43 protein-coding genes and 1 pseudogene (1 of these 44 running past the window's edge) are annotated in these 42921 nt (G+C 56.9%); 23 read left to right on the top strand and 21 right to left on the bottom strand.

The genetic code is table 11. The annotated features are described in order from the left end of the window. Positions 1–86 precede the first annotated feature (86 nt). From QPL96_RS15380 to QPL96_RS15360, 5 genes are all read left to right on the top strand, one after another. On the top strand, positions 87–425 hold the full coding sequence (locus QPL96_RS15380) for a hypothetical protein (protein ID WP_303288189.1): 339 nt from the start codon (positions 87–89) through the stop codon (positions 423–425). Positions 426–705: 280 nt separating this feature from the next. Beyond that, positions 706–2166, top strand: a complete 1461-nt coding sequence (locus tag QPL96_RS15375; protein WP_303288188.1) for a hypothetical protein — start codon at positions 706–708, stop codon at positions 2164–2166. Continuing rightward, complete coding sequence (locus tag QPL96_RS15370; RefSeq protein WP_303288187.1) at positions 2159–3148, top strand: TniB family NTP-binding protein; 990 nt, start codon at positions 2159–2161, stop codon at positions 3146–3148. Before QPL96_RS15375 ends, QPL96_RS15370 begins: the two co-directional genes overlap by 8 nt. Next, entirely contained in the window at positions 3145–4653 is a 1509-nt protein-coding gene (locus tag QPL96_RS15365; RefSeq protein WP_303288186.1) for a TniQ family protein, read from the top strand. Before QPL96_RS15370 ends, QPL96_RS15365 begins: the two co-directional genes overlap by 4 nt. A 422-nt stretch (positions 4654–5075) precedes the next feature. Beyond that, positions 5076–5219, top strand: coding sequence for a hypothetical protein (locus QPL96_RS15360; protein ID WP_303288185.1), 144 nt, complete (start codon positions 5076–5078; stop codon positions 5217–5219). A 233-nt stretch (positions 5220–5452) separates the two neighbouring features. Here the strand turns inward: QPL96_RS15360 and QPL96_RS15355 are convergent, their stop codons facing one another. From QPL96_RS15355 to QPL96_RS15345, 3 genes are all read right to left on the bottom strand, one after another. After that, entirely contained in the window at positions 5453–5839 is a 387-nt protein-coding gene (locus QPL96_RS15355) for a DUF302 domain-containing protein (RefSeq protein WP_303288184.1), read from the bottom strand. 51 nt (positions 5840–5890) lie between these two features. Further along, the gene (locus QPL96_RS15350; protein ID WP_303288183.1) at positions 5891–6118 is read right to left on the bottom strand and encodes a hypothetical protein; all 228 of its coding nucleotides are present in this window, start codon (positions 6116–6118) and stop codon (positions 5891–5893) included. Positions 6119–6408: 290 nt separating this feature from the next. After that, on the bottom strand, positions 6409–6969 hold the full coding sequence (locus QPL96_RS15345) for a cupredoxin family protein (RefSeq protein ID WP_303288182.1): 561 nt from the start codon (positions 6967–6969) through the stop codon (positions 6409–6411). A 198-nt stretch (positions 6970–7167) separates the two neighbouring features. Here QPL96_RS15345 and QPL96_RS15340 point away from each other — a divergent pair, with 198 nt between their 5' ends. From QPL96_RS15340 to QPL96_RS15330, 3 genes are all read left to right on the top strand, one after another. Continuing rightward, positions 7168–7833: a response regulator transcription factor gene (locus QPL96_RS15340; protein ID WP_303288181.1), complete on the top strand. Its 666-nt coding sequence runs from the start codon at positions 7168–7170 to the stop codon at positions 7831–7833. Continuing rightward, positions 7823–9154 carry a sensor histidine kinase gene (locus QPL96_RS15335; RefSeq protein ID WP_303288180.1) on the top strand — a complete coding sequence of 444 codons (1332 nt, stop codon included), beginning with the start codon at positions 7823–7825 and terminating at the stop codon, positions 9152–9154. The genes QPL96_RS15340 and QPL96_RS15335 overlap by 11 nt, the downstream gene beginning before the upstream one ends. A gap of 320 nt (positions 9155–9474) precedes the next feature. After that, entirely contained in the window at positions 9475–10767 is a 1293-nt protein-coding gene (locus QPL96_RS15330; protein WP_303288179.1) for a hypothetical protein, read from the top strand. A 122-nt stretch (positions 10768–10889) separates the two neighbouring features. On the opposite strand, the gene QPL96_RS15325 is transcribed toward QPL96_RS15330, so the two are convergent. Then, complete coding sequence (locus QPL96_RS15325) at positions 10890–13268, bottom strand: copper-translocating P-type ATPase (protein WP_303288178.1); 2379 nt, start codon at positions 13266–13268, stop codon at positions 10890–10892. 295 nt (positions 13269–13563) lie between these two features. Between QPL96_RS15325 and QPL96_RS15320 the strand changes: the two genes are divergently transcribed. The 4 genes from QPL96_RS15320 (at position 13564) to ppk2 (ending at position 17982) form a co-directional block, all read left to right on the top strand. Beyond that, positions 13564–14604, top strand: coding sequence for a type II glyceraldehyde-3-phosphate dehydrogenase (locus QPL96_RS15320; RefSeq protein ID WP_303288177.1), 1041 nt, complete (start codon positions 13564–13566; stop codon positions 14602–14604). 2 nt (positions 14605–14606) lie between these two features. Further along, positions 14607–15722, top strand: coding sequence for a phosphatidylserine/phosphatidylglycerophosphate/cardiolipin synthase family protein (locus tag QPL96_RS15315; protein WP_303288176.1), 1116 nt, complete (start codon positions 14607–14609; stop codon positions 15720–15722). A gap of 64 nt (positions 15723–15786) precedes the next feature. Further along, positions 15787–17052, top strand: coding sequence for a cyclopropane-fatty-acyl-phospholipid synthase family protein (locus tag QPL96_RS15310; protein ID WP_303288175.1), 1266 nt, complete (start codon positions 15787–15789; stop codon positions 17050–17052). Between the two features lie 144 nt (positions 17053–17196). Continuing rightward, the gene (gene ppk2, locus QPL96_RS15305) at positions 17197–17982 is read left to right on the top strand and encodes a polyphosphate kinase 2 (protein ID WP_303288174.1); all 786 of its coding nucleotides are present in this window, start codon (positions 17197–17199) and stop codon (positions 17980–17982) included. Between the two features lie 9 nt (positions 17983–17991). Here the strand turns inward: ppk2 and QPL96_RS15300 are convergent, their stop codons facing one another. From QPL96_RS15300 to QPL96_RS15280, 5 genes are all read right to left on the bottom strand, one after another. Next, positions 17992–18273, bottom strand: a complete 282-nt coding sequence (locus QPL96_RS15300) for an RNA polymerase sigma factor (RefSeq protein ID WP_303288173.1) — start codon at positions 18271–18273, stop codon at positions 17992–17994. 278 nt (positions 18274–18551) lie between these two features. After that, entirely contained in the window at positions 18552–19961 is a 1410-nt protein-coding gene (locus QPL96_RS15295; protein WP_303288172.1) for a hypothetical protein, read from the bottom strand. 31 nt (positions 19962–19992) lie between these two features. Further along, positions 19993–20841, bottom strand: a complete 849-nt coding sequence (locus QPL96_RS15290) for an outer membrane lipoprotein-sorting protein (protein ID WP_303288171.1) — start codon at positions 20839–20841, stop codon at positions 19993–19995. Continuing rightward, on the bottom strand, positions 20838–23552 hold the full coding sequence (locus tag QPL96_RS15285; protein ID WP_303288170.1) for an RND family transporter: 2715 nt from the start codon (positions 23550–23552) through the stop codon (positions 20838–20840). Before QPL96_RS15285 ends, QPL96_RS15290 begins: the two co-directional genes overlap by 4 nt. Positions 23553–23570: 18 nt before the next feature. Next, entirely contained in the window at positions 23571–23774 is a 204-nt protein-coding gene (locus tag QPL96_RS15280) for a DUF2892 domain-containing protein (protein ID WP_136631559.1), read from the bottom strand. 208 nt (positions 23775–23982) lie between these two features. Between QPL96_RS15280 and QPL96_RS15275 the strand changes: the two genes are divergently transcribed. Then, on the top strand, positions 23983–24288 hold the full coding sequence (locus QPL96_RS15275) for a helix-turn-helix transcriptional regulator (RefSeq protein WP_303288169.1): 306 nt from the start codon (positions 23983–23985) through the stop codon (positions 24286–24288). Between the two features lie 112 nt (positions 24289–24400). Here the strand turns inward: QPL96_RS15275 and QPL96_RS15270 are convergent, their stop codons facing one another. The 7 genes from QPL96_RS15270 to QPL96_RS15240 form a co-directional block, all read right to left on the bottom strand. Beyond that, positions 24401–25021: a DUF2931 family protein gene (locus tag QPL96_RS15270; protein ID WP_303288168.1), complete on the bottom strand. Its 621-nt coding sequence runs from the start codon at positions 25019–25021 to the stop codon at positions 24401–24403. Continuing rightward, positions 25021–26694, bottom strand: coding sequence for a DUF2235 domain-containing protein (locus tag QPL96_RS15265; protein WP_303288192.1), 1674 nt, complete (start codon positions 26692–26694; stop codon positions 25021–25023). The genes QPL96_RS15270 and QPL96_RS15265 overlap by 1 nt, the downstream gene beginning before the upstream one ends. Positions 26695–26790: 96 nt before the next feature. Continuing rightward, positions 26791–27144 (bottom strand): cytochrome c5 family protein, encoded by a 354-nt coding sequence (locus QPL96_RS15260; protein WP_303288167.1) that lies wholly within the window; start codon positions 27142–27144, stop codon positions 26791–26793. Continuing rightward, positions 27141–27455 carry a cytochrome c gene (locus tag QPL96_RS15255; RefSeq protein ID WP_288944969.1) on the bottom strand — a complete coding sequence of 105 codons (315 nt, stop codon included), beginning with the start codon at positions 27453–27455 and terminating at the stop codon, positions 27141–27143. The genes QPL96_RS15260 and QPL96_RS15255 overlap by 4 nt, the downstream gene beginning before the upstream one ends. A gap of 12 nt (positions 27456–27467) precedes the next feature. Beyond that, a complete protein-coding gene (locus QPL96_RS15250; protein ID WP_303288166.1) occupies positions 27468–28640 on the bottom strand; it encodes a porin in 1173 nt (390 codons plus the stop codon). Between the two features lie 294 nt (positions 28641–28934). Then, entirely contained in the window at positions 28935–29393 is a 459-nt protein-coding gene (locus QPL96_RS15245; RefSeq protein WP_303288165.1) for an ATPase, read from the bottom strand. Positions 29394–29975: 582 nt separating this feature from the next. Continuing rightward, positions 29976–30365, bottom strand: coding sequence for a hypothetical protein (locus tag QPL96_RS15240; RefSeq protein ID WP_303288164.1), 390 nt, complete (start codon positions 30363–30365; stop codon positions 29976–29978). A gap of 326 nt (positions 30366–30691) precedes the next feature. Here QPL96_RS15240 and QPL96_RS15235 point away from each other — a divergent pair, with 326 nt between their 5' ends. Then, positions 30692–32521, top strand: a complete 1830-nt coding sequence (locus tag QPL96_RS15235) for a copper resistance system multicopper oxidase (protein ID WP_303288163.1) — start codon at positions 30692–30694, stop codon at positions 32519–32521. Positions 32522–32541: 20 nt separating this feature from the next. Continuing rightward, entirely contained in the window at positions 32542–33306 is a 765-nt protein-coding gene (locus QPL96_RS15230) for a copper resistance protein B (protein ID WP_303288162.1), read from the top strand. 138 nt (positions 33307–33444) lie between these two features. Here the strand turns inward: QPL96_RS15230 and QPL96_RS15225 are convergent, their stop codons facing one another. The 4 genes and pseudogenes from QPL96_RS15225 to QPL96_RS15210 all read right to left on the bottom strand — a co-directional run bounded on the left by QPL96_RS15225 (position 33445) and on the right by QPL96_RS15210 (position 35038). Beyond that, positions 33445–33861 carry a hypothetical protein gene (locus QPL96_RS15225; RefSeq protein ID WP_303288161.1) on the bottom strand — a complete coding sequence of 139 codons (417 nt, stop codon included), beginning with the start codon at positions 33859–33861 and terminating at the stop codon, positions 33445–33447. A 172-nt stretch (positions 33862–34033) separates the two neighbouring features. Continuing rightward, positions 34034–34279, bottom strand: coding sequence for a hypothetical protein (locus QPL96_RS15220; RefSeq protein ID WP_303288160.1), 246 nt, complete (start codon positions 34277–34279; stop codon positions 34034–34036). Positions 34280–34457: 178 nt separating this feature from the next. Then, positions 34458–34673 (bottom strand): annotated as a pseudogene (locus QPL96_RS15215) (amino acid permease); the annotation flags it as partial. A gap of 11 nt (positions 34674–34684) precedes the next feature. Continuing rightward, positions 34685–35038: a hypothetical protein gene (locus QPL96_RS15210; RefSeq protein ID WP_303288159.1), complete on the bottom strand. Its 354-nt coding sequence runs from the start codon at positions 35036–35038 to the stop codon at positions 34685–34687. A gap of 304 nt (positions 35039–35342) precedes the next feature. Between QPL96_RS15210 and QPL96_RS15205 the strand changes: the two genes are divergently transcribed. From QPL96_RS15205 to QPL96_RS15170, 8 genes are all read left to right on the top strand, one after another. After that, positions 35343–36185, top strand: coding sequence for a cytochrome c oxidase assembly protein (locus tag QPL96_RS15205; protein ID WP_303288158.1), 843 nt, complete (start codon positions 35343–35345; stop codon positions 36183–36185). Then, positions 36182–36805 (top strand): SCO family protein, encoded by a 624-nt coding sequence (locus QPL96_RS15200; RefSeq protein WP_303288157.1) that lies wholly within the window; start codon positions 36182–36184, stop codon positions 36803–36805. The genes QPL96_RS15205 and QPL96_RS15200 overlap by 4 nt, the downstream gene beginning before the upstream one ends. Before the next feature lie 274 nt (positions 36806–37079). After that, entirely contained in the window at positions 37080–37529 is a 450-nt protein-coding gene (locus tag QPL96_RS15195) for a cytochrome c (protein ID WP_303288156.1), read from the top strand. A gap of 10 nt (positions 37530–37539) precedes the next feature. Further along, positions 37540–38955: a cbb3-type cytochrome c oxidase subunit I gene (locus QPL96_RS15190; protein ID WP_303288155.1), complete on the top strand. Its 1416-nt coding sequence runs from the start codon at positions 37540–37542 to the stop codon at positions 38953–38955. A 56-nt stretch (positions 38956–39011) separates the two neighbouring features. Next, positions 39012–39968, top strand: a complete 957-nt coding sequence (locus QPL96_RS15185; protein ID WP_303288154.1) for a 4Fe-4S binding protein — start codon at positions 39012–39014, stop codon at positions 39966–39968. Positions 39969–39977: 9 nt separating this feature from the next. Further along, the gene (locus QPL96_RS15180) at positions 39978–41801 is read left to right on the top strand and encodes a nitric oxide reductase activation protein NorD (protein ID WP_303288153.1); all 1824 of its coding nucleotides are present in this window, start codon (positions 39978–39980) and stop codon (positions 41799–41801) included. Between the two features lie 5 nt (positions 41802–41806). Further along, positions 41807–42379 (top strand): cytochrome c oxidase subunit 3, encoded by a 573-nt coding sequence (locus tag QPL96_RS15175; protein ID WP_303288152.1) that lies wholly within the window; start codon positions 41807–41809, stop codon positions 42377–42379. Positions 42380–42391: 12 nt separating this feature from the next. Then, positions 42392–42631, top strand: coding sequence for a cytochrome C oxidase subunit IV family protein (locus tag QPL96_RS15170; protein ID WP_303288151.1), 240 nt, complete (start codon positions 42392–42394; stop codon positions 42629–42631). A 148-nt stretch (positions 42632–42779) separates the two neighbouring features. Here the strand turns inward: QPL96_RS15170 and QPL96_RS15165 are convergent, their stop codons facing one another. Then, positions 42780–42921: the final stretch of a hypothetical protein gene (locus QPL96_RS15165; protein ID WP_303288150.1), read on the bottom strand. Its footprint extends 233 nt past the window's final position; 142 of the gene's 375 nt are visible here — the last part of the coding sequence; the start codon falls outside the window, past its right edge; the stop codon is at positions 42780–42782.

Raw genomic sequence — 42921 nt, 5'->3', positions numbered from 1 at the left:
GGTGACGCAGGCCTGCAAACTGCGATGCAGTCGGCATAAAGTCGGCGAAAATAGACAAATTGACTCACCTGGCTGGGTGGGTCACCTTGAAAACACGCCGTTTATGGACGGAAACTAGCTACATCGAAGGCGGCGACGAGAGCATTCAATATGCTGAGCTGGATGATGAGGTCATCACCGACGACATCAAGGACGATGCCATTAAGACCAAGGGCTACTTTATTTACCCCAGCCAACTATTCTCCAATATCGCTAAGGGCGCTAATACAAATGACAGCCTAAACACCGATCTGGCCAAAATTTTTGCCGATATCGAACAATCCGCTAGCGGTTACCCTTCTGAAGGCGACATCAAAGGACTGTTCGCCGATTTCGATACTACCAGCAATCGTCTGGGCAGCACCGTAAAAGACTCAGGAGCCTGACTGCAAGTGGCATGAGGTCTCACAAATTGACCTCGACGAATTCAAACGTCGTTCCGCCTATTACGAAGAGCTTCGTCGCGTAACGAAGAAAAACGGTGTCGGTGGCGTCAAAATCCGCAAGGCCGTAATTTCGCGCGTATCCCGCGAACTTGGGGACACCAATCCACCATCTCCGGCAACTCTGGCCCGCTGGGCCCAGCGTTCAAATCACCACTCAAAGGGTATTGCCTCAACCCTCTTGTCACCGAAGCGCAGGCGCTCGTCTTCGTTCTCCCAGGATGTGCAGGACTATGCGCTAGCGAAGATTGACGATTATTACCTTCAGCTTGGGAAGCCAACGGTGCAGTACGCCTATGATTGTTTTACCGAGGACTTCAAGGCAGATTTCGATGCCTCAGTGAACCGACCTTGTCGCGAGACTTTCCGCAAATGGATTAAGCAGCTTGATCAGGTTGATGTGATTCATTGTCGGGAGGGTCGCAGGGCTGCAAAGGCGGCTGACCGGAATGCGACGCGGAAAGTTCGCGTAGACCGGATTCTTGAGCGCGTTGAGGCGAATCTGGCGATTGGTTTGCTCGACAGCGAAGGTCGGTACATTGGCACTGTGACTCTCTTTGCCGTTCTCGACTGCTTCTCACGCTCCGTCCTCGGTCTTTTCATCAAAGTCGGACGTGGTGAGGATTCGGCATCAGTCATTGAAAGCTACAAACACGCCATCTGTCCAAAACTGCCGGAGGATCTTCCGGAAGAGGTTGAGAGCGACTGGCCCATGTATGGGGTGTTCGAAAAGATCACCATCGATGGCGGTCCTGGCTACGTCGCTGATCGGTCGATGGCATTCGTCATCAATGCGGGTTCTCAGTACGAGATTGTTGAAACCTACGCGGGATGGAGAAAGCCGTTCGTGGAGCGTTTTTTCCAGACACTGCGGAATTCCTTCGCAAAGAGCCTGCGTGGGTACTGTGGCAAGTACACGGATAACTCGAACCTTGATGCAACAATCAAGGAGAAAGCCGTGATGACTCTCCCTGAATTCCGCTCAGCCTTGTTCAGGTGGGTGGCGGATGAATACCACCACATGCCTCATCGGGGGCTCAACGGGGACACTCCATACAGTGTCTGGCAAAGTCAGGCGCAAACCTTCCCGCCGTTCGTGCCTGCCGATATGGAGGAGATGAAGCTCATTAAAGGTGAGGTGAAATTCTGCACGATCTCAGGTAGCCAAGGTATTCAGCACAATGGCCGCCGCTACAACGATACGCCAAAGCGGCTCACAAGTATTGGTAATCGCTTGCGGGCGCTTGATAAGGAGCCTGTCGTTCGAGTCGAGTACACGCACAGCAATATCCAATCCGTGAATGTGGTGGACCCTTTTACTGATGAGATTTTCGAGGTCTGCGTGAATGACTGGAGGATTCCAGTCGGTATGACTGAGGCTGAATTCCGGGTAAAGCACAAACCCCACTACAAAGACAAAGGAGCCACTGGCCCCCGTGCCACCAAGTCCAGTAGGACGGTCAAAGACGCCAATCAGGCTCACGATACTCGGATGAAGGAAGTCGGGCCGAGGAGCGCCAATCGGATCGAGCCTGACAAGTTATTCGATGAAGTCCAGCGTTTGAAGAAGGAGGGATTGCAAGGCCGAGAAGACTCGAAGACCCAACTGGGTTCGGTAAACATCCGGACCTATCAACCGACTGATACCAGCTATGACAACGATGAGGTATACGAAGATGACTGAGGAAACCATGACGATTGCCCCTGATGCCAGTTCTGCTAGTGAAGCTCTTGCCGATTGGCGTACCCGGCATGAGCGTTTCGAGAATGCCGTGTTGGAAATCGGTCGAACCCACGCGATGCATGGAACCGAGGGGGCAGGAATGCTGCTCATGGGAATGCCCGGGCTGGGGAAGACATCGATCCTGGCTTCCTATATCAAGCACCATCTCAGGGGCCGAAGAGATTTGGAGAATGAGGAGGGTTCCAAAGAGCCGATTATTCACTTGTCGGTTCCACCTAACCCAACCCTGAAGAGCATGCTTCAGGAGATCATCTTGGCTTCCGGATATGAAGGCTCTATCAAAGGTTCGATTAGTGATCTAAAAATGGAGCTTAACGAATTGATCGTGCAACGCGGCGTGGAAATGCTGGTGGTGGACGAGTTCCAGCACTTCCTCAGAGAGCAAGCCGCATCGAACACCCGAGGGGTTGTTAATCAAATCAAGCTCTTGATGGATAAACACAAGCTTGCAGTGATCATGGCAGGCACACCTGAAGGGTACAGGTCCATTGCCAAATTCGAGGAACTGTACCAGAGATTTGCACACAGGCAGGTTCGTCTCAAGCCGTTTCGTATCGACTCTCCTGAGGAACTTCGGATCTATGGGAACTATGTCAATGCCTGTACAACGTTCCTGCGCAAGCAAGGGGTGGAGATCATTCAGCTTGCCAATGACGAAATGCTTTTCCGCCTCCAGCTTGCAACGAGGGGGATCCCAAGGCTGATCACGTTCCTTCTTAGGATGGCGATTGAGGAGACTGAAAATGGGCAAAGAATTACCAAAAGCGACTTATCACGAGCTTTTGCAAAAAGTTCGTTGAACCCTGAACTGGAGAGCTTTGATCCTTTCAAAGCACCTATCGAAAAGGTCGCTGAGCGGGTGACGAGGGCCCAGAGGAAGGCTATCAAGGACGATTCCGAGCATTGGAAGATTAGCTTATGAAAAGACTTGCCGTTCGTCCCTTGCCTGTTAAAGGTGAATCCCTGACCGGATATCTGTTGCGCCTCGGCAAGTTGAACAGCATTTTTCAGCCTTCCGAGATCATGGATGTTCTAGGTGTCGGGAAGTCGAGCCATGTAGTCAAAGGCTGGTGTCAACCTGCCTTTGACGACCTATTTGATGCCCTTGAAACTCGGCTCGAACGTCCTGTGCGGCACGACCTGATGCAATTTGAGAGACTGGATGACCTGCCGTGGCAAAGAGATTGGAGTCGTCTGATTCAGGACGTCCGCATGGGATATCCAAGAATCTGCACCCAGTGTGTCGCGGAGACCGGAGTTCTGGACTGGAGGTGGAGTTTGGCATTCACCTCTACCTGCCCTAAGCACTCGTCACTGCTGACGGCTGAATGCCCCAATTGCAAAAAAGCGCTGAAGTGGTCGGGGAGCCTACTGGTGGGTTGCGACAGATGTGAAATCAACTGGGCTGAATCAGGAGCGCCGGTTACCTCCGACATTTCTGACCTCGAGTCCCATCTATGGGCGCAGCTGGGGCAGAATCCATCAAACGTTGATCGTACAGTGATTCACGATTTATGCAGGGCAATCTTGTACATGATGCGGCCGTTCGATTCACTTCACGACACTCTGGAAGCCGCTCCCCGCTTGATTGAGCATTCCGAATATGTTGCCCGCGCCTACCGAACTCTTAAGGAGCCCGGTTTTTTCGCGCAGTGGCGTATGCAGTGCCATGAAAAGCGGAAAGACCTACTTCCTCTGGGAGAAGAGTTTATTGAAGCGCCCTGCAAATTGTTCAGTGACGGTCTTCTCAATGACTGGAATGGCCCGAAGCATGGTCTGAATATTCCACTCGGTGGCGTGTCTGTCGAGGAGGTTATTCCCGAGAACACTCGATATATCGCGCAACCCAGGCGTGAAGCTGGGTTCGAACTGGAAGACGGGATTGGATATCGTTATCAGCTCGATATTGCGTCGATTGCAAGCACCATGGCTTGGAATGAAGAGGACGTCGAGGATCTTGTATCCAATGGAATTTTCCCAACTTTCAAAAACGTTAAGCAGTCGAAAAAGCGGCGTTTCGATGCCAAACAAATCATCGGCAGGTTACGTCAATTCCCGGTACAGACTACTGATGGTTTTATTGAGATCGAAGCGGATTCACCGATTTTTCGGAGAAACTTCGCTAATCCCGGAATGCTGGTAAACGATATTCTGAAAAAAGTGATTCCAGGCGGGTTTGGCGAGGGCAATTTCCTTTCCAAGATTTTTGTTGATGAATCCAGGTTTGAAAAATGGCTCTTGCAGCAGCGCAAGTCTGCAACTCGGAGATCAGTTTCATTGAACAAAGTAACTTTCGCTCTGGATTGTACCGAGCAGGATGTTCGAAGATTGGTCGAAGAAAAGAAAGTGAAATGGGCCACGCACCAGGAATGGGAGAAGTGGATCGATGGTCCATCCCTGTTTGAATACATGATACGTCTCGACTGACGGCTCATGCTCCCTACCAGATTATCTCACCGTTTTGGACAAATCCGTTTCACTGTAAAGCGAATCTTACCGAAAAACTCCTGCCCCTTTCGATCTAGTAAGCGCCGATGATCTCCCCGTCAATAGACTCGACTTGGTGATTTTTCATCCAGGTTTTCCTTTGCTTTACTCCGGTGTTTCAGCTATACCTGTCAGTACATCCGCCGAGAAACTGTTTTCTCTGATTTTCCGCTGTAAAAAAATCAACTTACAGATGGAAAGGTATGACAAATATCAGCTTACGCTGGTCACTCGAACTTTCTTAGTTTGCACCCACCTCTGAAACCCCCTAATTCTCTACATCCGGGATCTCATCTTTCCTTTGGACTGACAAGCAAGCAGGCTATCTGCGAAGCGCCGCCAAATCGCTGTACCGGAAACAAGTGCCGAACAACACCACTGAGGCGCTGGCCGCGCTGGTTAAGGGGCATTCGGCCAGTCGCGCCGCGGCCATTAGCCAGGCACAACTGGAGCAACTCAACAGCCTGCTCGAACTGGTGGAAAAACGCCAGCGGGTGGGTTGGTGACAGCCAGGTTTTTAACGCTGGCTGTATTGCTGGTGTTTGTTTGCCTGGTTTTCAAAAGACAGGTCAAAGGACATGGAATAAACCTTTGTGCCTGCTGTTGTCATAACCAGGAGTCCGCGCGTAATAAACCGTGGGGCGCCACCAGCGAAGAACACCACCGGTTACGCCCCTGGAGTTTCATAAAACCACATCTTAGGTCGGGACACGATGGGAGTCAGGTCTCTCCCGGCCACTCAAATCGATTCAACAACCTTTGAAAGCATGTCCCTGACTTTCCCGGCAACCTGCTTGAGCCCGTCATTATCAATTGCGGTCATGGAAGCCACGGGGTCTATCGCGCTGACCTCAATACCCTCCGCAACTTCGCGAAGAATGACGTTACAAGGCAGCATCGCGCCGACACGAGGCTCCAGGCCAATGGCCTCCCAGGCCATACCGGGATTACAGGCCCCGAGAATGCGGTACGCGGACATATCCTTGTCGAGCTTTTTCTTCATTGTGGCCTTGACGTCAATTTCCGTCAGCACCCCGAAGCCGTGATCGGCGAGCGCCTGACGCGTTCTCTTGTCCACATCCTCGAAACCCGCATTCCCGATAAGTCGGTTGATCGTGTACGACATAGCTATCTCCCATGATTCAGAAGTGCAGTGGGGCAACAGGCATACTGATGTTCAACTATTTTGACCGCCCCCTCTGTCTGCTGGCCAATCCGCAAACGCGATGAAATAGAGCAGAATAAGGTTGACGATGGGGATCAGTATCAGGATGCCCATCCAGCCCGGATAACCCGTGCGCTGGCATATACGCCAGGCCGGGACGACGACTACGATAGCAATCACCAGCATCCACAGCCAGTGCCCGGCCCACATGGTGTTACCAAACATGTCATTTGCCATCACGGCAGGCCCTCCATGTCGAATGCTGGTTATTGGCAGTATAAGTGAATTTAACGTACATCAAAGTGTAAACGAAAAGCTGTCTTCCGTGCCACCACTCCCACAGAGGGTGAGAACACGTGGTCAATCAGGCCATAACTCAACCCGAGGCCGGTTTCAGTGGATACCAGGCCGCGAAACCGGTAGATACCCGCCTGCCGGATGGAAAACCGGCAGGTAAAGGTTTCTCCCGGCTTGATGCCAGGGAAACTGATACCAGGCACGCCGCTGTGATCGAAGGGGAAGAGAGAGGGTCAGTTGAAATTCACTTCGCCATACATACCGGACTGATAGTGCCCGGGAACGTTGCAAGCAAACTCAATTTCGCCTTTTCCGGAAAACTTCCAGACCACTTCCCTGCTCTGCCCCGGCTCCAGCAGTACGCTGTTCGGATCGTTGTGTTTCATGGCCTGGCCATTCCCCATATCCATTTCCATCTTGTCACGATTGAGCTTGCCGCCCTGGATCACGCCGCGCTCAACCATCATCATCATTTCCTTCTGGTGGGCTTCATGCATGGCGGGCGTGCCAATATTGAATTCGTGAACCAGACTGCCCTTGTTCTGCACCACAAAGCGCACGGTTTCGCCAGGCTTCACATCAATCGAGTCCGGCTCGTAGTAGTTGTCATACATTTCCACGGTGATTGTCCGGGTGGCTTCCGACGCCTTTCCGGGCTCACCAGTTGCCACGCCGTGCCCGCCGCGTCCGCTGCCATGCCCTTCGCCGTGCCCGTCGCCGTGAGCACCCGCTGCAAATGCCGTTGCGGACATCGAGATCGCGGCTGCCGCCACCAAGAACTTTGATGCATTCATCCCATCTTCTCCTGCAATAATTTATAGTAAGCGCTGGTCACACTTGCCCAGAAAATTGAGCAATGTCCAGAATCGGCTGATACCATCGCTCACTAACCTGAATTCTTGCTGAAAATACCAAAATAATTATTATTCAGGATGGATTCAGGCGGTTCAGCGAGACTGCGCCGATCATATTGCCACGGAAAAGGAACCACTATGCGATTACTATTAGTTGAGGATGATCGTTTACTTTCACACAGTCTGATAAGGCAACTGGAGAAATCAGGGTTCAGCGTTGATACCGCCCACACGGCAAAAGAAGCCACCGCTCTTGGTGAGCAGGAGGACTATCGTGTAAGTATATTGGATCTGGGCCTACCCGATGGGAACGGCCTGGATGTTCTGAAAAAGTGGCGGGCGAACCGCGTCAGCTTTCCTGTATTGATCCTGACCGCCAGAGACGACTGGCACGATAAGGTAAATGGTCTGAAGGCCGGGGCAGACGACTACCTGGCCAAGCCCTTCCAGACCGAAGAACTGATCGCCCGCCTTAACGCCATAGTGCGCCGAAGCGAAGGAAGAGTCCATTCTCTGGTAAAGGCCGGCCGCTTTGAGCTGGACGAGAATCGCCAGAGCCTGAAACTGGAGGGAGGCGCGGAACACCCTCTGACAGGCACCGAGTTCCGGCTGTTGCGCTGCCTGATGAGCCGGCCCGGCCAGGTTTTCTCGAAGGAGCAGTTGATGGAACAACTTTATAGCCTTAATGACAACCCCAGTGAAAACGTCATCGAGGCCTATATCCGGAGGTTAAGGAAACTGGTGGGCCCCAAGACCATCTCAACACGTCGCGGCCAGGGGTACCTGTTCAACGATGTTGTTTAGAAAACCAGCCTCAGTCAAGGGAACCCTGCTCGTCCTGTTATTGCCGGCCGGCATTTGCCTGATGGTTCTCGCCTGGCTGGTGCACGGCCTGTTGCTGGAACGGATGTCCAGGGAATTCGTTGAAAGCAGGCTCAAGGACGAGGTTGCATTCCTGGTGCACCAGATTCGCAACTCGAATGGCCGCGTGGATACGCTCCAGACCGGTGATTATTTCCAGGACGTGTTCCATCACGCCTTTGCCATACGGTCGCCCTCCGGAACAATCATCTCGCCCGAGGCCTGGACGCCTCTTTTAATGCCCTTGATTGAGTCCGGAAAAGACGGAACCCTTCGGGTGCACGACACGGAAACAGCTGGCGCACCCTCGGACATCCTGGCCTACCGAGAGACGTTTCAGGCAGACGAAACGCCTGTCACGGTGATCGTCTCCGAGGATCTCGGCGCATTGAAACGCAGCCAGGCAGAACTCCATGCCTGGACGGCCATCGTCTCCGTTTTGCTGATGCTGCTCCTGGTCGCCGTGATCTGGTTCGGCATTACCTTATCCATGCGCCCTGTTGTAACGCTCAAGGCTGCATTAAAAAGGCTCCAGGATGGCGAAATATCGCGTATTAACGTCCAGTCCCCCGAGGAGTTCCAGCCCCTTGTAAAGCAGCTCAACCAGCTGCTCGACTCTTTGGATCAGAGATTGGAGCGCTCACGAGAGGCCCTGGCAAACCTGTCCCACAGCGTCAAAACACCCATCGCAGCCGTCCGGCAGATTCTGGAGGACAAAAGCCGCCCCCTGAACAACGACCTGAGGCAGCAGATGGCAGTCCGGCTGAATAGCATCGACAAACAGCTTGAAGCGGAAATGCGGCGCAGTCGTTTCGCCGGCCCGCAGGTTGGAAAAAGTGCGTACCCATTGAAGCAGGCCCGGGATCTTCTCTGGATGCTTGGCCGTTTGTACCCGGAAAAATCCTTTGAGCTGTCCAGCGATCTTCCCGAGGAAAGCCGCTGGCCGGTTGAGGAACATGATTTGAACGAGATCCTGGGAAATCTGCTGGATAACGCGGGAAAATGGTCGAACGGTTACGTTGAGCTTTCCCTGTCACAAAACAACGGCCTGGCTCGCATGGTCGTGACCGATGATGGCCCGGGGGTCAACGAAAACGAAATGACCAGCCTGGGCCAGCGCGGGCTGCGTCTGGATGAGCAAACACCGGGGCACGGCCTTGGACTCGCCATAGCGAGGGAAATCGTTGAGCGTTATGGCGGACATGTTACCTTCTCAGCAGCTTCTGGAGGCGGCTTGCAAGTGACGGTCGAGATTCCTCATTGACCCTTTATCTGGCGCTTTTGCAGGGTCAACGGCGTACACAGCAACCGCGCCAATACCATTATTCAAAGAGAGAAATACGAAGATCTTGCGCGATTGCTCCGAAGGTAAAATCCCCAGGAGTCTGCACGGCAGAAATCGCGCAGACTCCTAGTACAGGCAACTTCCCCCCTGGCTGCCAATCTCCACATTCCACAGGCCTGAAAACCGTCACCTGACCTGTGTTTGACGGGGACCAATGCCGGCACTATAGTCCAGACCGCCAGAGATAACCGACACCCGTTTCCACAAGCCGAACAACCCACCTCAGCCACGGGCGCCAGATGCAAGACTCGACCCACAGTTACCAACCAACGGCCAATACCCGCGCAGACCAACTCAACCGGCAGTGCTACTGCGTCACTCTCGACCGCAAAGCCCTCGACGACAGCCTGCTGATGCAATTGTCGGGCGCCGGAACCGAACCATCAACGGTCTCCGAACTCCACCGTCTCTTTTCAAACACACCGGTTTTCGTCCCCCGGGAAGAGATAGCTACGATGGAGCGGATCGTTCAGGCGATCGAATCAGCCACCGAACTTCCGTCTTACCGTGAGCGCGTACTGTCCTGGGCGCCGGAAATCGCACGCTTCGATCCCGGCCCCATGGGGGCATTCATGGGCTATGACTTTCATCTGGGCCCCGGTGGCCCCCGACTGATCGAGATCAACACCAATGCCGGCGGCGCGTTTCTCAACGTTGTGCTGGCGCGGGCCCAGCACCGTTGCTGTGACCCATCCCAGCAGACCGCCGCAACCCATCGAGCGCTCGATGGGTTCGAGGACGCGGTGCTCACAATGTTCAAACGGGAGTGGCAAAGACAGCGTGGCAATTCCGTGCCCAGTCGCCTGGCCATTGTGGATGATGCCCCGGAGACCCAGTTTATGTTCCCCGAGTTCCGGTTGGCCCAACGGCTTCTCCAGGCGAAAGGAATTGAGACGCTGATACTCGATCCCTCGGAACTTGAGCATGCCAGCGGCACGCTGACAGCCCGCGGCAAGCCCATTGACATGGTGTACAACCGGCTGGTGGATTTCGCACTGGACACCCCGCCCCATGCGACGCTCAGGCATGCGTATCAGGACGGCGCGGCGGTGGTAACGCCCAACCCCCATGTGCACGCCATGCTGGCCGACAAGCGAAACCTGACCCTGCTATCCGCTCCCCAGTCGCTACGGGACTGGGGGCTGAATGAGGCGGATGCAGGCTATCTGGAGAGGGCCGTGCCGGGAACCAGGCAGGTTTCAAGGAATGACGCGGCTGAGTTGTGGAGTGCCAGGCGCCAACTGTTCTTCAAGCCGGTTGCGGGCCATGGCAGCAAGGGCGTCTACCGGGGCGACAAAATGACCCGGCGCGTTTTCGAACACATTCTGAGTGGCGGTTATATCGCACAGGACCTGGTTCCCGCCGGAGAACGAACCCTGAGAATCGACGATGCCGTGGTCACCCGAAAAGTCGATATTCGCCTGTACACTTACGCTGGCAAAAGTCTGCTTGCCGCTGCGCGTATATATCAGGGCCAGACAACCAACTTTCGCACGCCCGGAGGTGGGTTCGCGCCGGTCTTTCAGGTGTGAATGGTTACCTCTCAGTCAGTCTTCACCCAGTAAGAACGAGCATGGCCAGGGGGCTTCCCCCCTGGCCATGCTCGTTCTTACTGGGCATCGGCCCGGTTTCTATTTGCTTACCCGCTCCGCCCCTAGATTTTCTCGCGACGCAAACGCAGGGAGTTCATCACCACGGACAAAGAGGACGCACTCATCGCGAAGGCGGCAAAGATAGGTCCTATCAGTATGCCAAGGAATGGATAGAGCACGCCCGCCGCTATCGGCACGCCCGCGCCGTTATAGATCAGCGCGAAAAACAGGTTCTGTTTGATGTTACGCATTGTCGCCCGGGACAGCCGCCTGGCGCGGACAATGCCGCCGAGGTTGCCCTTGACCAGGGTAAAGCCCGCGCTCTCGATGGCGACATCCGCGCCGGTTCCCATCGCAATCCCAACATCGGCCTGGGCCAAGGCGGGTGCGTCATTGACCCCGTCCCCTGCCATTGCCACCTTGCGCCCCTGGCTTTGAAGCTCACGAATGATGCGGGCCTTATCTTCTGGCAGCACATCGGCGCGGATCTCATCAATTCCGAGTTTGCCCGCCACGGCCTTCGCGGTGCGCTCATTGTCACCCGTTGCCATAATAACGCGGAATCCCGCGGCATGCAGCGCCTTCAGCGCGGCGGGCGTTGTTTCCTTGACGGGGTCGGCAACGCTGACAAGGCCCGCAACGGCGCCGTCAAGCACCACAAACATAACGGTTTCACCCTCGTCGCGTCTGGCGTTGGCAACCTCCATCAGATGGCCGCCGTCCAGCCCCAGTTCCTCCAGAAGCCTGGCATTGCCCAGCGCCACCGGCTTGCCATCAACAACGCCCTTAACCCCTTTGCCCGTGACCGCCTCAAAATCATCCGCCTTGCCAAGTGCCACGTTGCGCGCCTCGGCGCCGGAAACAATGGCTTCGGCAAGCGGGTGCTCCGACCCCTTCTCCAGCGTGGCCGCCAGCCTCAGGACCTCGGTCTCGTCATGAGGCGATTCCGGCAGCACGGCCACCAGCTTTGGCTTGCCTTCCGTCAGGGTGCCGGTTTTATCGACAATCAGGGTATCCACCTTGGCAAAACGCTCCAGGGCTTCGGCGTTCTTGATCAGCACTCCCACCTGGGCGCCTCGCCCCGTCGCTGTCATGATCGACATGGGCGTGGCCAGCCCCAGTGCGCAGGGACACGCGATGATGAGCACCGCAACGGCGGACACAAGCGCATAGGACAGAGCGGGATCCGGCCCCCAGATAGCCCAGGCTGCAAAGGACAGGGCCGCCACAACAATAACCGCCGGTACGAACTTGCCGGCCACCATATCGGCAAACTTCTGGATAGGCGCACGACTGCGCTGGGCATTGGCGACCATTTCGACGATCTGGCTGAGCATGGTATCCGCCCCGACCCGGGTCGCCTCCATCACCAGGCTTCCGGTACCGTTGATGGTGGCTCCGGTTACCTTATCACCTTCGGTCTTCTCCACCGGAACCGGCTCCCCGGAAATCATTGATTCATCGATGGAAGATCGGCCCTCAATAACCACACCATCCACCGGCACCTTGTCACCGGGGCGTACCCGCAGATGATCACCGACCTTCACATCCTCCAGAGCGACCTCTTCCTCGGTGCCGTCGGGCCGGATCACACGCGCCGTTTTCGCGGCCATATCCAGCAACGCACGAATGGCTTTGCCGGTGCCCTCACGAGCCCTCAGCTCCATTACCTGGCCCAGCAGGACCAGCGTGACAATAACGGCTGCCGCCTCAAAATAAACGCCAACGTTGCCTTCGGAGTCCCGGAAGCCTGCCGGAAAGATCCCCGGCAGGAGCACCGCCACGATGCTGAAGATGTAGGCCGCCCCGACCCCCATGCCAATAAGACTGAACATGTTCAGGTTCATTGTGCGAAACGAATTGTACCCCCGGACAAAGAAGGGCCAGCCGGACCAGAGGATCACTGGCGTGGCGATCACGAGTTCAATCCAGAGCGAGGCACGCTCACCGAAGAATTCGCGAACGGCCATGATACCGACATAGGGGGTCATGGTCAGAACCAGCAAGGGGGCCGTAAAGACCAGGGCAACCCAGAAACGGCGGGAGAAGTCCACCAGCTCGGGGTTAGGGCCCTCATCGTCAACGGCGGCAGACTCCGTCTCCAGCCCCATGCCACAGATAGGACAGGCGCCGGGCTTGGTCTGGCGCACCTGCGGGTGCATGGGACAGGTGTAGACCACACCCGAATACCCAGGCGGCACGCGATCATACTTCCGCTCATCGCCTGACGGTTTTTCCTGCTCTGCGGAACAATGGTGGGAGTGATGAGAATGGGAACCTGTTCCGGCCTGCTCCAGAGGCACAAGGTGCATTCCGCATTTGGGGCAATCCCCCGGCTCGTCGGATATGACCTCCGGATGCATCGGGCAGGTGAATTTCCCCCCTGCTCCTCCGGCGACCGTATTCTCTTCATGAGCGTTGCTGTGTTTCGCAGACATCATCCGTTCATCCTTTCGACAGTTTTGTTCCGGGCCAATCCTGTAATGTTCGATCTGGCTCCAGGCAATGGAATTGCCGCGTGTTGGCTTATCATCCCACTACACCAGACTGAACTGAACCTGAAAAGCACTTTACCACTGTTTATTGGTTTGATCGGCATCAACTTTTCGGATTGCCATTGCCCAGAGGTGTATATTTATCAGGACGTTCAGTTGAAATTCAGCTTTTGTCTGTAATCTTTATCCTGGAAGCGCTGTAAGCTCGTTCACTCTTTTGAGAAAACCGGGGGGGCAAAACATGGCCGTTCAGAGAATTATTCGGGTTGCCATCAATGGCTACGGCGTTATTGGCAAACGGGTAGCCGAGGCCGTTGCCGTACAGCAAGACATGGCCCTGGCGGGCGTGGCCGACATTGCCACGGACTGGCGGCCACGGGCCGCTCTGCACAAGGGGTACGCGCTTTACGGTGCCACTTCGGAGCATGCCGCCAGCATGAGGGCAGCAGGGCTTGATGTTTCCGGCACGCTTGATGACCTGCTTGAAGCCGCGGATATCGTGGTGGACTGCACGCCGAAACACCAGGCCAGCAAGAATATCGAAACCTACCGGCGGCTCGGCATCAAGTACATTGTCCATGGCGGCGAGAAACATGAAAGCACGGGCCATTCATTCGTGGCCGAGGCCAGCTACGCCAGCGCTGTCGGCCGTGACTGCACGCGCGTGGTCTCATGTAACACGACGTCGATCATTCGCACCCTGTCAGCGCTCAAACGCCACGGGTTGCTGGACCGGGCACGGGGAACCCTTCTGCGCCGGGCCACCGACCCCTGGGAGAGCCATCAGGGCGGGATCATGAATACCCTCTTGCCAGAGGCCGAGATTCCCAGTCACCAGGGCCCGGATGCGCAAAGTGTCGACCCCGACCTGGATGTGGTAACCATGGCGGTCAAGGTTCCGGAGACACTGGCCCACCTGCACTACTGGTCGGTACAACTGACACGTGACGCGAGCAAGGACGAAGTGCTCGATGCGTTTCGCACTTCCTCCCGCATCGCCCTTATCCGGATCAGCGACGGGCTCAGCGCGATCAACAGTGTCAAGGAGTTGATGGCCGACCTTGGCCGGCCTCACGACAGCCTGTATGAAGTCGCGCTTTGGGAAGACATGCTCAAGGTGCAGGGCAGTGAGCTGTTCTATGCCTATATGGTCGACAACCAGGCAATTGTTGTTCCGGAAACCATCGACGCCATACGCGCACTTACCGGAGCCGAACGCGATGCAAAAACCTCGATCAGAAACACCAATGACAGCCTGGGTATCGGCTCGTTTGGCTTATAGCGATGCGCGGCAACCCCGGCGACGCGGCAGGTAAACCCGAGAGCGGGGCCATGAAGGATGTGTTCAGGCTGTTCGGTGAGGGAGACGAACTCTATGCGGAGATGGTCCACTCGATCCGTACTGCCACCCGGCGTATCTTTCTTGCCTCCTATATCCTGGCGGCGGACGAGGTGGGGGCCGATCTGCTTGATGAACTGATGAAGCAGTCCCGCCAAGGCCTCGACGTGCGCATTCACGTCGATGCGCTGGGCTCAAGCGGCGTCCTTACGCGGCAGCACCGCCGCCAGCTCAGGGCCGCCGGCGTCCGTCTGCAGCGCTTTCACCGCTGGAGCTGGCGGCAACCGCTGCGCTATAACCGTCGCGATCACCGTAAACTGCTGGTGGTTGACGGTGAAACGGCGTATGTCGGCGGGTTCAACATTCATCGCGAGGGCTCAAGGCGCTTTTACGGCCCCCAGCGGTGGCGCGACATGCATGTCTGCATCAACGGGCCCCTGGCCACAGAGGCTGACGCCCTGTTCGACGCCTTCTGGTGCGGCGACACGCAATGGAACCCAGGCAGTCACCCAGTCGGCGACAGCCGGATCATTCCCAATACAACACGCACCTGTCGTGTCCAGTTGCGGTGTGCCATCAAAGAGCAACTGGCCGGAGCGTCGGACAAAATCTGGCTGGCGACGCCCTATTTCGTACCGGATCGTGGATTGCGCAAACAACTTGTTCTCGCGGCTCGCCGGGGGGTCGATGTGCGGATTCTGACCACCGAAAAGACCGACTCGACCCCCGCACAATGGGCTGCCCGCGCCTTTTACCGAGAACTACTGGAACACGGCGTTCGGGTATTCGAGTACACGCCCCGGCTATTGCATTCCAAAGTGCTGCTGGTTGACGATGCCTGGGGGAGCATAGGGACAGCAAACTTCGACTACAGAAGTTTGTTTATTAACTATGAACTGACACTGATCTCCGAAAACGAAGCCCTGAATGGCCAGTTAAGAAACGAGTTCATAACGGACTTGCGCGATGCCCGTGAAATTACTGGCATCGCCTGGAAACACCGCGGATTCATAAAAGGCGTGTATGACACGCTTGGACTGTTGCTACGCAAGTGGCTTTAAGCGAGTCCACTCAGACCGGGGCGGTGATCCTTTCAACGACATAAAGTCGCAGCAACGAGAAGACATGATGCCGATAAAACTGCTTTCGATTTTTTTGATGCGCCTTGTCCGTCAGGGGAACCTGGTCGTCGTCTACCCTGACGGACAGTCAATAGGATACGGTGACGGGTCGACGCCCGCTGTCACCATGCGTTTGCACGCGCGCGCCCTGCCACGCAAACTCCTGATCAACCCGGACCTTGTACTGGGCGAGGCCTATATGGACGGCACACTCACGGTCGACCAGGATGATCTCTATGGTCTGATTGAGTTGCTGGTCATCAACCTGACGCGCCAGCCCGACGTATGGCACTATCGCTGGCAGGCAAACCTCCGGCGGCTTCATCGCAGACTGGCGCAGTTCAACCCTGCCGGGCGGGCCCAGCGCAACGTGGCGCATCATTACGATCTGTCCGGTGAGCTATACGATTTGTTCCTGGACGCCGACCGCCAATACTCCTGCGCCTATTTTCGGGAAGCGGGTGACACTCTTGAAACAGCGCAAAGGAACAAGAAAGCGCTGATCGCCAGCAAACTCCTCCTGGCGCCAGAGCAGCGGGTTCTCGATATCGGCTGTGGCTGGGGCGGGCTCGGACTGCATCTCGCCCGCGACCATGGCGCGCGTGTCACCGGGGTGACCCTCTCACGGGAGCAACACAAGATCGCTGAAGAACGTGCGCAAACCGAGGGTCTTGGCAACCGCGCCCAATTCCGCCTGCAAGACTACCGCGACATCGACGGCACTTTCGACCGGATCGTGTCAGTGGGCATGTTTGAGCATGTCGGGGTACCACACTACAAGGAGTTCTTCGCCACCCTGCGAGACCGTCTCACAGATGATGGCGTCGCCCTGCTTCATACGATCGGCCGCGCCGACGGGCCGGGGGCAACCAACCCCTGGATCGCCAAATATATTTTTCCCGGCGGCTACAGCCCTGCCCTGTCGGAGGTCCTGGCCATCGTCGAACAGTCCGGTCTCTATGTCACCGATGTCGAGGTGTTGCGGCTTCACTATGCACAGACGCTGAAGGAGTGGCGCAATCGGTTCGAAGCCAGACTGGACCGGGTACGGTCAATCTATGACGAGCGGTTTTGTCGTATGTGGCGGTTTTACCTGGTTGCCAGCGAAGTGGCATTCCGGCACGACGGCCTTGTCGTCTTTCAAATCCAGCTTGCCAAAAAACAGGACGCGGTGCCGCTCACGCGGGATTACCTGGCTGGCCGGGAGAGGCTGGCCGAACCGACGACCAAAGCCGGAGAAAACAGACAGACCGAAAACAGGCTCGCATGATCACAATGTACATACCGATATTCAGGGAGAAGCTCGAAAAACGCGGGCGCGGGCACTGCCAAGAGGCACAAAAACTCCGAAATACGATAGCCAGCGTCCCCGCACCGTCTGGCTGCGATAACCATGCATTCAGGGAATCTGAAAATGAGTCAGAAAGCAAAGAGTAAACCTTCCGGGACCAAGGGCTACAAGGAAACCCTTCGGACGCTGCAAGTGGAGCTGGTCAAACTGCAGAAGCACCTGATCAAGAACTACCTTCAGATTCTTATTTTGTTCGAGGGCCGCGACGCGGCCGGTAAGGACGGCGTCATCAAACGGATCACGGAGCACCTGAGCCCGCGCGAAACCCGGGTTGTGGCGCTGGGCAAGCCGTCCGACCGAGACCGTAATTCCTGGTATTTCCAGCGTTACGTCCCGCACCTGCCCTCAACCGGGGAAATGGTTCTGATGAACCGGAGCTGGTACAACCGCGCCGGCGTCGAGCGCGTTATGGGGTACTGTACGGAGACGGAACATGAAGGATTTATGCGCTCGGTACTGCCATTCGAGCACATGCTCGTGGATTCCGGGATTCAGCTGTTCAAGTATTATCTGGATATTTCAAAGGACGAACAGACACGCCGGCTGAAAGACCGTCGCGTTGACCCTCTCAAGCAGTGGAAAATTAGCCCCGTCGACAAGGTCGCGATCAAACACTGGAACGACTACAGTGCTGCGCGCAACGAAATGTTCGCCCGCACCCACAACGAAATCACGCCTTGGCATGTCGTCAGGGCTGACAATAAAAAGCAGGCCCGACTCAATGTTATTCGTCATTTGATGTCACTGGTCGACTGTCCGGACAAAGATGAACATGCTGCCCGTCCGGATCAGGACATTGTCTTCACCTTTGACCAAGAGAGCCTCAGCAACGGCAAAATCGCACTGTAACCGCCACCATCAACCGAGATGCTGACAAGCCAATGAATGAGCGTGCCAGTATCTCGCGATCAAGGAAACCTGCACTGTCCCACCAGCACTCATCCAGACGCGAAGCTTTTCGTTCTCGCGAACCTCGCCAATCCGTGTGAGCACCTTGACGTAGAAGTCGTGCAGAACGTCGGCGGCTTCGTCCTCATTGCCAAGGCGACGTGTAAGAAAACGTAAAAAGTCCTGGTGAACATCCGCTATGGCCTCACGAGCATCACTGCCCGACAATTCCCTGTCATCCTCGTTTGTCATGTCAGCTCCCGGTGTCGGTTCAGAGAACATCAGATACCAAGGCTTTCGACTCGAGAAAGGACCCCGGCATTAACAGCCTACATTTAACAACGTGGACCTGAACTACAGCTGAATGTTGCCGGCCTGTGTCTCAATTTCCGACTACAATCAAGCTTCCTTCTGGCATTCACTGAATTCTCGGACAGCACACAACAAACTCAGCCAACTATTTATTTATTGCCAGCAACGTATTCCCGGCGCCCGCCAGTGAGTCGATAAATGGCTTTAACCGGGGCTTTTCAGAACCCGTACCGCACCCCAAGATAGAGATTGTTGTTGTCCTGAAACTGACCAAAGAAGGTTTCCTCCCGGGCGCCGAAAAACAGATTTCCCCCAGCCTCGACAGAGAGATGGTCATCAACCTGATAGCCCACCCGGGGGCGCAGGTAGGCGTCCTGGTCCGAGGGCGAGTAAAACAGGAACAACGACCACTCCAGATTCTGGCTGTGTGTCAGCCAGGTCAGCCGCTGGGTGAGGACGTGGCGATTTTCGTCCCGCACCGGGGTACCGGACGGCAAGGTCCGCCGGTAGGCCTCAAACTCGCCCATGCGCTCCAGGTAGTACTGCAGGCCCAGGGTCAGGTCACGGGCAATCTCCTGCTCATAACCGAGCAGCAGGCGCAGCTCGCTGTTGCGCACCGTAGGATCGTTGCCATCACGGTCGGCGCGGGAGTCATAGTAGCCCAGTTCGACGTTGCCGATGCCCGCTCCCACCGGTCCGCGCAGGCTCGCGCCGAACACCGACAGCGGAGGAAACGTGGCCCTGCCGCTGGCCGGCTCAGCCCCGGCCGGACTCTTCCAGAAGCCGTCGTAGCCGTAGAGCGCGACCTCGTAGGCGCCAAGGTTACGGTACAGCCGGGCGGCCCACTCGTCGTCGTCGAACGCCTCTGCCGGGCGCTCCGCCAGTACAACCGCATCGCGCCCGGTCAGCCGCCCTCGCCCCGTGTTGAAGAAAGAGAGACGGCGACCATCGATGAAACGATCAGCGTCAAACCGGGGGGTATAGACCAGGTCAAGATTGGCCCAGCCGGAAAAAGCCGAAACCTTCAATGCGTCAGAGGGCGCCTTGAGGTACTCCACATCGCGGCCGATAAAAAACGACACCCAGTCCTTGGGAAACAGATCGTTGATAAAGACCAGGTCGCCGGTGCCCCAGGTTAGTATCTGGCGTCCCACCTTGACATCGGTATCCGCGCTCGGCGAAAACACCAGGCTGGCCTCGCGCAGGTCGAAGGCGCCCTCGCCAGATTCCAGGTCCACTGCCCGGTCGTCGGCCAGGTCGTCATAGAGAAAATCACCGGTAAGACGCAGCGTTGCGCCCTGATAATATTTCTCGGCCTCAAGCTGCAAACGGCTCTCGGCAATCGAGAGATCGCGCTGGTGAGGATCATCGCCCAGCCGGGTTCCGCCCCGGGCTTCCCAGAAGCCGCGCAGACGGAACGGCGGGGCCGCCGAAGCCGGTCGCTCGGTGGCCTGGTCTGCCCCGGCCTCACGGCCGAGCCCCATCGGCAGGGCCGGTTCCGCGGTATCACTGGCGGGCGCACCCAGCCCCTCCGGCAGCTCGGGCGCGGCGGCCCACAGCGCCCCGGGCGCCCCACCGAGACCGACACCGCCCAGCAATACCACCCAGAGAAGGCTTCCGGTGTTCATCCACGCCCTCCTGCCCTCAGTGCAGCCGAGGTCACCGCAGGTACTCCATCGGTGCCCGGCGCAGGTAACGCTCCGAGAAGACGTCTTCCGGCAGACCCAGGTCATAGTCAATGCCGCTGTAGGCCAGCTCCGTGGTGCCACCGTTGCGCAGGTTCTCCATCCTCGCCTTCGTGACCGTGGGGTAACCCTGCACGTTCTCCACCGCCAGAGCGGTATAACGCCGGTAGAGGTTGCCACTGTCGTCGACATACTCGGTGCGAACCGGCAGGAAGGACTGTTTGTGGATATAGACATCGTAGTAGGCAAACTCAACCTCCCCGGGCCGTTTGGGTGTGTTGCGCACGACGTAATAGTTGTCCGTGGTCTCGATCAGCTCATGGCTGTCGTCGTCAATACTGCGTCCCGAGATATCCTCGTAGAAGAAATCCGAGCCGGCGAAGCTGGTGCGCTTGTCGGAGGCGGCGATCCGCTTAACCAGATCCAGCGCCGGCAGGTAGAGCCAGCGGTCGTCGTCCCGGTCCTGATGTTTCCACACCAGCAACGTCATCTGGCTGACGTCCGCCGGTCGCCGGAAATAGACATAGTACTTCTGCTCGCCACGGTAGGCGCCCCCCTCAATGGCATCTGTCTCCGGGCCATCCCGCCGCAGAATGGTGAGCTCGCGACTGCGGTTACGCCCCTGGCTGTCGGTGATGGTCATGGCGACCCTGGCGCGGCCATCACGCCCCTGGAAGTAGGAGACCATATTGGCGCGGTTGACAATGTGCTCCACCGGCGGCGCACCGCCGGCATCCTGTGCCAGGGCGAGGGGCGTTATGCCCAGCGCCATCACCATCAGGGCCAACCTTCGGAACAGGGTAATAAGCCAGTATTTACTCATTGCACACCTTCCTTTTCATATTGCGGATTCGGTACGGCCCTGCCAGAACCGGGAAACAGCCACCGCTGCAGCAGGGTTACCAGTGCCGGCAGGATCAGCAGTGTGCTTAGCCCGGCGGTCAACAGAATGGCCGCGATGAATACCCCTACCGTCTGGTAAGGCACCAGCGGTGCGGCCAGCAGCGGCAGGAAACCAACGCCAAGCACGATGGCGTTGCGGGTTATTGCCCGTGCCGGCTCGCCGAACATCGGTGCCACCGAGCGACGCCAGGAGCCTGTCTCGGCCTGGATGGCACGGGCGCGGGCCAGAAAGTGGATGGCATAGTCCACGGCGAGCCCCAGACTCAGGGCGCTCAGCACGGCGACTGGCATATCGTAGTTCTTGCCGATGATACCGATCACACCGTAGATGGCCCCGATGGTCACGGTCAGGGGTATCATGCACAGCAGCCCCCACAGCAACGAGCGGAACAGCACCGCCATCAACAGGAGCACCATCACGAAGCTGCCGAACAGGGCCATGGCCATGCCGCTGACCATTTTTTCCTGCCAGATTACATTGATATAGTTAAGACCGAACCAGCGTGCCTGGAGCGATGCAGGCGGAGGGTTGGCCGCGATAAAGTCATTAAGTGCCTGAACCACCCGGCTCATGTCGCGGTTGTCACCGCTGGTGAGCTGAACCCAGATGCTGGTACGGCGGTAGTCAGGTGTGACGAAATGCCAGAGATCCTGGGGGCGATGGCCATTCTGGTAGGTGAGCAGGGTTTGCGCAACTGCCCCCGGACGGTCCGGGATGCGAAAGGCCCCGGCATCGCCGCCCAAAAGTTCGCGGTGGACGGTCTTGACCACATCGGCGAGCGAGTTGGACTTGCCCACCACACCGGTCTCGCCCAGCCGCTGCTGCAGCCTGGCGATATAGCGCAGGACCTCGGGGCGCTTGAAGGTCTCGTTGCGCTGGCGTTCGGCATCGACGAAGGATTGTGCCTCGAGCCAGGCATCATAACGCGCGTCAGGGGCCGCATCGAGCTGAACCCCGACACGCTGATCCAGCCCATCGAGAAACGCCTTCGCGGAGCCAGCCTCCTCGCTTGCCTTCCGCGCCATGGCGCGCAGTTCTTCGAAGACGGCGGCTGTCGCGTCGTCCTGCGCCTGCACAGTCTTCTGGCGTGACGCCAGGCGGTCGAGGAACGCTCGTTGATAGTCGGCCAGGGTGACCTCATCACCCTCCGGAACCAGTGCCAGATAGGCCATATAGGTACCGCCGAAATGTTCGTTCAGCACCCGGTCCGCCACCCGGATGGGGTGCTCGGGCTCGAACCACTTGACCGGATTATCATTTATACGGATCAGGCTGATGCCATAGCCGGCGGCCACCACCACAACCATGGTAACCACCAGCACCGCCCTGGCGTGGCCGACCACACCCTCGCCGAGGCGACGCAGCCAGCGCCCCATGACCGTATCCCGGTCCGGATCCCCGACGGCATGGCCGAAGCCAGTGAGCCGCCGCTCCGGCATCAGCATGATGTACGCCGGAATGAAGGTCACCGTGCACAACCAGGCCAGGAACACACCGATCGCGATAAAGATGCCGAACACCTGAACCGGGGGGATCGGGGTAAGTGCCAGTGACGCAAACCCCGCCATCGTGGTCAGGGTGGTGAACAGCATCGGTTTGAACAGTATGCCCATAACCTCCAGGATGGCCCGGCGGCGGTCCCTATGCTGGGGATAGCGATCAAAGAATTCCGAGAGAATATGCACCGCGTCCAGCACCGCAATGGGCATGATGAATACGGGGATCATCGAGCTCATGATGTGGACCGTGTTGCCGCTGATTACCAGCAGCGCCATAGTGCCCGCGGCCGCTACCACGGCCACGATCATCGCCGAGGTAATGAGCCGGACGTGGCGGAAGAACCACCACATCGCCAGGAAGATAACCAGCATTGCCAGTGGCGCCGAGATCGCCATCTGATAGAACATCTGCACACCGAAGGTGTCCTCCGCCACGGGCAGCCCGGTGATGTAGACCTGGTCGCCGGTATCCTTCCAGCCAGCGACTTTGTCAAGCAGGGCTTCGCGCACCCGGTAGCTCATGTCCTTGCTGGTCAGCGGCAGATAGAGGGCGACAGCCTTGCCATCGTCGCTGACCAGGGTATTGTCGAACAGTGGGATGCGTTGCGCCCGCTCAAGAATAGCGAGCGCCTGTTTGCGGGTATCCGGCGGCTCCGGCATGAGCCAGCTGAAGCGAACCGCGCCGACCCCCTCTTGCTCGATGTTATCGACCCGCGAGAGCGCAAGCATATCCTCCTCGACCACGCCCTCCTGCCGGCCGGGATTGTCCGGATCGGGCCACCTGAGCGTGCTGGCGTACTCCGTCAGCTCATAGATGCGCCGCAACGAACCGACATTGAATACCCCGTCAGGGTCGTTTTCGTTGACCACACCCACCACGACCATGTCATAGAGCGAGAATTGCTCCTTCATATCGTCGTGAAACACGCGCACGGGTTCGTCGGCAGAGAGCATGTTCTCGGGGTCGGTATCGATGGTCAGCGGATTAAGCAGACCAAACCGCTCGGGCCAGACGCTTGGCAGCGCCGCCAGCGCCACCAGCGCCAGCGTGACGGCCACCATGGCCCAAACGGTCAGTCGAGGACGGTCAGTTGCAAACTGTAGCCAGGAACCCTCGGTCTTTTCAGCCATTTACAGTGCCTCCGTGGGTCAGTCAAAGGCTCTGCCGGGCTTCTTGCCCACTGCCTTGAGAATCTTCGCCAGTGGGCAGAATCCGCTGAAGGCCGCCTGCAGCATATTGGCGCCCACGAACGCGGTAAACCACAGCCAGTAAGGTGAATGGAGCTGGGAAAGAGCCAGACTTACAAGAATGAAAGATCCCGCGAATGCGAGTACAAGACGGTCGATAGACATATGTCCCTCCTGTTACAGTAACGCGCTCCGGGTTCAGCAGATTGCGCGCTACGCTGAAAGTACTGTATCTGATATCCGGCTTGGCCACTTGCCTGACCAGGCAGAGCCGGAGCCTGCAAGACAACGGGCAACACTTGACTCACCAGCCAAGGGCACCCGATCATCTGAACCAAGCTTAACACATTCAAACATGCAGAGCTATGAATGTATGTATAAAAATCAGATGTCGAAATCGGCGGATCAGGCCACCAGTCTGCTAAAGGCTCTCTCTGGACGAAGCAGGCTGATGATCCTCTGCCAACTGGTGGACGGCGAGCAGACAGTGGGCGAGCTTGCGGATGCACTGGAGATGCGCCAGGCGGCCGTCTCCCAGCAACTCGCCCTGCTGCGCAAGGACGGCCTGGTATCAGCGCGCCGCGAGGCGCGGACCATGCACTACTCCCTGGCGGGAGAGGAGGCGCGCCGGATCATAGAAGTTCTGTATGAGCTGTTCTGCGATACCGACGAACTATAAAAAGCAAGCCTTTACCATGGCCGCAAGAGAAACTGATGATGCCGGCGAAGCGGAGGGATTGGTATCCGGTGCATCGCCTGGTTGCGGGGCGACTGGCTCCGCGGTTTCAGATTTACCATCTATCGTACTGCATACCGTGTGCCCGGATATAATCCCCTTCTTCTTCCAGATACTCCTCAACCCATTGAGTATAGTCTGACTCTTTATTGTCATACCGGGCAGCTTGATATCGTCCTACTTCTATCGCGGTTTCCTCCCAGTTCATTATCCACATGACGACCTTACCGCCGGGAGCTAGTCCAAGGGCCAATACATGTCGCGGCATATTTACTTTTTTACCATTAAACATCGCCGGAGCAGGCTGTTGCATACGCTCCAAAAGCTTATCGGGATTCTCTAGCTTAATGACGGCTCGGTAAGACTGCTGCTCAGCGAATGAAAACCATTTGATAAGAATCAGTTCGGGCATGGCCTGCCACTCTGCCGACTTACCACCCGGTGCTTTCCAGCAACAGGACACCGACCCGATAGGCCCACGCCACCCTATATCCCTGGATAACGACTCAACCATAAATGTGTCGACCCACACATCGTAATGCTGTGGAGCAACGACCTTAATCAGATAGTTGACCGGCATGTCCCATTGACTTTCCTCGGCTTCGGAGCAACCCGCATTCAAAAAGACAATGAGCAAGGTTAGCACTGGTACCTTCAATGAGTTCAACACTGACATCAGGCCACGCCTCTGTTTGGATGAATCACCCGTTTTCCATAGGGCGCAGGCCGGAAAGGGTAGATGGGGCCCACTTTCAGGTAATGGTCGGAGTAATGCATATAGCGTTGCCTGAGCAACATCTGTGATTCCCGCGTCATCAGCAAATCATTGCCATACCATACGTGGGCCGCTAGATTGCGCGCTACGGTGAAAAGTTCTTGCGGCAGGGCCAAGCCTTCAACATCAGGGTTAATTACTTTTAATGGCACACCCTCATCCACCGCCAGCTTATGCATCAGATACAACGGAATCCGGGAATACTCGCCACGAACCTCACGATCCAGCCAGAGCCTCAGCGTAACGTTTCCACCAGGAAGACGAGGTGGCTGTGATTGCTCGATATCCAGAGTCGCCAGAGGATTGTATTCGCCGATCCATCCCTCGTTCTTGACCAGAGCGCACCCCTGAAGCATACGGGAGAACTCAAAGCTGGCTTCGGGATCACGACGACCTTTGCCCGTCACCAACAAGGGTGGGCTCACTTCAATGTGCTCATGAAAGCGGTCGGGATATCCTCCGCCAATGTCGGAATGAACACCAGGCAGCGACCATTCACTGAAATGCTCCGGCAGATTGCCGGATGCACCGCGAAGACTGTTCAGTGAAAAATTGTGGCGGCGCTCATGACGGGCAACCAGATGCACCGCTCGTTCCACGGCCTCCGGCATGATGCTAACGTTGACCGGACCATTGCTGTCATTGTGAGGCGTGAAATCGCCACCTTGCCAGTCAAGCACCGCCGCGACTGTATCGAAAACACCCAGAAAACGGACGGAGACTGTCTTCGGCCAACTAAGACCACTGTTTTTAAAGGCCTGACCCAGTGCACTGTCTTCAGTCGCAAGCACCTCGTTCACGAAGTGACGAGCCGTGGCTGCGCCACGGCTGAAACCAAACACATCGAGGACGAGTTCATCAACTACATCGGTTTTTAACGTAAGTTCAGTCAGAAGCTTTGACGCGCCAACCTCTATCTTCGCCAAAATACCCCTTTCACCAAGCCCTGTGCCCATACTCCAGCCATCATCTTCCTGGCCGAATTTCGTACCAACTCCGGAGACATACACCGACAGAGAGCGGATGGTTGCACCTTCATTTTCAGACGATGCAATCTGGTAGAACCGCTCAAGCTTGGAGACGTTGGTTTCTGCGTTGAGGTAACTGCCTTCCAGAATCTGTGACAGCTCATTGCTGCACTCTTCTTCTGACATAGCCCCGGTCGCGTTGGCCGTCAGACATTCGTCCATTTGTTGCTGGACAAGGACCCGCAACTCTTTGGCGCCTGGCGTAAGCTGACCTTTATCATCCAGCGCACCGGCCATGGCAAAATCCACAACCGGCGCAGTGTTGGTGGCAACGCCGAGAATGACCCGTGGATTGCCACTGACTATCGAACCACCGTGACTGGTGGGGCTGCCCAGATAGGCCACCGGCATACCATCGGCCAGTGCCAGCGGGTAGCCCTGGGTAATAACGGCGCCGCAGCCGGCAACATCGCCCACCCGGGCAATGGGCTTGCCTTCAACTAGGATGCTAGAGCCGTTTGGCAAGATAGGGGAAGAACCGTGCCCTTTGATCGGGCAGACGTGCGTATCACCGACGCAGGCGGCAATCAGATTGCTCATGGTCAGAGTTCCTTTCTGTGAAGAGTAGCGTCCTGGCTACCCGCGAAAAAAAGCGGGGCAACGCTGGCATACACCAGGCCCGCGTTGCCCCGACTTCAACTGCTATTTGCCTGAGAAGGCCTGGCGCATGTATTGAACGATGGCCTCCGCCTGCTCCATGGTCAATGAACTTATGCCGCCCTTGGCGGGCATCGCCATGGACGAGCCGGGGCTCTTGAACCCCTCCATGATGTGAGTAGCCAGTACGTCAGCATCCTTGGACAGCCGGCCATCGCTCTTGGTAAAGTCCGGAACGCCGGGCAGCTTGCCCTTTCCGTCTGCGCCATGGCAGGCAACGCACGTAGAGTTAAAGAGTTTTTCGCCGGCTTCCACCTGGTCAGACGAAGCCGCAGCTCCGGCTGAGTACGCAAGGATCCCGGTGGCCAGACTGGCGATCAGAAAAGATGACGTTTTCATTTATCACCCCCCTTGTTATCTGCGGGATCATTGCTCTTCTGGAGAAAGGCTGTTATGTCCCGCACTTCCTGCCCGGTTAAACCCGCTCTGATGCGCATGTGAATCACGCTTGGCTCCCAGACATCGTCACGAAGCTCGGCCGGGTCGCGCATGTTGTGGCACCGTGAGCAGTTGTCGGCCCATGACTGGGCGCCCCGGATGAATGCCATGGGATCGTCTGCGTCCTGAGCCGCTGCCGAGCCTGCGCCACCGACAACAAGCGCGGCGACTAATACAGCGTTACTGATGAGGTTCCGGTTCAATAATTTCATGCTAATACCCTCTTAAAATCCGTAAGCCAACTGAACGTTGAAGCGCTTGTCATCGTCAGTAGCGTTGTCATCGTAGTCATCCACGGTGTAGGCCGCCTTGATGATAACATTGTTAGTGAACAGGTAATTCACCCCCGCAGACCACTGGGAGCGGTTTGCATCGGCATCCGGGGTGTCCAGGTCACCCAAGCGGACAACGCCTTCCCACTTGGTATCCGGCACCCGGTACGCCGCCTGCCCGTACCAGGCTGTGTATTCAAGCTCTTCAGCCGCCGCACCACCTAAGATCGTGCTGTTGGCTTCGCTTCCCACGGTCTGCTGAATAAATTCACCGCGCAGTTGCAGGGTGGCAATGTTGTAAATGGCGTCTGCACCCAGAACGGTGTAATCACGGTCTGGCTCTCCCTGTGCCAGCTCAGACACGCTTCCCTGGCCTACTCCCATCTTGCCAAACGCACCGGACAGTCCCAACTCCAGCGCCGGCACCGGCAGGAACCCCACCCGGCCACCGTACACAAAATTGCCATCGGCATTGCCTGCGGCAGGCTCGCTTTCCAATTCCACTTCACCATCTGCTGGATCAACAACAAGTGTCGGGCCGTTCGAGGTGTACAGGGCATAGTTGGCGCGCATCGACCCGCTCAAGGGAAAACCGCCACGCAACTGAACGCCCAGGTCGGCAAGCGGTGCCGCGCCTCCCTCGCCAAAGCCCACGGGTACAGTCGGCAGCTTGTTGATCCAGCTTGGGTGGACATTCTGGCGGAACTGGCCAATGGGGCTCAGAAACTTACCCGCCACCAGCGCCATGTAGTCGTTCAGCATGAGATCGATGGTCGCATATTCCGCTGCGATTTCAGTTTCACCATCTGCATTCGTATTGACTTCAAGCTCGCCTTCAAACAACACCCTGTCGGAAAACTGATAGTGAAAGATCGGCGCAAATCGCGCGGACGTAAAACCGTCCTCTTGCCTGTCGGAGCCACCCACGAAATCAACGTTGCTGTACCCGGCCATATGCCACTTGTTCACCGTATCGAGATTGTTGCTCTTGACATCTTCCCGCAGGGCCGCGATCTGCGACTCAAGGTTGGCAATTTTCGATTCGGTGTCTTCGTTTGCGATGGCGGCCCCGCTCGCGAATACGGAGGCTGCCAGCGACAGCTTGATAAAATGGAGTTTTTTCATAGGTGCACCCTTCTGGGTTAGATGAAGATACGAATATAACTGTTCCGGGATAAGGCTTTCGAAAAGCCACCAATCCAGAACATGAACAATTGGACACCTTGAAACTGAAACGAAACTGAATTTTTCGACCCAATCACCCCGACCTTGACTCAAATCAGTTTTTATTTTCACCTGACAGCAAAGGCCTCAGGTCCCTGCCACCATGGCCCGGGTCAGGCTGGCAATCTCATCAGTATTCAGTCATCCGCCGGACATTCTGTTAATAGGCAGAGCCCGGGTCTCATTAGCAGGCGATCAGAGGTCTTCCATTCGTCCGACCTGACGGGCCAGCCGCATCGACTCGTTTCGCTCCATGGTCAGCAACGCCTGGAACAGCTCCCGCGCCTCGGGAATCTCGGCCCGGTCCGCCATGGCTTTATAGAGCTCGATGATCTGATCATGGAAGTCGAATACCTCCCGGCAGATGCCCTGGAAATCGAGCCTGGCGTAGGGCTCGTCACAGGTACGGTGTGTTTTGATCGGGTGATGCGAAAGGTAATCAAAGACCCTTGTTTCGAGCGCCCTGGGATTCCCCTGACGCCCAAACTCGTTCACTATCCGCTCCATTTCCGACTCATGGGCCGCCAGATAGTCCAGCAACGCCCGGGCCCGCTCTTCTTCATTCTTTGTCGCACAATGGGAGAGACAACTCGCCAGGTGTGAGTGCAGATCCCGCGTCCAGTTGATCAATTCACCAAAGGTTTTGATATCCATTTCATTTCTCCCGCTTACTTTGGGTTGATGAGTACTAAATCAGGGATAAGACTCCCTGGCTCAAGTAGAACTCTGCAATCTGAAATCACCCTGAAAACCAGCAAAAGAAAGTGAAATTCTGTTCCTGACACTCGAAATTATGATTTACATCAAGCCAATACCACAACCAAGAGGGTAATCACTCATGCCGCACTGAACCGAAACGGAATGGTTTCCGCCAACCGGTCCGGATTGGACAGCAATCAAGCCTGAATCATTCTGGAAAAATTCAGCCCCCTACGGCTTGACGTAGAAGTAGCTCAGAGGTTTTATAGTCAGACCACTTATTCAACAACCGGGAACTCATGCGTTCCTTCACCAGTCACCCGCTTCCCCCAGTACTGATCAGTGCTCGATTGATCAGTACCACACCGTGGATCGGCGGGCACGGTGTGGGGCTTTTAGGCATGGCAAGCGGTGAGGAGAGACACGCGCCTGGGGCACACGCTCAAGGGAGGGAGCCCCAAGACGGTTTTTTGTCAGGTGTTGCCGTCAGCTTGGACGGTTACCCTTAACAGGGCGAAAGATAAAAACCTGACGACTTTAATGCCCGGATTTTCCGGCCCCTTTCGATTTCATCTGTTGGTCCTCCATTGGGCCCATCATTTTTTTCATCATTCCCATGCAGCCTTCCATGCCTCCCTGCATCATTTGCATGCCTTTCTGCATGGTCTTCATGTGCTCCTGCATCAACTCCTGGCGCTTGGCAGGATCCTGCTCCTGTTTGATCCGGCTCATCAGCGCCTGCATTTCTTCCATGTTCTGCTGCATCGCCGCTGCTCTCTCCTGATCCTGCATCTGCATGCCCTGGCCCTGCATCTGCATACCCTGCTCCTGGCGCTTTTTATCGCGCTGCTGATCATGATCCGCTGCCATAGCCGGCATGGAAAGCAGACCGGCGACGAGGATAGTAACAAGTGTAAGTCTTTTCATGGTGTTCTCCGTCCGTTGCGTAACTGGGAACTGAGATTGCGTCAACAGGGGTCTACTGCTGACCGGGCCAGATTCTGACCCTATGCCCAAAAGATAGTACAAGCTTCGGCTAAGGTGAAGCAAGGCAAACACCCGGAGTACACGGCCCTGCCAGGCGGTTCAGTTTCGTTTCAGCTACAGCATGTAAGGTGAAGATGGACATGCGAAAGTGAGCACCCGGGGCCTGACTGCGCCCCACGCACCAAGGTCCCGCTAGCGCACCCACAGTGATTAAGCAATGATTAAAACGAATAAATAAATAGTGCCATGAAAGGCAGGAGCAGCGTATGAACGAGAAATATCCCGATACCAGATTATCCAGGCGGCGCCTGATCCAGGGGGCTGCCGCAATGGGCCTTCTCACCGGCTTTGACAGCCTGATGCCGGCGTATGCCAGGGGCAACCTGGACAACTCGAATGTTTATCACAGCGTGCGTGACGGTGCCGATGTCTATGATCTGACAATCGCACGAACGCCTCTCACAATCGGGTCCAGACCCTCAAAACAGCCCATTACCATCAATGGCACGCTGCCTGCGCCTCTGATTCGGCTCAAGCAGGGCCGCGAGGCTGTTATGCGTGTGACCAACACCCTGACCGAAGCCACGTCCATTCACTGGCACGGTCTGATACTGCCGTTCCAGATGGACGGTGTTCCGGGGGTCAGTTTTCCGGGCATCATGCCGGGCGAAACCTTCGAGTACCGGTTTCCGGTCGAGCAACATGGCACCTACTGGTATCACAGCCACTCCGGGCTTCAGGAGCAACTTGGCCACTATGGCCCCATGATCATAGACCCGGCTGAGCCCGAGCCAGTCAGCTATGACCGCGAATATGTGGTGGTTCTCTCCGACTGGACCTTCGATTCGCCCGGCGACGTCTTCCGTAATCTCAAAGTGTTTGAAGGCTACTACAACTATAACCAGCGCACCGTTGGCGACTTCTTCAAGGATGTCGAAACCATGGGCTGGGACGCCGCCTGGAGCAAAGCTGGCATGTGGGGCAGAATGCGAATGAGCCCCCGGGATATTCTGGATGTAACCGGTTCTGAATATACCTACCTGATGAATGGATCGACTTCCGCCAGCAACTGGACCGGGCTGTTCCGTCCCGGCGAGAAAATTCGGTTGAGATTAATCAACGCCTCGGCGATGACCTACTTTGATGTCCGCATCCCGGGACTTCCGATGACGGTTATTTCCGCCGACGGTCAGCCGGTGCAGCCGGTCGAGACCGATGAATTCCGCATTGGCGTGGCCGAAACCTACGACGTTATCGTGGAGCCAACGGACATGGCCCATACCGTGTTTGCTCAGTCCCAGGACCGGTCCGGGTTCGTGCGCGGCACACTGGCCACCCGAAAGGGGCTGGAAGCGCCAGTGCCTCCCATGTACCCGCGCACTGAACGGGGCATGGCAGCCATGGGAATGGGCGCGATGAGCAAGAGTGGCGGCATGGAAATGCACGGCGGCATGGGAATGGCCCACGGCGACATGGCGGGAGGTTCAGGCGGCATGACCATGGATCATGCCAGCATGAGCATGGACGCCTCGCCTGACAAACCGGACCTGGGCCCCGTTCCGACTGCAGGGCGCCCGGTATCGCATGGCCCTGACAATCACGGCCCGGGGGCCGCGATGGTGGCCTCCAGCCCCAGCTCACGGCTGGACGAGCCCGGCGTTGGCTTTGAAACCGCAGACCACCGGGTGCTGACCTACTTCCAGTTGCGGAGTATTGATGGCTGGCCCGACAAACGCCCCGCGGAGCGGGAAGTGGAGCTCCACCTTACCGGCAATATGGAGCGTTACATGTGGTCGTTTGACGGCAAGAAATTTTCCGAGGTGGATGGCCCGGTCAAATTCTACCATGGTGAACGGCTTCGGCTGATCCTGGTCAACGATTCAATGATGGATCACCCCATTCATTTGCACGGCATGTGGATGGAACTGGAAACCGGAGCGGGTGAGTATCGCCCACGCAAGCACACGATCTCCGTCAAACCCGGTGAGCGGGTCTCCGCACTGATAACGGCGGACGCACCTGGTGACTGGGCGTTCCACTGCCACCTGCTTTACCACATGGACGCAGGCATGTTTCGTGTCGTGTCGGTCGTTTAACGGGATAGAGGATGATCACTATGATAAATCGCATAAAGCTGGTTGTGGGCGCGTCCGCCTTCACCATTGCCTCTGGAGCCGGTGCCGCAGGCACCGGAGTGCAGGCCAAGCCGGACTGGACACTGCCTATTCCCGACAATGAGATATTTGGCCAGATACTGGGTGACCGGCTGGAATATCAGCGCGACGGCAACAACGAGATCGCGCTCTGGGATGTCCAGGCCTGGGTCGGCACGGACCGCAAGCGGCTCTGGATAGAAACAGAGGGTGAGACGGATCTGGCCACCGAGGGTGGCGACATCGAAAACTTTGATGCTCAGTACAGCTATCGCCTGGCCCCCTTCTGGGATATACAGACCGGGCTGGGCGCTCAGGCAACCTTCGGCCCGGGCCAGAACAAGGAGCGTTATTCGGCACTTATCGGCCTGCAGGGCCTTGCTCCCTTCTGGTTTGAGGTGGATACCAACCTCAGGGTTACTGAAGACGGCGACCTGTCGTATGATTTCGAAGCCGAATACGACTGGTTACTGACCCAAAGGCTCATTCTGCAAGGCCGGGGGGAAACCCTGGTTGCCTTCAGTGATGTCGAGGAATGGGGCGTTGGCAGCGGGATCAACAATATTGGCCTGGGACTCCGGCTGAGATACCACTTTTCCCGGGAGTTCGCTCCTTATGTTGGTGTTTCCTATACACGCTACCTGGGCAACACCAGGGATCTCCGTGAACGGGAAGGCGAGGGTACCGAGTCCTCTAGCTTTGTGGCGGGTGTCCGGTGGTGGTACTAAGGCGCCGGCAAGTCCCCTGCCAGCGCCGGCAACAACCGGTAACCGGATAGTATTCCGCAGGAGCACTTCAGGAGGCAGGCCCATAGACCGGGCCTGCCTTGACCCTGACCAGAACGGCTGCAAAAAAGCGCCGGTTCGTCACTCCAGCCCGTGATGTTTCCCTTCGTATAACTTGACGTTTCTGATGGTGCCACCCTCGTTTACAAGCTCATAATTACCGTCACCGAGGGGTTTGATTTTGTTGCAGGAATAATCTCGCCCGTAGACAGAGGTACAGAATTTCCCGTCTTTCACCTGCCAGCTACCGACATAGTGAGTGAGATTTCCTTGCTGTTCCCTGTACTTTGTCATGCCATAGATCGACCCGTCGGGGTCGTAGTATTCGTGAAAAGTCCGGGTGCGGAAGTCATCCTCCACATCCCGAAGCACCATTTGAACCGTGTTACCCACTACAATGTCAGCAACGTCCTCACCTGAAAGGATTTCACTCGCCTGCAGCAGTGGCGCTTCAAATGCCATGACAATCAACACCAGCTTTAAGAGTTTTGCTCGCATTATCTGACCTCCAATTGAACTCAATAATTGTTCATCCGTTCTGTCATTTTCATCAACAAATATTTAATTTAACCTGAAATATTCGCCTTATTGTCATTTTTCTCGATATCAGGCCTCCCCCTCTATTAACACCTCACAAGGAAATGAATTATAAACCACGGGAATCCGTTACTCAGCTATCATCATGGTTTCCCGCTTCGACTGCCGGCCAATCCGCGAACGCGATGAAATAGAGCAGAACGAGATTGACAATGGGTATCAGTATCAGAATGCCCATCCAACCCGGATAGCCCGTGCGCTGGAAAATACGCCAGGCCGGGATGACGACTACGATGGCAATCACCAGCATCCACAGCCAGTGCCCGGCCCACATGGTATTGCCAAACATGTTTTCTCCCATCGTGATACTGCCCTCCATGTTGAATTCTGATTACCGGTGACCGTGAGCATGCGAATCCTCGTGACCGGTTTCTTCGACTGCTGCCGCCCTTTTCAGGAAAAGCTGTCCGGATACCACGATCACGATCATCGTGGCAACCGCCACGCCAATGACAAACGGATCGGTATTCAGTTTGACCCAGACAAAGCCGCCAGGTATTGGAAATCTCGACGTAGGAATAAGAGCTGAAGCTGACGATCACCGCAGCCGCCAGAAACGCCAACGGGAAAAAAACCCCCGTCATCTGCGCCATTTGCCCGGTAAGGGCAAAAATACCGGCGCCGATCATGACGCCGGTACCCAGCATGACGGTTCCCGTGAGGGTGAGGCTGCCTTCCTTGTAGCGGGTGGTTCTGTCTTGCCCCCTGCTCATTCAACCTCCTGTTATTTTTTCATGGGTGGAATCTTCGAACAGCAAAACGGCTCATGCTTGGCGTTGGCCCGAACGTTGTCGTCGGTAAAGCGATACCACGCCAGTTTTCGCCGGGTCCACCACCCCGCCTTCAGGCGGCCTCCGTGGGTCTTGATCAGTTCCAGCAGCTCATCGGTGGACCAGTGAGTCCCATCGAAGGTGACATGTAGCTGGTTGCCCGGTTTATGCTCTGAAAAATCGACGCAGGGATGGTGGTTGAGTTCGTGGACGAAATCGTCCCACTCACTCTCATCAAGGCCTTCGACGGTCAGTTTCCGGCGCAGCAGAAACTGCGCCTGGTTGGTTGCTTTGTGTACTTTGGTCATGGGAGTGCACCTCGTAGCCCCGCCACTTCCCTTCCATCACACCATATCTACCTGAACTGCGACTGAAAATAGGTGGAGGCTTTCGCTGCATTTGACCTGCATCAAAGTGCAGATGAAAAAGGGCCTTGGGAACACACGCTCCCCGGCTCGCCACCTCCCCTGCGTGGCCCGACCAAACGCTATCCGCATCGGGACTACCTCGCCGCAGCCGGACGATGTATCCTTACGTAGAACAGATTCCCGCTGACTCTCCAGACAACGTGCGCTCAGGCCAACAACAGACAACAACTGACCCGGCAACCCTATGTCTCTGATTGAGTACCTGGCACCCTACGATTTCTCGCCGCTGACCTTACTGAGCTTTATGCTCGTACTGGGTTTTTATGGCGCCGGTCTTTTACGGATGCCGGAAGAAGACAGGCCCGGGTCGGTAAGGATTGTGGTCTTCGTTCTGGGCGTCCTGATCGGTTATGGGGTCATGCAAACCCGATTCGATTACTACTCCCAATACATGTTCTTCGTCCATCGCGGCCAGCATCTCGTTCTTCATCATCTGGGTCCTATACTGATTGCCCTGTCCAACCCATTGCCGGTAATGCAGTTCTGGTACCGGCAAATAAGCCCTGGATTGAAGAGCAGGCTTCGCCCCCTGGGATGGGTGTATCGATTTCTTCAACACCCCCTGATCGCCTCCGTCCTGTTTGTGGGGATCATCTATTTCTGGTTATGGCCGCCAATTCACTTTGATGCCATGCTCAGCCGAAACCTCTACTGGGTTATGAACTGGAGCATGTTGATAGATGGGATACTCTTCTGGTGGTTAATTTTTGATCCTCGCCCACCCGCCACCACCTCTTCCCTGGGCTATGGAAAGCGCATACTGCTCCTGGCCCTGGTGGCGATACCGCAGATGGTACTCGGGGCTATGATCGTGTTTTCAAGAGGCATGGTGTACGACGTTTACGAGGTCTGTGGCCGGGCCTGGCCCATGGCGCCGGAAACCGACCAGCTTCTTGGCGGCATGCTGACCTGGATACCGCCCGCGATGATGAGCATCCTCGGTATTCTGATTATCCTGAGACGCGCCATGCGGGAAGACGAGAGTTTCGCCAGCCGTTCCAGCCAAATGGAGGAGACCACGTCATGAACACCAGCCCTTTTCGGCAACAGGCCGGCAAACTGTCGCTTCTCGCCCTTCTTCTGATGACGCTTGTTGTCAGCGGCTGTTCAGGCGAAGAGGAAAACTGGAACGGCAAAGACATCAGCGGCCTGATGCCCGGCCTGGAGTTTGAATTAACAGACAGCCAGGGCAGCCCCGTAACCGCCCGGCAGTTTGACGGCAAGATAAGGTTGCTGTTTTTTGGCTTTACCTCGTGCCCGGACATCTGCCCCACCACGTTGCAAAAGCTCAATCGGGCCACTGAAGGCCTGCCATCCGGGCTTCAGGACGATGTCCTGACCTTGTTTGTCAGCGTTGACCCGAAGCGGGATTCACCGGAACACCTGGCTGCCTATGTCAGGTTTTTTGGCAGCGGGATCGTCGGGTTAACCGGGAAAGAGCCGCAACTTCGCGAGCTTGCCAAACGCTATCGAACAACCTTCGGTTATGAGGAACCTGACGAAAACGGCAATTACGCCGTTTCTCACAGCAATGCCGTTTACATTTTTGACCGCAATGGAGATGCCCGTCTTCTGATCCGGGCTGATCTGAGCGCGAAAGAGATTCGCCAGGATCTGATAGCCCTCGCCCGAACTGACATGGAGTGATCGGTCAGGAGCCTTCTTAAACCCGGTTAACGAAATCGGCCAGAGGTACAGTCTGAAGGCCGGGGCGGGCTCAAGTCCGAACTCGATACTCCGGAACCTGAGGGGCGGCACAACCATTAAAACGCCAGGGAAATCATCTACCCCTCCGGAGGTAACTCCCCGGCGCAATGGTGAAATAGCCAGTCATGCTTGATAATCATCAACAGCATTATGGATACACCTTTATATCCTAGCAGGGCAGTCAGGTATTACACAAAGACCGAGGAGAGAGACCATGGCCGAGCGCTTTACCAAAAGCATGGCCAGGAACATATACCTGGGAGGAAGTGCATTCTTCATCCTGTTGTTTCTGGCGCTGACGTTTGACACCCAGATACGGGCAATGCCCGAGCGGGACAACCGAGACCAACTCACCGATCAGGTGATTCGTGGCAAACATGTGTGGGAGAACAACAACTGTGTCGGTTGTCATTCCCTGATGGGTGAAGGTGCGTACTTCGCGCCGGAACTTGCCAACGTATTCGACCGCCGCGGCGGTGGTGACAGCGATGTCTTCAAGGCCTACATGAACGCCTGGATGAACGCCATGCCCACCGGCGTGCCCGGCCGCCGCCAGATGCCCCAGTTCAATCTGACCGATCAGGAAATCGAGGATCTCGCCGCCTTCCTGGAATGGACATCAAAGATTGATGACAACAACTGGCCACCCAACATCGAAGGCTGAGGGAGCAGACATGAAATACGAATCTCAAAAAGTGGCAATGCCCTACTTCATCTTTGCCCTGGTTCTGTTTGCCGGCCAGATTCTGTTCGGCCTGATCCTGGGGCTCCAGTACGTAGTGGGTGACTTTCTGTTTCCGGAAATCCCCTTTAACGTAGCGCGGATGGTTCATACCAACCTGCTGATTGTCTGGCTGCTCTTCGGCTTTATGGGGGCAACCTATTACCTGGTTCCGGAAGAGGCACAAACCGAGTTGCATAGCCCGCTGCTCGCCTGGATCCTGTTCTGGGTTTTCGCCGTTGCCGGTACCCTGACCATCCTTGGATACCTGTTCGTGGACTACGCCACCCTGGCCGATGTCACCATGAACAAGCTGTTGCCAACCATGGGGCGGGAGTTCCTTGAACAACCCACGATCACCAAGATAGGCATAGCCCTGGTGGTTGTCGGTTTCCTCTACAACATCATGATGACCGCCCTGAAGGGCCGCAAAACCGTGGTCAATATCGTCTTGATTACCGGCCTGATCGGCCTGGCGGTTCTGTGGCTGTTTTCGTTCTACAACCCGGGCAACCTGACCCAGGACAAGTATTTCTGGTGGTTCGTGGTGCATCTGTGGGTGGAGGGCGTCTGGGAACTGATCATGGGTGCCATCCTGGCCTATGTGCTGATCAAGCTCACCGGTGTTGACCGTGAAGTCATCGAAAAATGGCTGTACGTGATCATCGCCATGGCGCTGATCACCGGCATTATTGGTACCGGGCACCACTTTTTCTGGATCGGGCCGCCCGAATACTGGTTGTGGCTGGGGTCGGTATTCTCCGCCCTTGAGCCCCTGCCGTTCTTCATGATGGTGATCTTTGCCTTCAACATGATCAACCGGCGCCGCCGCAATCACCCCAACAAGGCCGCCATGCTGTGGGCCATGGGGACTGCTGTGATGGCGTTCCTGGGCGCAGGCGTGTGGGGCTTCCTGCATACCCTGGCCCCGGTCAACTACTACACCCACGGCAGCCAGGTTACCGCGGCCCATGGCCACATGGCCTTCTACGGTGCCTACGTGATGATTGTACTGACCATCATCTCCTATGCGGTTCCCATCATGCGTGGCCGGCCTTACGGCAACAGCAATACCGCGCAGATTGTCGAGATGTGGGGCTTCTGGCTGATGACCATCTCCATGGTGTTCATCACCCTGTTCCTGACTGGCGCCGGTATATTACAGGTCTGGCTGCAGCGGATTCCGGAGAGCGGTGAAGCACTGTCGTTCATGGCAACCCAGGACAATATCGCCCTGTTCTACTGGATGCGCCTGGTCGCCGGCAGCTTCTTCATGGCTGGCCTGGTGGTGTACTTCGGCAGCTTCTTCATCAAGGGGCAGGCGTCCCCGGCTGAGGAAGTCCGTGGCCCTGCCACTCAGGACGAATAAAAACCGCAGGCCGGGGCAATCGCTCCGGCCTGCCCAACCCTCAACGGACACTTGCCGTGCATGAGCAGAATTTCCCGAACAAGGACACGCTCCAGAACAAACGGTTGCTGACCCGCACCGCGTTCTTCGGGCTGTTTCTGCTTGCGCCGGTACTCAATATTTTTCGGTACGACCTGACGGAAACCCGCTTCGTCATTTTCGGGTTTCCCCTGTCATTCAATCTCGAGCTGGCCTGGGTCAGCCAGAGCTCACCGGCGGAAGTGGCCGGACAGATTCTCGTCTGGTTCGTACTTCCCATTACCCTCCTGGTACCCCTGGTGCTCTGGATCGCCTGGAAATGGGGGCGGATCTACTGTGGCTGGCTGTGCCCGCATTTTTCGGTGGTCGAGACCATCAATCACCTGATGACCCGGATCACCGGCCGCCCCACCCTTTATGAGGCACTCCGGAAAGGCCGGCGCGGCAAGGTCCTGCACTGGGCCGGACTGGCTCTGGCGTGCGGGCTGACCGGTTTTTCCTGGGCACTGGCGATGCTGTCTTATCTGTTGCCGCCGATCCCGCTGTACACCGATCTGGTTACCGGCAACCTGGCGGTCTACCCAAGCATTTTCCTGGCGGTAGCCACCACTCTGTTTACTCTGGATTTCCTGTTTGCCCGGCACCTGTTCTGCAAATACGGCTGCGCCTTCGGGGTGGTGCAGAGCATTGCCTGGATGACCAACGGCAAAGGCAGGGTTGTCACCTTTGATAGCAAGCGTGCCGCAGCCTGCCGCGACTGCACCAAGGCCTGTGACGAAGCCTGCCCCATGCGGTTGCCGACCCGCAGCCACAAGCGGGCAAAATTCACCTGTACCCAGTGCCTGCAATGTGTCAGCGCCTGCCGGGAGGTGCAGAAGAACAACCCGGAAGGTTCCCTGTTGAGCTGGGAACCCGGTGAACCTGGCAAACAGACCGTTCTGATTCCGGTTTGCCAGGTTGATCCGTCACCACGCAAGCAACGCGCCGGAGCCTGAGGGGTTGAAATGGAAGAATGGGTAGGCTTCAAGTGGCACGAGTACATCACCCGGCAGGCCATGGGGGAATTCCCCGAGCACGCGGTGCACCTGAAAGACGAGGCGCGAACCCTGGGCGTGCTGTTTCGGGCGCTGGGCGGCGACCCGGCTCTCAGCCTGGTCACCGCTGAACCCCGCCATTTCCGTACCCGACGCCGGTTTTTGCAGAAGCTGGCGGGCACCCACAAAAAATTCGAACTGGCCTGGCGGGATGAGCAAAGCCTTCGGCTACCGGAGCGCCTGGCCCTGTTTCCCTCCAAACCAGTGAACCGGGACCTCTATCTCTGGCTGGCAGCCCTGGCCTCCCTTGGTGAACTGACGGACTCCGGCTGGCTGACCGGCAACCAGGCCATGGTACAGACCTTGCTGGCCAAGTGGCCGGGGCTTGAGCCGGCTTATCAGCGCTTGGTACACCATACCCTGCAATGGCGCCCGGATCCGGCCACCCTGCCCCCAGCCGAAGGCCGCCGTGAAATGGCCATTCGCCAGGCGCTGATTGATCCTGGCAGCGTGGAATGCCTGCCGCATGGGGAGTCCGACCCCTGGCCGGTAGTGATCTGGCTTTACCCCACCCTCGCTCAGGGCAAGGTCACCGGGCAGAGCATCGGCGACGACAATCTGACCACGACACCGGGAGGTCTGGCAAAGAAACGGAAACGCCGGCGCGCCGAGCGGGTGGATGCCTTCGATAAAGACCAGGGCCTGATGCTGTTCCGCCTGGAAAGCCTGTTTTCCTGGAGCGAGTTCATTCCGGTGGACCGGGCCGGTGATGACACCCAGGAAGACGATGCCGACGCCGTGGCCGACGACATGGACATGATCTCGGTCTCCAGGGACCGGCGCGAGGCTTCCTCCGCCATCAAATTCGACCTGGATCTGCCTTCCGAGGATAACGACGATCTGCACCTGGGCCCCGGCCTCCACCTGCCGGAATGGGACTGGCGCAGTCAGAGTTATCGCGAGAAGTTCTGTTGCCTGCAGCCGATGCTCAGCAAGGATTCTATTCCGACCAGGCTGCCGGACCACCTGTCCCGATCCGCCATGAGGCTGCGCCGCCAGTTCAGCGCCCTGAAACCTATCCGGCAATGGCAACGCCGGCAAACCGAGGGCGAGGAACTGGACCTGGACGCCTGCATGGAACGGGAAGTCCAGCACCGCCGGGGCACCGGCGTCATCGACCAGAAGCTGTTTCGCCGCTGCAAACAGAACCAGCGGGACCTGGCGTGCCTGATTCTGGCGGACATATCCATGTCCACGGATACCTTTATCAACAACACCCAGCGGGTGATCGACATCGCCCGGGACGGTTTACAACTGCTCAGCGAAGCCCTGCAGGCGAGCCGCGACCCCTTTGCCATTTTTGCCTTTTCCTCACGCCGCCGGGACCATGTGCGCTTCCATCACATCAAATCGTTCGACGAGCCCTACAACGACATCAGCCGTGGTCGAATCCAGGCACTGGAGCCGGGCTATTACACCCGCATGGGGGCCGCCATACGCCAGGCCACCCGCTTGCTGCAGGGACGCCACGAACACCAGAAAATCCTGCTCCTGCTCACCGATGGCAAACCCAATGATCTGGACCTGTACGAAGGCCGATACGGCGTGGAAGACACCCGAATGGCGGTTCAGGAAGCCCACAAGGCTGGCCTGACCCCCTTCTGCGTCACCATCGACGACGACGCCAGCGAATACCTGCCCTATATCTTTGGCAGCAACCATTTCGTGGTGATCAAGGACCCGGCGCAACTGCCGCTTCAGCTCCCCAAACTCTACATGAACCTGACCCGCTGACCCCCATGCAGGCATCTGCCCCGACACACCATCACCTCCCCGGCGATCTGGCCGTCTGGTTCTTCATATTTGCGGAACTGGCCGTTTTCGGCATCCTGTTTATCGGCTTCGGCGTTGCCCGCAGCCTGGACCCGGCAACCTTCACCGCCGGCCGAGAGGTGCTGCACCCCTGGACCGGCCTGATCAACACCATCGGCCTGATCACCGCCAGCTACCTGGTAGCCGGCGCGGTCCATCGCCTGCGCCGCCGCCAGTCCGGCGTTACCCTGTTGCTCTGGGGCGCCATTGCGGCTTCCTCCATCTATACCTTCGGCAAGTTCTGGGAATACGCAGACCTCTATGGCAACGGATACAACCTGGGTACCGACACCTTTTTCATGTTCTATTTCTTCCTCACCTTCTTTCACTTTATGCACGTGGTTCTGGGCCAGATCATCCTGGTGGTACTGGCCTTGAAGGTGAGAAAAGGCGACTACAACGGCGACGACATGAACGGCATGGAGTCCGGTGCCTCCTACTGGCACATGGTGGATCTGGTGTGGCTGGTGTTATTTCCGATGCTGTACGTTCTGGCTTAAGGAGGAGAACCCATGTTATTGGTTTATATCGTCCTGATGGTTTGCACCATGACGCCAGTGATTGCCATGCAGGCAGGCGCTGATGCTTCCGTTCTGGTGTGGCTGGTTTTTGCTCTGGTGGTCGTGAAGGCGGTTCTGCTGGTCGATCATTTTATGGAAATGCGCAAGGCACCCGTTGGCTGGCGCTTTGCCGCCCAAGCATGGGTGCCCGTTGTCGTCTCAGCATTAGCCGTCTTTCATTCGGCAAACTGACCAGGCCAGATGGAGTGGTGAGGCCAGAAGAAGGGGTCAGATGAAAGCTTTCATCTGACCCCGGAGCATACCCGGGAGTTGAGCTGAACCTCGGGTCAGAGGAAGGCTTTCATCTGACCCCTTCTTCACCCACACCCTGACCCCAAATTCAGAGAAAACGCCGCGGAAAATAAGGCGGCTTGTCGCCAATCGCCTGAGCCAGTGCAATCATCCCCCACAGCACAAACGACGTATGCAGAACAATGGCCCAGACAATGGCCCCGGTCCAGAAGTTACCGGTGTTGCCGTAC

It is taken from the genome of Marinobacter sp. SS8-8, from assembly GCF_030540945.1.
Classification (GTDB): domain Bacteria; phylum Pseudomonadota; class Gammaproteobacteria; order Pseudomonadales; family Oleiphilaceae; genus Marinobacter.
The sequence above is the reverse complement of the archived record's forward strand: the minus strand, read 5'-3'. Positions and strand labels throughout refer to the sequence as shown.

Coding starts and splice junctions, on each gene's coding strand:
- QPL96_RS15370 (WP_303288187.1), top strand. CDS start 2,159: ATGACTGAGGAAACCATGACGATTGCCCCTGATGCCAGTTCTGCTAGT.
- QPL96_RS15365 (WP_303288186.1), top strand. CDS start 3,145: ATGAAAAGACTTGCCGTTCGTCCCTTGCCTGTTAAAGGTGAATCCCTG.
- QPL96_RS15355 (WP_303288184.1), bottom strand. CDS start 5,839: ATGTCGTACACGATCAACCGACTTATCGGGAATGCGGGTTTCGAGGAT.
- QPL96_RS15345 (WP_303288182.1), bottom strand. CDS start 6,969: ATGAATGCATCAAAGTTCTTGGTGGCGGCAGCCGCGATCTCGATGTCC.
- QPL96_RS15340 (WP_303288181.1), top strand. CDS start 7,168: ATGCGATTACTATTAGTTGAGGATGATCGTTTACTTTCACACAGTCTG.
- QPL96_RS15335 (WP_303288180.1), top strand. CDS start 7,823: ATGTTGTTTAGAAAACCAGCCTCAGTCAAGGGAACCCTGCTCGTCCTG.
- QPL96_RS15330 (WP_303288179.1), top strand. CDS start 9,475: ATGCAAGACTCGACCCACAGTTACCAACCAACGGCCAATACCCGCGCA.
- QPL96_RS15325 (WP_303288178.1), bottom strand. CDS start 13,268: ATGATGTCTGCGAAACACAGCAACGCTCATGAAGAGAATACGGTCGCC.
- QPL96_RS15320 (WP_303288177.1), top strand. CDS start 13,564: ATGGCCGTTCAGAGAATTATTCGGGTTGCCATCAATGGCTACGGCGTT.
- QPL96_RS15315 (WP_303288176.1), top strand. CDS start 14,607: ATGCGCGGCAACCCCGGCGACGCGGCAGGTAAACCCGAGAGCGGGGCC.
- QPL96_RS15310 (WP_303288175.1), top strand. CDS start 15,787: ATGATGCCGATAAAACTGCTTTCGATTTTTTTGATGCGCCTTGTCCGT.
- ppk2 (WP_303288174.1), top strand. CDS start 17,197: ATGAGTCAGAAAGCAAAGAGTAAACCTTCCGGGACCAAGGGCTACAAG.
- QPL96_RS15300 (WP_303288173.1), bottom strand. CDS start 18,273: ATGACAAACGAGGATGACAGGGAATTGTCGGGCAGTGATGCTCGTGAG.
- QPL96_RS15295 (WP_303288172.1), bottom strand. CDS start 19,961: ATGAACACCGGAAGCCTTCTCTGGGTGGTATTGCTGGGCGGTGTCGGT.
- QPL96_RS15290 (WP_303288171.1), bottom strand. CDS start 20,841: ATGAGTAAATACTGGCTTATTACCCTGTTCCGAAGGTTGGCCCTGATG.
- QPL96_RS15285 (WP_303288170.1), bottom strand. CDS start 23,552: ATGGCTGAAAAGACCGAGGGTTCCTGGCTACAGTTTGCAACTGACCGT.
- QPL96_RS15280 (WP_136631559.1), bottom strand. CDS start 23,774: ATGTCTATCGACCGTCTTGTACTCGCATTCGCGGGATCTTTCATTCTT.
- QPL96_RS15275 (WP_303288169.1), top strand. CDS start 23,983: ATGTATAAAAATCAGATGTCGAAATCGGCGGATCAGGCCACCAGTCTG.
- QPL96_RS15270 (WP_303288168.1), bottom strand. CDS start 25,021: ATGTCAGTGTTGAACTCATTGAAGGTACCAGTGCTAACCTTGCTCATT.
- QPL96_RS15260 (WP_303288167.1), bottom strand. CDS start 27,144: ATGAAAACGTCATCTTTTCTGATCGCCAGTCTGGCCACCGGGATCCTT.
- QPL96_RS15255 (WP_288944969.1), bottom strand. CDS start 27,455: ATGAAATTATTGAACCGGAACCTCATCAGTAACGCTGTATTAGTCGCC.
- QPL96_RS15250 (WP_303288166.1), bottom strand. CDS start 28,640: ATGAAAAAACTCCATTTTATCAAGCTGTCGCTGGCAGCCTCCGTATTC.
- QPL96_RS15245 (WP_303288165.1), bottom strand. CDS start 29,393: ATGGATATCAAAACCTTTGGTGAATTGATCAACTGGACGCGGGATCTG.
- QPL96_RS15240 (WP_303288164.1), bottom strand. CDS start 30,365: ATGAAAAGACTTACACTTGTTACTATCCTCGTCGCCGGTCTGCTTTCC.
- QPL96_RS15235 (WP_303288163.1), top strand. CDS start 30,692: ATGAACGAGAAATATCCCGATACCAGATTATCCAGGCGGCGCCTGATC.
- QPL96_RS15230 (WP_303288162.1), top strand. CDS start 32,542: ATGATAAATCGCATAAAGCTGGTTGTGGGCGCGTCCGCCTTCACCATT.
- QPL96_RS15225 (WP_303288161.1), bottom strand. CDS start 33,861: ATGCGAGCAAAACTCTTAAAGCTGGTGTTGATTGTCATGGCATTTGAA.
- QPL96_RS15220 (WP_303288160.1), bottom strand. CDS start 34,279: ATGGAGGGCAGTATCACGATGGGAGAAAACATGTTTGGCAATACCATG.
- QPL96_RS15210 (WP_303288159.1), bottom strand. CDS start 35,038: ATGACCAAAGTACACAAAGCAACCAACCAGGCGCAGTTTCTGCTGCGC.
- QPL96_RS15205 (WP_303288158.1), top strand. CDS start 35,343: ATGTCTCTGATTGAGTACCTGGCACCCTACGATTTCTCGCCGCTGACC.
- QPL96_RS15200 (WP_303288157.1), top strand. CDS start 36,182: ATGAACACCAGCCCTTTTCGGCAACAGGCCGGCAAACTGTCGCTTCTC.
- QPL96_RS15195 (WP_303288156.1), top strand. CDS start 37,080: ATGGCCGAGCGCTTTACCAAAAGCATGGCCAGGAACATATACCTGGGA.
- QPL96_RS15190 (WP_303288155.1), top strand. CDS start 37,540: ATGAAATACGAATCTCAAAAAGTGGCAATGCCCTACTTCATCTTTGCC.
- QPL96_RS15180 (WP_303288153.1), top strand. CDS start 39,978: ATGGAAGAATGGGTAGGCTTCAAGTGGCACGAGTACATCACCCGGCAG.
- QPL96_RS15175 (WP_303288152.1), top strand. CDS start 41,807: ATGCAGGCATCTGCCCCGACACACCATCACCTCCCCGGCGATCTGGCC.
- QPL96_RS15170 (WP_303288151.1), top strand. CDS start 42,392: ATGTTATTGGTTTATATCGTCCTGATGGTTTGCACCATGACGCCAGTG.